The sequence below is a fragment of the Pseudomonas quercus genome (assembly GCF_012033695.1).
GTDB classification, from domain to species: domain Bacteria; phylum Pseudomonadota; class Gammaproteobacteria; order Pseudomonadales; family Pseudomonadaceae; genus Aquipseudomonas; species Aquipseudomonas quercus.
Genome location: NZ_JAAVJI010000011.1, coordinates 1 through 56526, shown reverse-complemented (window position 1 = coordinate 56526; position 56526 = coordinate 1). Strand labels below are relative to the sequence as shown.

The 56526-nt window shown below is 60.1% G+C and carries 52 protein-coding genes and 1 pseudogene (1 of these 53 only partly in view); 24 read left to right on the top strand and 29 right to left on the bottom strand.

From position 1 onward, the window contains the following. On the top strand, positions 1-744 hold the 3' portion of the coding sequence (locus tag HBH25_RS16865; RefSeq protein ID WP_168085110.1) for a S66 peptidase family protein. Its footprint begins 183 nt before the window's first position; 744 of the gene's 927 nt are visible here — the last part of the coding sequence; its start codon lies off the left edge, out of view; it ends in the stop codon at positions 742-744. A gap of 117 nt (positions 745-861) precedes the next feature. Here the strand turns inward: HBH25_RS16865 and HBH25_RS16860 are convergent, their stop codons facing one another. From HBH25_RS16860 to leuS, 4 genes are all read right to left on the bottom strand, one after another. Further along, positions 862-2151, bottom strand: coding sequence for a lytic murein transglycosylase (locus HBH25_RS16860; RefSeq protein WP_168085109.1), 1290 nt, complete (start codon positions 2149-2151; stop codon positions 862-864). A 66-nt stretch (positions 2152-2217) separates the two neighbouring features. Continuing rightward, complete coding sequence (holA, locus tag HBH25_RS16855) at positions 2218-3255, bottom strand: DNA polymerase III subunit delta (protein WP_168085108.1); 1038 nt, start codon at positions 3253-3255, stop codon at positions 2218-2220. Between the two features lie 31 nt (positions 3256-3286). After that, positions 3287-3892: an LPS-assembly lipoprotein LptE gene (locus HBH25_RS16850; protein WP_168085107.1), complete on the bottom strand. Its 606-nt coding sequence runs from the start codon at positions 3890-3892 to the stop codon at positions 3287-3289. Positions 3893-3960: 68 nt separating this feature from the next. After that, complete coding sequence (leuS, locus tag HBH25_RS16845; protein WP_168085106.1) at positions 3961-6567, bottom strand: leucine--tRNA ligase; 2607 nt, start codon at positions 6565-6567, stop codon at positions 3961-3963. Positions 6568-6810: 243 nt separating this feature from the next. Here leuS and HBH25_RS16840 point away from each other — a divergent pair, with 243 nt between their 5' ends. Next, positions 6811-7116, top strand: a complete 306-nt coding sequence (locus HBH25_RS16840; protein ID WP_168085105.1) for a hypothetical protein — start codon at positions 6811-6813, stop codon at positions 7114-7116. 41 nt (positions 7117-7157) lie between these two features. After that, entirely contained in the window at positions 7158-7919 is a 762-nt protein-coding gene (locus HBH25_RS16835) for a YdcF family protein (RefSeq protein ID WP_168085104.1), read from the top strand. A 23-nt stretch (positions 7920-7942) separates the two neighbouring features. Here HBH25_RS16835 and lnt read toward each other — a convergent pair whose 3' ends face one another. Genes lnt through HBH25_RS16815 form a run of 4 tightly spaced genes read right to left on the bottom strand, consistent with a single transcriptional unit; the run spans position 7943 to position 11793 of the window. Further along, positions 7943-9451, bottom strand: a complete 1509-nt coding sequence (gene lnt / locus HBH25_RS16830; protein ID WP_168085103.1) for an apolipoprotein N-acyltransferase — start codon at positions 9449-9451, stop codon at positions 7943-7945. 8 nt (positions 9452-9459) lie between these two features. After that, positions 9460-10299, bottom strand: a complete 840-nt coding sequence (locus tag HBH25_RS16825) for a CorC family transporter (RefSeq protein ID WP_168085102.1) — start codon at positions 10297-10299, stop codon at positions 9460-9462. Between the two features lie 8 nt (positions 10300-10307). Further along, positions 10308-10808 carry an rRNA maturation RNase YbeY gene (gene ybeY / locus HBH25_RS16820; protein ID WP_168085101.1) on the bottom strand — a complete coding sequence of 167 codons (501 nt, stop codon included), beginning with the start codon at positions 10806-10808 and terminating at the stop codon, positions 10308-10310. Next, complete coding sequence (locus HBH25_RS16815; RefSeq protein WP_168085100.1) at positions 10801-11793, bottom strand: PhoH family protein; 993 nt, start codon at positions 11791-11793, stop codon at positions 10801-10803. Before HBH25_RS16815 ends, ybeY begins: the two co-directional genes overlap by 8 nt. 200 nt (positions 11794-11993) lie before the next feature. On the opposite strand from HBH25_RS16815, the gene HBH25_RS16810 reads away from it, so the two are divergent. After that, positions 11994-12317, top strand: a complete 324-nt coding sequence (locus HBH25_RS16810; protein WP_168085099.1) for a DUF1820 family protein — start codon at positions 11994-11996, stop codon at positions 12315-12317. A 2-nt stretch (positions 12318-12319) separates the two neighbouring features. On the opposite strand, the gene HBH25_RS16805 is transcribed toward HBH25_RS16810, so the two are convergent. From HBH25_RS16805 to HBH25_RS16790, 4 genes are all read right to left on the bottom strand, one after another. Next, positions 12320-12868 (bottom strand): tetratricopeptide repeat protein, encoded by a 549-nt coding sequence (locus HBH25_RS16805; protein WP_168085098.1) that lies wholly within the window; start codon positions 12866-12868, stop codon positions 12320-12322. Between the two features lie 178 nt (positions 12869-13046). Beyond that, positions 13047-14327, bottom strand: a complete 1281-nt coding sequence (hemL, locus tag HBH25_RS16800; protein ID WP_168085097.1) for a glutamate-1-semialdehyde 2,1-aminomutase — start codon at positions 14325-14327, stop codon at positions 13047-13049. 20 nt (positions 14328-14347) lie between these two features. Continuing rightward, positions 14348-14971 carry a thiamine phosphate synthase gene (gene thiE, locus HBH25_RS16795; RefSeq protein ID WP_168085096.1) on the bottom strand — a complete coding sequence of 208 codons (624 nt, stop codon included), beginning with the start codon at positions 14969-14971 and terminating at the stop codon, positions 14348-14350. Positions 14972-15020: 49 nt separating this feature from the next. Then, positions 15021-15818 (bottom strand): hydroxymethylpyrimidine/phosphomethylpyrimidine kinase, encoded by a 798-nt coding sequence (locus tag HBH25_RS16790; RefSeq protein WP_168085095.1) that lies wholly within the window; start codon positions 15816-15818, stop codon positions 15021-15023. Between the two features lie 259 nt (positions 15819-16077). Here HBH25_RS16790 and HBH25_RS16785 point away from each other — a divergent pair, with 259 nt between their 5' ends. After that, the gene (locus HBH25_RS16785) at positions 16078-18474 is read left to right on the top strand and encodes a hybrid sensor histidine kinase/response regulator (RefSeq protein ID WP_168085094.1); all 2397 of its coding nucleotides are present in this window, start codon (positions 16078-16080) and stop codon (positions 18472-18474) included. A gap of 48 nt (positions 18475-18522) precedes the next feature. Here HBH25_RS16785 and HBH25_RS16780 read toward each other — a convergent pair whose 3' ends face one another. The 3 genes from HBH25_RS16780 to HBH25_RS16770 all read right to left on the bottom strand — a co-directional run bounded on the left by HBH25_RS16780 (position 18523) and on the right by HBH25_RS16770 (position 21219). Beyond that, entirely contained in the window at positions 18523-19092 is a 570-nt protein-coding gene (locus HBH25_RS16780) for a pseudouridine synthase (RefSeq protein ID WP_168085213.1), read from the bottom strand. 90 nt (positions 19093-19182) lie between these two features. Further along, on the bottom strand, positions 19183-20670 hold the full coding sequence (gene amn / locus HBH25_RS16775; protein WP_178089029.1) for an AMP nucleosidase: 1488 nt from the start codon (positions 20668-20670) through the stop codon (positions 19183-19185). Positions 20671-20739: 69 nt separating this feature from the next. Then, positions 20740-21219 (bottom strand): Lrp/AsnC family transcriptional regulator, encoded by a 480-nt coding sequence (locus HBH25_RS16770; RefSeq protein ID WP_168085092.1) that lies wholly within the window; start codon positions 21217-21219, stop codon positions 20740-20742. Between the two features lie 439 nt (positions 21220-21658). Here HBH25_RS16770 and HBH25_RS16765 point away from each other — a divergent pair, with 439 nt between their 5' ends. After that, a complete protein-coding gene (locus HBH25_RS16765; RefSeq protein ID WP_168085091.1) occupies positions 21659-22744 on the top strand; it encodes a DUF6515 family protein in 1086 nt (361 codons plus the stop codon). On the opposite strand, the gene HBH25_RS16760 is transcribed toward HBH25_RS16765, so the two are convergent. Together HBH25_RS16760 and HBH25_RS16755 are read right to left on the bottom strand one after the other, a co-directional pair. Next, a complete protein-coding gene (locus tag HBH25_RS16760) occupies positions 22729-23628 on the bottom strand; it encodes a cation diffusion facilitator family transporter (RefSeq protein ID WP_168085090.1) in 900 nt (299 codons plus the stop codon). The two genes, HBH25_RS16765 and HBH25_RS16760, sit on opposite strands and share 16 nt — an antisense overlap. Before the next feature lie 6 nt (positions 23629-23634). Continuing rightward, the gene (locus HBH25_RS16755) at positions 23635-24054 is read right to left on the bottom strand and encodes a polyribonucleotide nucleotidyltransferase (protein WP_168085089.1); all 420 of its coding nucleotides are present in this window, start codon (positions 24052-24054) and stop codon (positions 23635-23637) included. A 666-nt stretch (positions 24055-24720) separates the two neighbouring features. Here HBH25_RS16755 and HBH25_RS16750 point away from each other — a divergent pair. Beyond that, on the top strand, positions 24721-25734 hold the full coding sequence (locus HBH25_RS16750; protein WP_168085088.1) for a 3-oxoacyl-[acyl-carrier-protein] synthase III C-terminal domain-containing protein: 1014 nt from the start codon (positions 24721-24723) through the stop codon (positions 25732-25734). A gap of 8 nt (positions 25735-25742) precedes the next feature. Here the strand turns inward: HBH25_RS16750 and HBH25_RS16745 are convergent, their stop codons facing one another. After that, entirely contained in the window at positions 25743-26708 is a 966-nt protein-coding gene (locus HBH25_RS16745) for a LysR family transcriptional regulator (protein WP_168085087.1), read from the bottom strand. Positions 26709-26867: 159 nt separating this feature from the next. On the opposite strand from HBH25_RS16745, the gene hrpB reads away from it, so the two are divergent. The 3 genes from hrpB (at position 26868) to HBH25_RS16730 (ending at position 31036) form a co-directional block, all read left to right on the top strand. After that, positions 26868-29372: an ATP-dependent helicase HrpB gene (hrpB, locus tag HBH25_RS16740; RefSeq protein WP_168085086.1), complete on the top strand. Its 2505-nt coding sequence runs from the start codon at positions 26868-26870 to the stop codon at positions 29370-29372. Positions 29373-29588: 216 nt separating this feature from the next. Then, positions 29589-29840: a helix-turn-helix domain-containing protein gene (locus tag HBH25_RS16735; protein ID WP_168085085.1), complete on the top strand. Its 252-nt coding sequence runs from the start codon at positions 29589-29591 to the stop codon at positions 29838-29840. Next, complete coding sequence (locus HBH25_RS16730; protein ID WP_168085084.1) at positions 29840-31036, top strand: type II toxin-antitoxin system HipA family toxin; 1197 nt, start codon at positions 29840-29842, stop codon at positions 31034-31036. Before HBH25_RS16735 ends, HBH25_RS16730 begins: the two co-directional genes overlap by 1 nt. 4 nt (positions 31037-31040) lie before the next feature. On the opposite strand, the gene HBH25_RS16725 is transcribed toward HBH25_RS16730, so the two are convergent. Then, entirely contained in the window at positions 31041-32114 is a 1074-nt protein-coding gene (locus tag HBH25_RS16725; protein ID WP_168085083.1) for an endonuclease/exonuclease/phosphatase family protein, read from the bottom strand. A gap of 60 nt (positions 32115-32174) precedes the next feature. After that, positions 32175-32846 carry a YciC family protein gene (locus HBH25_RS16720; protein WP_168085212.1) on the bottom strand — a complete coding sequence of 224 codons (672 nt, stop codon included), beginning with the start codon at positions 32844-32846 and terminating at the stop codon, positions 32175-32177. Positions 32847-33019: 173 nt separating this feature from the next. Between HBH25_RS16720 and HBH25_RS16715 the strand changes: the two genes are divergently transcribed. The 4 genes from HBH25_RS16715 (at position 33020) to rhlE1 (ending at position 36595) form a co-directional block, all read left to right on the top strand. Beyond that, positions 33020-33766 carry a DUF2076 domain-containing protein gene (locus HBH25_RS16715; protein WP_168085082.1) on the top strand — a complete coding sequence of 249 codons (747 nt, stop codon included), beginning with the start codon at positions 33020-33022 and terminating at the stop codon, positions 33764-33766. Beyond that, positions 33747-34268 carry a LabA-like NYN domain-containing protein gene (locus tag HBH25_RS16710; RefSeq protein ID WP_168085081.1) on the top strand — a complete coding sequence of 174 codons (522 nt, stop codon included), beginning with the start codon at positions 33747-33749 and terminating at the stop codon, positions 34266-34268. Before HBH25_RS16715 ends, HBH25_RS16710 begins: the two co-directional genes overlap by 20 nt. A gap of 61 nt (positions 34269-34329) precedes the next feature. Beyond that, positions 34330-35208, top strand: coding sequence for a drug/metabolite exporter YedA (yedA, locus tag HBH25_RS16705; RefSeq protein WP_168085080.1), 879 nt, complete (start codon positions 34330-34332; stop codon positions 35206-35208). 55 nt (positions 35209-35263) lie between these two features. Beyond that, positions 35264-36595, top strand: coding sequence for an RNA helicase RhlE1 (rhlE1, locus tag HBH25_RS16700; RefSeq protein ID WP_168085079.1), 1332 nt, complete (start codon positions 35264-35266; stop codon positions 36593-36595). Here the strand turns inward: rhlE1 and HBH25_RS16695 are convergent. Both HBH25_RS16695 and HBH25_RS16690 read right to left on the bottom strand, forming a co-directional pair. Continuing rightward, positions 36592-37836: a TIGR03862 family flavoprotein gene (locus tag HBH25_RS16695; protein ID WP_168085078.1), complete on the bottom strand. Its 1245-nt coding sequence runs from the start codon at positions 37834-37836 to the stop codon at positions 36592-36594. The two genes, rhlE1 and HBH25_RS16695, sit on opposite strands and share 4 nt — an antisense overlap. Positions 37837-38017: 181 nt before the next feature. Further along, the gene (locus tag HBH25_RS16690) at positions 38018-38935 is read right to left on the bottom strand and encodes a histone deacetylase family protein (protein WP_168085077.1); all 918 of its coding nucleotides are present in this window, start codon (positions 38933-38935) and stop codon (positions 38018-38020) included. A 132-nt stretch (positions 38936-39067) separates the two neighbouring features. Here HBH25_RS16690 and HBH25_RS16685 point away from each other — a divergent pair, with 132 nt between their 5' ends. The 4 genes and pseudogenes from HBH25_RS16685 to HBH25_RS23390 form a co-directional block, all read left to right on the top strand. Continuing rightward, a complete protein-coding gene (locus HBH25_RS16685; RefSeq protein WP_168085076.1) occupies positions 39068-39937 on the top strand; it encodes an acyl-CoA thioesterase in 870 nt (289 codons plus the stop codon). After that, positions 39934-40521, top strand: a complete 588-nt coding sequence (locus tag HBH25_RS16680) for an HAD family hydrolase (protein WP_168085075.1) — start codon at positions 39934-39936, stop codon at positions 40519-40521. Before HBH25_RS16685 ends, HBH25_RS16680 begins: the two co-directional genes overlap by 4 nt. Before the next feature lie 193 nt (positions 40522-40714). Next, complete coding sequence (locus HBH25_RS16675; RefSeq protein WP_168085074.1) at positions 40715-42097, top strand: Fic family protein; 1383 nt, start codon at positions 40715-40717, stop codon at positions 42095-42097. A gap of 200 nt (positions 42098-42297) precedes the next feature. Beyond that, positions 42298-42408 (top strand): annotated as a pseudogene (locus HBH25_RS23390) (HAD family hydrolase); the annotation flags it as partial. A gap of 76 nt (positions 42409-42484) precedes the next feature. Here HBH25_RS23390 and ypfJ read toward each other — a convergent pair. Continuing rightward, positions 42485-43366, bottom strand: a complete 882-nt coding sequence (gene ypfJ / locus HBH25_RS16665) for a KPN_02809 family neutral zinc metallopeptidase (RefSeq protein ID WP_168085073.1) — start codon at positions 43364-43366, stop codon at positions 42485-42487. A 147-nt stretch (positions 43367-43513) separates the two neighbouring features. On the opposite strand from ypfJ, the gene pcaH reads away from it, so the two are divergent. Both pcaH and pcaG read left to right on the top strand, forming a co-directional pair. Beyond that, positions 43514-44233, top strand: a complete 720-nt coding sequence (gene pcaH, locus HBH25_RS16660; protein WP_168085072.1) for a protocatechuate 3,4-dioxygenase subunit beta — start codon at positions 43514-43516, stop codon at positions 44231-44233. Between the two features lie 14 nt (positions 44234-44247). Continuing rightward, positions 44248-44853 carry a protocatechuate 3,4-dioxygenase subunit alpha gene (pcaG, locus tag HBH25_RS16655; RefSeq protein WP_168085071.1) on the top strand — a complete coding sequence of 202 codons (606 nt, stop codon included), beginning with the start codon at positions 44248-44250 and terminating at the stop codon, positions 44851-44853. 15 nt (positions 44854-44868) lie between these two features. Here the strand turns inward: pcaG and HBH25_RS16650 are convergent, their stop codons facing one another. Further along, positions 44869-45693, bottom strand: coding sequence for an aldo/keto reductase (locus HBH25_RS16650; protein WP_168085070.1), 825 nt, complete (start codon positions 45691-45693; stop codon positions 44869-44871). A 269-nt stretch (positions 45694-45962) separates the two neighbouring features. Here HBH25_RS16650 and HBH25_RS16645 point away from each other — a divergent pair, with 269 nt between their 5' ends. The 4 genes from HBH25_RS16645 (at position 45963) to HBH25_RS16630 (ending at position 50606) form a co-directional block, all read left to right on the top strand. Then, a complete protein-coding gene (locus HBH25_RS16645) occupies positions 45963-46778 on the top strand; it encodes a sugar phosphate isomerase/epimerase family protein (protein ID WP_168085069.1) in 816 nt (271 codons plus the stop codon). Positions 46779-46781: 3 nt separating this feature from the next. Further along, positions 46782-47750: a DMT family transporter gene (locus HBH25_RS16640; protein WP_168085068.1), complete on the top strand. Its 969-nt coding sequence runs from the start codon at positions 46782-46784 to the stop codon at positions 47748-47750. A 186-nt stretch (positions 47751-47936) separates the two neighbouring features. Then, positions 47937-49850, top strand: coding sequence for a 3-dehydroshikimate dehydratase QuiC (gene quiC, locus HBH25_RS16635; RefSeq protein ID WP_168085067.1), 1914 nt, complete (start codon positions 47937-47939; stop codon positions 49848-49850). 93 nt (positions 49851-49943) lie between these two features. Further along, positions 49944-50606: a TetR/AcrR family transcriptional regulator gene (locus HBH25_RS16630; RefSeq protein WP_168085066.1), complete on the top strand. Its 663-nt coding sequence runs from the start codon at positions 49944-49946 to the stop codon at positions 50604-50606. Positions 50607-50645: 39 nt separating this feature from the next. Here HBH25_RS16630 and HBH25_RS16625 read toward each other — a convergent pair whose 3' ends face one another. The 5 genes from HBH25_RS16625 to HBH25_RS16605 form a co-directional block, all read right to left on the bottom strand. Further along, on the bottom strand, positions 50646-51506 hold the full coding sequence (locus tag HBH25_RS16625) for a shikimate dehydrogenase (RefSeq protein ID WP_168085065.1): 861 nt from the start codon (positions 51504-51506) through the stop codon (positions 50646-50648). Between the two features lie 113 nt (positions 51507-51619). Next, a complete protein-coding gene (locus tag HBH25_RS16620; RefSeq protein ID WP_229631956.1) occupies positions 51620-53035 on the bottom strand; it encodes an MFS transporter in 1416 nt (471 codons plus the stop codon). Positions 53036-53083: 48 nt separating this feature from the next. Beyond that, the gene (locus HBH25_RS16615; protein ID WP_168085064.1) at positions 53084-54724 is read right to left on the bottom strand and encodes a phosphoethanolamine transferase; all 1641 of its coding nucleotides are present in this window, start codon (positions 54722-54724) and stop codon (positions 53084-53086) included. A 139-nt stretch (positions 54725-54863) separates the two neighbouring features. Next, complete coding sequence (trmA, locus tag HBH25_RS16610; protein ID WP_168085063.1) at positions 54864-55946, bottom strand: tRNA (uridine(54)-C5)-methyltransferase TrmA; 1083 nt, start codon at positions 55944-55946, stop codon at positions 54864-54866. Beyond that, positions 55943-56526: NCS2 family permease (locus HBH25_RS16605; RefSeq protein ID WP_168085062.1), on the bottom strand; the 584-nt coding region annotated here is incomplete at its 5' end. The genes HBH25_RS16605 and trmA, both read right to left, overlap by 4 nt.

Sequence of the window (56526 nt, the reverse complement as noted above, 5' to 3'; positions counted from 1 at the left end):
GACGCTGTTCGCCTGGCGGACCTGCATGCTGCCTTCGCGGACCCGGACATCGCTGCCATCCTGTGCATTCGGGGTGGGTACGGTAGCCCCAGGCTGCTGGACCAGGTCGATTACGCTTTAATTGCCGCCCACCTTAAACCCTTTGTTGGCTATAGCGACCTGACCGCACTGCACCAGGCGCTGTGGTTGGAAACAGGGTGTGTAACGTTTCATGGGCCGATGATGCGCCCAGACCTCCTCACGCCGCGCCTGGCGCCTACCGAGGCCCTGCTGTTGCAGATGCTGCGCGGGGGCGTGGGAGAAGGAGGCATCATTGAGCATCCTTCTGAGTTTCCGCTGACGACATTGGCCAGTGGCGCAGCAGAAGGGCGGCTGGCAGGCGGCAATCTCACCATGATAAGCGCCTCGTTGGGCACCCCGTGGCCGATTGATACCCAAGACAGTGTGCTGTTTATCGAAGACGTAAACGAACCCTTGTTTCGCATAGACCGCACGCTTAACCAGCTGCGGCTGGCGGGCAAATTCAAGGGCCTGAAGGGGGTGCTGCTGGGCGATGTGGCAAAAGTCGAACCCGCCGCGCTCTTTGAGCTGGTGCAAGCCACCTTCGCTCACCTAAATATCCCGATCCTGGCAGGCTGGCGCAGTGGCCACTGCGATCCCAACCTGACCTTGCCGCTTGGTGCCCGAGTGGTGCTGGATGCGGATAGCCAGCAGCTTAAGCTAGCTCAGCCCATCACCTATTAAATAAAGCACCACGCTACGAAGCCCATGAATGCAATGCCCTCACATTCGCCGGCTGCGCCAGCTCCCACAGAAGCCGATGCCTGCCGCTCTGAGCCCGCGAACAGGCTTTTACAGCCATCACTGCCCCTGGCGCAAACTCTCCAGCAGCTTATGTGTGGGATACCCGTCTGCCGGCCAACCACGGGCTTGCTGGGCTGCACGAATGGCCTTGCGGGTATTGCTGCCGATAATCCCATCTGGGGCGCCGGCATCGTACTGGGCAGCGCTCAGCAACGTTTGCAACTCGATACGTTCGGTACGGCTAAGGGGGAGGTCGTCAGTGGGCCATGCGCCCTGCACGTACCCACCGCCGCTGAAGCGTTGGGACAACAGGCTCACACCCAAGGCATAGGACGATGAGTTGTTGTACTTGAGAATGGCCCTGAAGTTGTCCAGTACCAGGAATGCGGGGCCACGGTAGCCGGCCGGCAGCAACAGGTTGGCCTGCTGCTGTGCCACTGCGGGCGCTACCACCGCGCCCGGCGGCAGTTTCACGCCTTGGGCCAGCCATTCGCTTACAGGTTTTCGCAGGCTGCCATCCGCTTGGGCATAGTCGAAGCCTGCAGGTAGCTGCACTTCCATACCCCAAGGCTGGCCACGCTGCCAGCCAGAGGCTTGCAGGTACTGCGCAGTAGAGGCCAGCGCGTCTACGGCACTGTTCCAGATGTCACGGCGCCCGTCGCCATCGAAATCCACTGCATGAGCGTTATAAGTGGTAGGGATGAATTGGGTCTGGCCCATGGCACCCGCCCAGGATCCCAGCATATGAGCCGCGTCGATGTCGCCGTTCTGCAGGATCTGCAACGCGGCGACCAGTTGCTCCTGAGCGAACCCAGGGCGCCGCCCTTCGTAGCCCAATGTCGACAGCGACCGGATCACGGATTTGTCACCCTGGAACTGACCGAAGCTGCTTTCCATACCCCAGACGGCCACCAAAGCCTGGCGGTCCACGCCAAAGCGCTGTTCGATGCGCTGCAGGTCAGCTCCGTATTGATTGAGCAGGGCTTGCCCTTTACGCACGCGCACGGGGGAAATGGCACTGTCCAGGTACTGCCATACGGGGCGGCTGAATTCAGGCTGGCTACGGTCTGCTTCGATCACGGAAGGGTCTGGCATCACACCTTTGAAGGCGTTATCAAACACATCGGTGCGAATGCCGGATTGAAGCGCGTGAGTGCGGAAGGCAGCCTGCCACTGCTCAAAACTCTGTGCAGGCACAGCATCGGCAGGTACTGCCGTTGCCGCTGCAGGGCTGCCAGGCAGCGCATCGGCGGCGGTGGGCGTTTCGGAGCAGGCGGCAAGGAAGAACAGACTGGACGCGGCGATGATCCGGCTGGAGCGGTGACGGCAGATACGGCGAAAAAACATGCAATTGCCCAGGCATACAGAGGTAAGGGAAACCTTAACACGCCGGGCCCAGGGCCCGCCAAGGGGCTATTGCGCAGGAAGTGAGAAACGCTGCCCCGTCATCATCAGCACCAGCCGAGAAAGGCCGGCCCATACAGAGCCTGGTGCTTGCCCTTTGATCTGTGCGTCCAGGTGTTGAGCATCTTGTAACAGCAGGTTCCAACGCAGGGCCGTATAGCGCCGCATGGCCTTGCCCACGATGGCTTTGCGCTTATCCCATACCGGCGGTTTCATCTGGCTGAACGCTTTGTCCAGCGCAATGCCCTGGCCGTATAGCTGGGCTACGCCTGCCAAGGTTCGTAGCTCCCGCGCCAGCGCCCACAGGACCACAGCGGCCTCTACACCCTCACCGCGCAGCCCTTGGAGCATACGCAGCGCATGAGTAGCATCCCCTGCGAGCACAGCGTCCACTAGGCCAAACACGTCAAAGCGGGCGCTGTCGGCTACGGCTGCCTGCACGGCTTCAAGGGTGATTTGGGTGCCTTCAGCCAACAGTTTGAGCTTTTCCACCTCTTGCGCAGCGGCAAGCAGATTGCCCTCTACCCGTTCAGCAATCAATTGCACGGCGTCAGGGTGAGCGGTGAGGCCCGCCTGGGCCAGCCGCTGGCCGATCCACTGAGGCAACTGGTTGGCGTCTATGGGCCACACCTGCACGAATTGCACATGGGGCGCATTGATCAAGGCCGAAGCCCATTTGCTTTTCTGTGTGCTGCCATCCAGCTTAGGCAGGCTGATCAGCAGCACGGTATCATCGGCAGGCCGTGCCGAGTATTCGATCAGGGCCGCTGCACCCTTGTCGCCCGGTTTGCCACCGGGCATGCGCAGTTCGAGCAAGCGTTTTTCAGCAAACAAGGAAAGGCTGGCGCTCGCCTGGAGCAGGGTACCCCAGTCGAAGTTCGGGTCGGCGTTGAACACCTGACGTTCGTCGAAGCCCTGCGCCCGCGCCGCGCTGCGGATGGCGTCGGTAGCTTCCTGGCATAACAAGGGTTCATCACCGCTGACCATGTAGATCGGCGCCAATGCTCCTTGCACGTGTTTGCCCAGCTGGGCTGGCGCCAGTTTCATTGCACTGTTCGCTGGCGCTTACCCAAGCCGATCACTGGCCAGGCAGCTGCATCGGGGACTGCTGTGGTGTTTCGTCACGCACGCGCTGTGCGGCCGCTTCAGCGGCTGCCTCGGCTTCGGCCTTGGCATCTTCCTGTGCCTGGCGCTTTTGCAGCTCCGCCGGGGTCAGTTGCGCCAGGCGCAGCATCATCCGCTGGATCAATTCGCGGCGCATTTCGGTACGCACCCGGCTAGCTTCCTGGTCGGACCCGGTCAGGTTATTGCTGTCATGCACGTATACCTTCTGTACGTCCATGTGATCGCTGACCAGTACCCGTTGCTGGTTGCCAGTGATGGTGTAGTCCGCGCGCAGGGTCAGCTCGATTTCCGAAGAGCGTGCCGAGCCTGTATAGGTCGCACTCCGGTTGTCTTCGCTTTCATCGGTCAATGTAAGGGTGTATGGGGCACCGGAAACCACCGCCACGCCACTGCGCTGAAGGGCCGCGCGCAGGTCGTTGACCGTAGTGCCGTAGGCATCACGTGCCTTCACATCCATTTCCTTGATGGCCATTTCATTGGTGCCCGTGCCGCGCAGCTGGAAACCGCAAGCGCTCAGCAGCGTGGCGAGCCCCAATACCAGCAGGTTACGTTTGATCATTGCGTGTTGCTCCTTCAAACCTTTATTAGCCGACGCACCCCGAAGCGCCTGGCGCCTCGGGGCCGGGATCAGTTGGCGACGATGTTGACCAGCTTGCCTGGCACCACGATGACCTTGCGAATGGTCTGGCCTTCGGTAAAGCGCAGTACGTTCTCGTTGCTGCGCGCGGCCGCTTCGATATCTTCACGGCTGGCATCCGCAGGCATGTCGATCTGGCCACGCAATTTGCCGTTCACTTGAATCACCAAGGTAAGGGTGTCCTGTACCAAGGCAGACTCATCATGCTTCGGCCAGGCCGCATCGATGACCGGCTCGGCATGGCCCAGGCGTTGCCACAGTTCGTGAGACAGGTGAGGCGTGATCGGGGCCAACAGCAGGGTGACCGCTTCCAGGCCTTCGTGCAGTAACGCACGGTCCTGCTCGTCCACCTGAGGGGCTTTTTCCAGCACGTTCATCAAGGTCATCACCTGAGCAATGGCCGTGTTGAACTTGTGGTGCTGGCCTACATCCTGGCCGGCCTGGCGAATGGCAAGGTGAATAGCACGGCGAACGACTTTCTGGCCGTCGTTGAGCCCTGTGACCTGAAGCGGCCCGGGTATACCTTGGGCGACGTGCGCCTGGGCCAGCCGCCATACGCGGCGCAGGAAGCGGTTGGCACCTTCGACACCAGCATCAGACCATTCGGCGCTCATGTCTGGCGGCGAAGCGAACATCATGAACAGCCGGCACGTGTCAGCCCCGAACTGATCGATCATCGATTGCGGGTCTACGCCATTGTTCTTGGACTTGGACATCTTCTCGGTGCCGCCGATTTCCACCGGCTGGCCGTCGCTGCGCAGGGTGGCCCGGATAACCTTGGCCTTGGCATCGCGCTCCAGGTCCACGTCCGCCGGGTTGAACCAGGTTTTCCCGCCATTGGCTTCTGTGCGGTAGTAGGTCTCGGCAATCACCATGCCCTGGGTCAGCAGGTTAGTGAAGGGCTCGCTGGAGGTGACCAGGCCTTCGTCGCGCATCAGCTTGTGGAAGAAGCGTGCATAGAGCAGGTGAAGAATGGCGTGTTCGATACCGCCGATATACTGGTCTACCGGCAGCCAGTGGTTCGCAGCAGCTGGGTCGACCATGCCGCCTTCGTAGTGAGGTGAGGCATAGCGCGCGAAGTACCAGGACGATTCCACAAAGGTGTCCATGGTGTCGGTTTCGCGGCGCGCGGCCTGGCCACAACGCGGGCAGGTGCATTCATAGAATTCAGGCAGGCGTGCCAGCGGCGAACCGGCACCGTCGGGTACCACGTCCTCTGGCAAGACCACAGGCAGTTGGTCTTCCGGCACAGGCACATCACCACAGCCGTCGCAGTGAATGATCGGGATCGGACAGCCCCAGTAGCGCTGGCGGCTGATGCCCCAGTCGCGCAGGCGGTATTGCACCCGGGACTGGCCCAGGTTTTTCTTCAAGAGGGCTACTTCCATGGCGTCGAATGCGCCTTCGAAGTCCAGGCCATCGAATTCACCGGAGTTGATCAACTGCCCGTGTTCGCCATAGGCCGCCTGCCAAGGCGCTGGTGTTTCATCACCGGCACTGGTGCGTACCACCGCCTTGATAGGCAGGTTGTACTTGCTAGCAAACTCGAAATCACGCTCGTCATGGGCTGGCACAGCCATCACTGCGCCGTCGCCGTAATGCATCAGCACATAGTTGGCGACCCAGACAGGCAGTTTTTCGCCCGTAAGTGGGTGCTCGACGAACAATGAGGTGGCACGGCCCTTTTTCTCTTGGGTGGCCATGTCGGCCTCGGCCACGCTGCCCGCTTTGCATTCGGCAATGAAAGCCTGCAGCTCAGCATCATCCTGGGCTGCCAGGGTGGCCAGCGGGTGCTCGGCGGCAACGGCCACATAGGTGGCGCCCATCAGGGTGTCGGGGCGGGTGGTGAAGACCTTCAGCACGCCGTCTTCGCCGATAGAGGGCTGGTGATAGGGGAAGCGAACCTCCATGCCCTTGGATTTGCCGATCCAGTTGCGTTGCATGGTCTTGACCTGCTCCGGCCAGCCCGGCAGGTCGTCCAGGCCTTGCAGCAGCTCTTCAGCGTAGGCCGTGATCTTGAAGTAGTACATCGGGATTTCCCGCTTCTCGATCACGGCGCCCGAACGCCAGCCACGGCCATCGATCACCTGCTCGTTGGCCAGGACGGTCTGGTCGACCGGGTCCCAGTTCACGGTGCCGTTCTTGCGGTAGATCACACCCTTTTCGAACAGGCGAGTGAACAGCCATTGTTCCCAACGGTAGTAATCGGGCTTGCAGGTGGTCACTTCCCGCGACCAGTCGATCGCCAACCCCAGGCTCTTGAGCTGGGTTTTCATGTAAGCGATGTTTTCGTACGTCCACTTGGCCGGCGCGACGTTGTTTTTCATCGCAGCGTTTTCCGCCGGCATGCCGAACGCATCCCAGCCCATGGGCTGCAACACATTCTTGCCCAACATGCGCTGGTAGCGGGCGATCACGTCGCCAATGGTGTAGTTGCGCACATGCCCCATGTGCAGCTTGCCACTGGGGTACGGGAACATGGACAGGCAGTAGTAGGTCGGCTTGCCGGGCTCTTCACTGACTTCAAAAGACTTGCGCGCATCCCAGAAAGCTTGGGCGGCGGCTTCGATTTCGCGAGGCTGGTAGTGTTCGTGCATGGCTACTTTTTGCTGGGGAAGTGGGCGACCTTGTCCAGGCTCGGAGGCTACGAGCGCAGTGGCCCGAGACCAGGCTAGCCTAAGTGTCTCAATGAACGCCGTAGCATACATGACCCCCGCAGGGCCTGTGAAACGCTGATTGCTGTGCGTGGTCCGTTGGTCGCTGAAGCAGGCTTGGGTGACAGGTGCCGCTAAGCTGTTGAGTGGGGATAAAAGTTTCGTCAGCACAGAGGTCAGCAGAGGGTGAAAACACATCTCACAGCCATTGAGCCGGCGCTTTATGAGCGCCTGTTAGATCGCCTGGGCCTGGCACTGGATGTTGCCCGTACGTCTAGGCATCTGCGTCAGGAAATACCCGCCGAGCTTGAGCTAAAAGGCCTTACCCGCGCCGAATTCGACTGGCTCAATGCTTACCTGCACGCCAGCGGTGCGTTGGTGCCACCCGCGCCAGCGCGGTTGGGGGCAGACCGGCTCGGCAATGTGATCTGGCTCAAAGACCGACGTCGTCGACCCCGGCAAAGCGACGCCCAAGCGCTGCCTTTCGAGTAGTTCCTGATACGATCGGGCACCCGCCAAGGAGAGGGTGCCCGATGTTTGCTCGCTACCTGCTGAAACAGCTTTTCTACCCGCCCTGCCTATTGATCATGCTGCTGCTGGCAGGCTGGCTGATGCGCCATCGAGCACCTCGGCTGGCTGGCACCTGTTTTGCCGTGGGCCTGGTGGGGTTCGTTGTGATGAGCCTCCCCGCGGCCATGCAGGGGGGCGCCACACTGTTGGAAACAGAACCACCCTTACCGGTAGCGAGTTGGACAACCCTGGCCCAACGTGCAGACGTTATCGTTGTACTGGGGGCAGGGCGGGAGCGGGGAGATCCGGCCTGGGAGGGTGAGGATCAGCCTACGGGCATCGCATTGGAGCGGATGCGCTATGCCGCAGCATTGGCTAAAGCCAGCGGTTTGCCGCTGTTGACGTCTGGTGGGCTGCACTACGGCGAGCCGCCCAGCGAGGCCCACATCATGGCGAAGTCCCTTGAACAGGACTTTTCCATCGAAACACGCTGGCTGGAGCCTCGCAGCCGTACCACTTGGGAAAACGCGACCTTTAGCGCTCAATTGTTGAAAGCCCAAGGGCTGCACCGTGTGGTGGTGGTGACCCAAGCCTGGCACATGCCACGCGCGCGCTGGAGTTTCGAGCGTGCCGGGCTTGAGGTGGTGAGTGCCCCCGTTGGTTTTCTAAGCCGCAGTAACGGGCGCCCTCTCAGTGGCTGGGTACCTGATGCAAAAGCCTTCTGGCAGACCACCCAGTTGCTGAACGAAGCCGTGGGCCAACTGGGCTATCGCCTGTTTTATTGACCACAGGCGTAGCCTGCGGCCATTCAACGTGTGCGGCGCTGCCAGAGTGCCCAACCAAAAATAAGGGTGCACAGGCCAATCAGTGGCCACGCGCGCCATTGCAGGTAGGGCGTAAGGCCACTCATGGGCACTACCTCGCCATACATCACGCCTACTTCAAACGAGGGCAGGCGCTCAGTGATGCGCCCTTGGGGGTCGATCAGCGCGGTCACCCCACTATTGGTAGCTCGGATCATCCAGCGCCCGGCCTCCAGGGCACGCATACGGGCCATTTGAAGGTGTTGCAGCGGCCCAATGGAGGTGCCGAACCAGGTGTCATTGCTGATTGTCAGCAGCAGGTCGCTTCGCGCCGCCATGCTGGCTGCAAACTCTGGGTAGACCACCTCATAGCAAATGTAAGGCGCGATTTCATAGCCTTTGGCCTGTAGCAAGGGCTGGTCGGCCGGGCCCCGAGCGAAGTCGGACATGGGCAGGTCGAAGAACGCGATCAGCCCCCGTAGCAGGTCCTGCAAGGGGACATATTCGCCGAAGGGCACCAGCTTTTGCTTAAGGTACGTGCCCTGGCCATCGCCAACCACAGTGATCCCATTGTAATAGCGCCGTTCGTGATCCACTTCCTGGCGGATAGGCACGCCGGTGATCAGGGCCGATTGCCGGCTGGCAGCGAAGTCTCCCAGGCCGTTAAGGTAGCCGCGGGCGCTATCGAGTAGCACAGGCACCGCCGTTTCTGGCCATACCACCAGGTCGGTACGGCGAGCCTTAAGAGTAAGGTCCCGGTAAAGCTCCAGCTGAGCGTCGATCTGCGCCGGGTCCCATTTCAGGCTTTGTGCGATATTGCCCTGAAGCGCGGCCACGGTAAGTGGTTTGCCAGCCGCCTCTGTCCATGCCTTGCCGTGTACCAGCGCGGCCGCAAGCCATGGCGCTACCAACAGGGCCAGCGCCGCTACGAACGAGCCTTTATGAGTGCGCAGGCCAGGAAGGTTGCACATTACACTTGCTGTCAACGCCAAGCAGAAGGACACCAGCCACAGGCCGCCTACCGGTGCCAGGCCGGCCAAGGGCCCTTCCAATTGGCTGTAGCCCATATAGAGCCACGGGAAGCCGGTGAGAAACCAGCCTCGAAAGGCCTCTTGAGCGACCCACAAGGCGGCGAACCCTAGGCTGTCGCCTAAAGGCGAGCCGGTACGGCGCACCAGCTTTGCCCACAGCCACGCCGGCAGCGCGAAGAACAGCGCTACTCCTGCAATAAACCCGAACATCAGCAGGCCGGCCAGCAGGGCAGAGGCACCGCCGTAGGTATGAATGCTGACGTAGATCCAGCTGGTCCCCGCCGCAAATGTACCAAAGCCGTAGCACCAGCCCCGTGCAAAGGCCTGGCGAGGGCTAAGGTTGCGTAGCCCCAAGTAGAACAGCGCCAGCGACAGTACGGCCAGCGGCCAGATATCGAATGGCGCCAAGGCCAGGGTGGTCAGGCCGCCAGCCACCGCGGCCAGCAGGTTACCGGGCCAGCCGGGGTGGGTGATCCAGCGCATGGGGGTCCTTAGCGGTTTATCGGTGTCAGGCGGAGCAGGTGGATTCGCCGGCTATCGGCGTTGAGAATACGGAACCGGTAGTTTCCGATCTCCGTGGTTTCGTTACGCTTGGGCAAGTGGCCAAAGGCGCTCATGACGAGGCCGCCGATGGTATCGAACTCGTCGTCAGAGAAGTCGCTGTCGAACGCTTCGTTGAAGTTTTCGATGGGCGTCAGCGCCTTGACGAGAAAATCGCCACTGGGCAGCGGTTTGATATAGCTGTCTTCCTCAACGTCGTGCTCGTCCTCGATATCGCCAACGATCTGCTCAAGCACGTCTTCGATAGTCACCAAGCCTGCCACACCGCCGTACTCGTCAATGACGATGGCCATGTGATTGTGGTTGGCGCGAAACTCCCGCAGCAGCACGTTCAGGCGCTTGGATTCGGGCACGAAGGTGGCCTGGCGCAGCATCGCCTTAATGTCGAAACCTTCTGTGGTGCCTTTCAGGATCAGGGGCAGGAGGTCTTTTGCCAACAGTACGCCCAGCACCTCGTCATGGTTCTCGCCCATGACCGGGTAACGGGAGTGGGCCGCGTCAATGACTGCGGGCAGGAAGTCTTTTGGTGCCTGCGTGGCCTTGATGGTGATCATCTGAGAGCGGGGCACCATGATGTCCCGTACCTGAAGGTCGGCGACCTGAATGGCACCTTCCACGATGGCCAGCGCTTCGCTGTCCAGCAGCTTGTTGCTGTGGGCTTCGCGCAGTAGCTCAAGGAGCTCCTGGCGGTTTTTCGGCTCATGGGCAAAAGCCTGGGTGATTTTTTCCAGCCAGGACTTCTGCCCGTTGCTCGATCGATCTTCGCTCATGGCGTTGTTTACTCGTGTTCCTTGAATACAGCGGAGGATGGGGTCTGTGGCGATGTGACGGGTTCTGCATAGGGATCGGGATGCCCCAGCTCTGCAAGCAACTCCCGTTCCAGGCTTTCCATCTCATCGGCTTCTTCGTCGTCAATATGGTCATAGCCCAGCAAATGCAAGCAGCCATGAATAACCATATGGGCCCAGTGAGCATCCACCGGCTTGCCCTGCTCGGCAGCTTCACGCTCTACCACCGCTGCGCACACCACCAAGTCGCCTAACAGCGGAATGTCCAGCATGTCGTCGGGCACGTCTGCCGGAAAAGACAGCACATTGGTGGGGTAGTCACGCTGCCGGTAAGTGTTGTTCAGCAACTGCCCTTCCGCTTCGTCAACAATGCGGATGGTGAGTTCCGAATCCGCTGTGCGTTGGCGTAGGGCCAGCGCGCACCATTGCCGGAACTGCGCCTCGCTGGGGATAGCGCGTGAACTGGCCTGCTGCAGATCAAGCTCAACCATGACGGGGGTTACCCTGGGCAGCCGTTTCGTCGAAGCGCTCATAGGCCTCTACAATGCGCTGCACCAAGGGGTGGCGAACCACATCCTTGGGTTTGAAATGGGTAAAGCTGATGCCGGGCACATCCTTGAGCACATCCATCACATGGGCAAGCCCGGAGCGCGTGCCTTTTGGCAGGTCGACCTGGGTGATATCGCCTGTGATCACGGCCGTGGACCCAAAGCCAATACGGGTCAGGAACATTTTCATCTGCTCGGTGGTGGTGTTCTGGCTTTCGTCGAGAATGATGAAGCTGTTGTTCAAGGTGCGGCCACGCATGTAGGCCAGCGGCGCAATCTCGATCACTTGACGCTCGATCAGCTTGGCGACGTGTTCGAAGCCGAGCATCTCGTACAAGGCGTCGTACAGAGGGCGCAGGTATGGGTCGATCTTCTGCGCCAGGTCGCCAGGCAGGAAGCCCAGCTTCTCGCCGGCCTCTACCGCTGGGCGAACCAGCAGAATCCGGCGCACCTGTTCGCGTTCAAGCGCGTCTACCGCGCACGCGACCGCCAAGTAGGTCTTGCCTGTACCTGCCGGGCCGATACCGAAATTGATGTCGTTGGCCAATACCGCCTTGACGTACTTCTGCTGGTTCAGCCCCCGCGGGCGGATCATGCCCTTGCGGGTGCGGAGGGTCACCGCTACTTCGTTATTGGCGGGATCGCCCAGCGCTTCCACAGCCGACTCCTGCAGGAACAGGTGGACCATGTCCGGCGATAGCTCGGTGGCCTTGGTTTCCCTGTACAGGCGGCGTAGAAGCAGTTCGGTGGAATGAGAAGCCTCGGGCTGGCCGATAATCTCGAACTGGTTGCCTCGGTTGCGGATTTCCACATCCAGGCGTTGTTCAAGCAGGCGAAGATGCTCGTCGAACTGGCCGCACAGGTTGGCGAACCGGCGAGCTTCGAAGGGCTCCAGGGTAAAGCGATGGGGTTCTATAGGTGCGTTCAAGGTCGTTTTTTGGCCGCTCTACGGCTGAGAAGTTGGACCCAAGGATACCCCCAAGGGCCATAAGGTGAAAGCGCAACGCAGTGATGGGCTGACAGGGTGCAAACTACCCTGGTTTAAAAGACAGCGTGTGGCCGTTGATGGGCCTGCCCCATGCTATGATCGCCGCCCTTTTTCCTTTCCAATTGTTTCCTCGGAAGACGATGACCAAGCGCGATCCCATCTATAAAGTGATCTTCCTCAATCAGGGGCAAGTGTTCGAGATGTATGCCAAACATATCTACCAGAGCGAGCTGTGGGGCTTTCTTGAGGTAGAAGAGTTTGTGTTTGGCGAGCGTACCCAAATGATCGTCGACCCGAGCGAAGAAAAGCTCAAGACGCAGTTCGAAGGGGTGGTGCGCAGCTTTGTCCCGGTTCATTCGATTGTACGTATCGATGAAGTAGAGCGCCTGGGTACGGCAAAGATTTCCGATGCCCAGGGCGTAGGCAATGTGATGCCCTTTCCCTTGCCGGTGCCTGACCGGTAACGCTACGGCAGCGGTGAGAACGGCGTACGGCCATCGGCGGTTTGCAGCTCCAGCAGGTACTTGCGGAAGATCTGCCCTAGTACTTCAGTGGCCCGCTGAAGGTCCTCGTGGCTCATGCTCGCCGATACTTCATCGGCGGAGTCCAACGCATCTTCGGCGCCATTGACGGCTGCCATCTTGAGTACGATATAGGCCTGTATGTTGTTCGCCGGTACACCTTCGCCGCGAAAGAACATCAGCCCCAAATGGTATTGCGCATCAGGGTGGCCCTTGAGGGATGCCTGCTCGAAGTAGGTCAATGCCTTGTTGAGGTCGCGTTCGGCCTGCTTGCCTTCGTAGTAAAGCCGGCCCAGTTCGTATTCTGCCTGGGGGTCGCCATTTGCTGCCGCCTGCTCACAGGCCGTAATGGCAGCGGGTAGGTCTGCTGGAGCATTGTCGAGGATGCAGCGGCTGGGCGCTGGCACCAGCAATGAATTGCTTTCAGCCTGCGCCATCAGCGGTACGAGGAGCATCAGGCAGCCCAGGGAAAGGGCGCGGCCGGTGCGGTTCATGGGAATCGATTTACCTCTGAGCTGGCGGGGAGGCCCGCCCTGGCGATGACAATGCGCACATTATGAAATAAGCCAGCCGCACCTTACAAAGCTTTACTGGGATTTTTCCGTATTGATACGGCCGTACCAGCCCCATAGAGGTGGGCACAGCCGTGTATCAAATGGAAAGGCGTTGGCGTTATAACTGGGCGAAGGCGCGCTCAGCTGCGTCTAGCGTGATCTTCAATTCCTCTTCGCCGTGGGCGATGGATGTAAAGCCGGCTTCGAAAGCGCTGGGTGCCAGGTAGACGCCGCCGTCCAGCATCAGATGGAAGAAACGCTTGAATCGTTCCGCATCGCTTGCCATCACGTCCTGGAAGGTGACGATGTCATCGGCACCGCTGAAATACAATCCGAACATCCCCCCCGCCTGGGTGGTCACGAAGGGCACCTGCGCCGCGTCAGCCCGCTGCTGCAGGCCATCGAGCATCGCGCTGGTGTAGGCCGTCAGCTCGTCATGGAACCCAGGCCGGCTGATGAGGTTGAGCGTAGTGAGGCCTGCCGCCATGGCCAGTGGGTTTCCAGACAGGGTACCGGCCTGGTACACCGGACCGAGCGGCGCAATGTGGGACATGATTTCACGCTTGCCGCCAAAGCAGCCTACAGGCATGCCGCCACCGATGATCTTGCCGAACGTGGACAGGTCGGGGGTCACGCCGTAGTGCGCCTGGGCACCGCCAAGGGCCACGCGGAAGCCTGTCATGACCTCGTCGAAGATCAGTACCACGCCATGCTGATCGCACAAGGTGCGCAGGCCCTCCAAAAAACCTGGCGCAGGAGGTACACAGTTCATGTTGCCTGCTACCGGCTCGACGATGATGCAGGCCACTTCGCTGCCAGACTCGGCCAGCAATTTCTCGACTTCGCCCAGGTCATTGAAGGGGAGGGTGAGCGTGTGACGTGCAAACGCGGCAGGTACGCCAGGTGAGCTAGGTACGCCCAGGGTCAAGGCGCCGCTGCCTGCCTTGACCAACAGGCTGTCCGAATGGCCGTGGTAGCAGCCTTCGAACTTGATGATGCTGTCGCGGCCTGTAAACCCGCGGGCCAGCCGTATGGCGCTCATGGTGGCCTCGGTACCCGAGCTGACCATGCGTACCATCTCCATGGACGGCACCAGCGCGCACACTCGCTCGGCCATTTGCGTTTCCATTTCAGTAGGCGCGCCGTAGGACAGGCCGTGCTCCAACTGGTCGCGTACCGCCTGAAGCACATCCGGGTGGCTATGGCCGAGGATCATCGGGCCCCAGGAACCCACGTAGTCCACGTAGCGCTTGTCATCCTCGTCGGTCACGTAGGCCCCCGCCGCGTGCTTGAAGAACAAGGGCGTACCGCCCACGCTCTTGAAGGCGCGTACAGGAGAGTTCACGCCGCCAGGGATATGTTTCTGGGCAGCGGCAAAGAGGTGTTCGGAGCGGGACATGGGCAGTTCTCTCGATCGATTCAGGCGCTAAACAGCGCGTTGAAGGCAAGGGCGCGGCGGGTAACCTCAGCGGCGGTATCAGCGGCAAACAGGGCATGCACTACGGCCAGCAGGTCGGCACCGCGCGCCAGTACCTGCGGTGCATTTTCCAGCGTGATACCGCCGATCACACAGAGGGGTACCTTCAGTTCGGCACGTGCCTGCGTTAGTAAATCCAGACTGGCCGGGGGCGCCTCGGGTTTGGTGGCCGAGTCGAAGAAGCGACCAAAGGCTACGTAGCTGGCACCCTCAGCGGCAGCCTGGCGTGCCAGACCAAGGTCGGCGTGGCAGGTGGCGCCGATGATTGCTTTGGGGCCCAGCAGGCTGCGTGCAGGGGCGAGCGGGCCGTCGGTCTGGCCCAGATGGACCCCTACGCCCAGGCGAGCCGCCAGCTCGGCATCGTCATTGATGATCAGGGACGTATTGTAGCTTTCGCACACACGCAAGAGGGCTTGAGCCTCGCGCAACCGACGTGCCTCGTCCTGGCTCTTGTCACGGTACTGCAGCAACGTAACGCCACCGTCCAGTGCCGCTTTCACATAGTCCAGAAAGTGCCCGGCCAACAGCCTGTGGTCAGTGATGGCATAGAGCCCGCGTCGTTTCATTTCAAACCTCTTGGGGCCCTGTAAGGCTTGCCGCCCTGAGCAGGCGTATTCAGTGGCAGAAATCCAGTGGCAACCGGCGTGGCACATACTGGCCTTTGCCCAGTTGCTCGGCATCACGCAAGGTACGCCAGGTGTAGTCCAGTGCTGTGTGCACGGCACTGGCCAGGCTTTGGCCCAAGGCCAGGCGACCCGCCAGGGCACTGGCCAAGGTGCAACCGGAACCATGGTAACTACCCGGCAAGCGCTGGCAAGTGCGCGTATCTTGCGAGCCGTTACGGCTGAACAATCGGTTGTGAATGGCCTGCTCATCGCCATGGCCGCCAGTGATCAGCACATGGGGGCAGTGGGCAAGCAGCACTTGGGCACAGGCCTGGGCCGAACCGTCGGGTAGCTCTGCCAGGATACGCGCTTCGGGCAGGTTGGGCGTGGTGATCGTGGCCAAGGGCAGCACCCGTTCACGAATGGCGTAGCCTACTTCATCCTTGCCCAGCCGGCTGCCGCCGCCTGCCCGCAGCACCGGATCGCAGACAACAGGGATGCCTGGGTTGGCCAGGATTACCTCGACCACGGTATCGACCATGGCCAGCGAGCCCAGCATGCCTAGCTTGATCGCAGCAATAGGTGAATCCGCCATGACGGCGTGGGCCTGGGCCAGTACCCATTCACGGTCCAGCACGCGGAAATCCAGCACGTCCACGGTGTTCTGTACCGTTAGAGCAGTAACCGCCGGGGCAGCATGGCAGCCCTGGGCAATCAGGGCCTCGATATCGGCCTGCAGGCCGGCACCGCCACTTGGGTCATGGCCCGAGAGGCAGAGAACAACAGGGCGTGAGGTGTAGGTATTCATGGTGCGCGAGCTTATCACCAAAGTGGCGGCAGCGTGGCTATGGTAAGGCTGATTTTAGCGGTTCAACCCTTTGGGGCATGGGGCCATGGACCACAAGCCAATACAGAAAGCATGCCTGGCTGCAGCGCCCTGGCGAGAAAGTGATACAGCGGTAATCGGCATGGTAGGATGCGGCAAAATTGATAACAGGTTGCCAGCACGTCGGCTCAAAAGGGAGCTTGAAGGGGCCTACGGTGCCTGGCATCTGTAATGGGGCGGTATGCGCTACATTTTCTTTCTGGTGCTGTGCGGGTGGTCCTTGCTGGCAAGCGCAGTGGACTTTGATGACAGCACCCGCACGCTGCCCCTTGGGCAGCACCTGGCGTATTTTGAGGACAAGGCCGGCACGGCTACCTTGGACCAGGTGCTGGCGCAGCCCTTCACGCCAAACACCACTGCCGTATTGAATGCAGGCTATTCCAGCGCAGCCTTCTGGCTCAAGGTCGACCTGCGCTATGTACCCACCCCCACCTCCAACGGCGCGCGCAACTGGTTACTGGACCTGGCCTATCCGCCTATGGACCATGTGGACCTTTACCTGCAGGACGGCAATGGACGCTGGCGGCTTGAAGCCCGCACAGGGGATGAGTTGCCGTGGGCCAGCCGGCCGTTGAAGCAGAACACCTACGTGTTCAGCGTGCCCTTCAAACCTGGCGAGCACCGCACAGCGTTGTTGCGTGTCCAGAGCGAAGGTTCGGTCCAGGTGCCTCTGTCGCTATGGTCCACAGAAGCGTATCTGGAAGCACAGCCAGAACGGATCTACGTGTTCGGCCTTATCTACGGCGTGCTGCTGGTGATGCTGGTCTACAACCTGTTTATCTACCTCAGCGTCCGCGATACCAGCTACCTGTACTACATCCTTTATATTGCCTCGTTCGGGTTGTACCAGGTCTCGATCAATGGCGCAGGCATTCAGTTCTTCTGGCCTGACAACCCTTGGTGGGCGAATGCGGCCACGCCTTTCTTCGTTGGCGCCGCAGCCTTTTTTGGCTGTCAGTTTTCACGTTATTTCCTGCACACCCCTAGCCATAGCCCTTGGGTGGACCGCCTGTTAACCCTGTTGATGGGCGCAGGCGTGGCGGTCATGGGGTTGTCGTTGATGGCAGGCTATGGCCTGGCCTTGCGCCTGGCGACCGGGCTGGCTCTGGTGTTCATTCTCCTGATTTTCATTGCAGGCACCATCGCTTGGTCCAAAGGGCAGCGGCAGGCCCGCTACTTCATGATTGCGTGGTCTGCGTTCCTGGTTGGCGGTTTTGCCAACACGTTCATGGTGCTAGGGCTGCTGCCCAATATGTTCCTGACCATGTATGCCAGCCAATTGGGCTCGGCGCTGGAAGTGGCTTTGCTGTCTTTGGCGCTGGCCCACCGTATCAATGTGATGCGCGACCAGCAGGCTCAGGTGCTGATGGATGCCCATCAGCGGCTTGAAGCGCTCAACCTTCAGTTGTCCAACAGCAATCGCCTTAAAGACGGATTCCTTGCCACGGTGACGCACGAATTGCGCACGCCCATGAATGGTGTGATCGGCTCGCTGGAACTGATGCAAACCTTACCCATGGGCACCGAGTTGGCCACCTACCAGCGCACGGCGGCTCACTCGGCCCGCGACATGATGCGCATGGTGGACGATATTCTGATTCTTACTGAGCTACAGGCCGGGCGCCTGTCTTCGCAACAGGCACCGTTCCGGCTGCAGGTATTGCTGGATAGCCTGCACATGCAGTTTGTCGGCCAAGCCACCGGCAAAGGGCTCGCCCTGCGCACCCGCGTTGTGCCCGGTGTGCCCGATACCTTGCATGGCGATCTGAAGAAAATAGCGTTATGCCTGGGGCGTTTGCTGGACAACGCCATCAAGTTTACTCAAGCCGGCTCGGTTACGTTGGAAGTGGCAGCCCTTGAGCAGCACTACAGCGATGTACGCGTGGTGTTTCGGGTCATCGATACAGGCATTGGCCTGGATGTGCCCGACGACACGCTTTACCAACAGTTTTATCAGGGTGATGCCTCCAGTACCCGCGAGCACGGTGGGTTGGGCATAGGGTTGGCCATTTCGCGCCAATTGGCGACGCTGGTAGGCGGCGTGCTCAGCCACCAGTCCGAACTTGGGCAAGGCAGTTGTTTCGAGCTGACGCTAACCCTAGGTGTCGATGGGCCTGCGCCTGAGCAGGCGGCATGCTGGGGCGTGCCTGGCAGCCCTAGCGGGCGTTACCCAGGGGACTGTACAGTGGTGCTGATCGAGAACGAGCGTGTGGACCAGCTGTTTACTCGCGGGATGCTGCTGCGGTTGGGGTACAAGGTGCACAGCCTGGGCAGCGAAGCGATTGTGCTGGAAAGCGCAGCGGGCCAGCCCGCCACTGCCGTGCTGTTGGAAGCCAATGACGGTATGGATGCACTACTGGAACAACTGGGCCGGCTACGGCAGGGCTCGGCGCGTTTGAACCTGCTGGCAATGATCGACAGCGCGTCGAGTGCCGATCGCCAACGCTGCCTGGATGCAGGCGCAGCCGCCGTGATCACGCGCCCTGTGCGTTTCGAGGTGCTGCAAGGGGTGTTGGCAACGCAATTGCTGGCAACTTCTGCTGTAGCGCTGCACAGCCCGGCAGCTTTATCGGCTTGAAGCCGGGCTGCCGGGCCACGGTAGCCCCCAAGTTTTCAGGTCACCACACTACAGGTGTGAAGGGTCTATCTCCCGCCACTGGCCAGGCGCTAGCCCTTCCAGGTCAAAGGGCCCTATCTTTACCCTCACCAGCCGCAGGGTGGGCAAGCCCACTGCGGCGGTCATGCGCCGTACCTGGCGGTTACGGCCTTCCCGTATCACCAGTTCCAGCCAGGCCGTGGGTATGCTTTTACGAAAGCGCACGGGCGGGTTGCGCGCCCACAGGGCCGGCTCGGTAATCAGGCGGGCTTCAGCTGGCAGCGTAGGGCCGTCATTGAGCACCACGCCCTCGCGCAATTGTTTGAGGTGCGCTTCGGTAGGCTCGCCTTCCACCTGTACCCAGTACGTTTTGGCCAGCTTGTGCTTTGGGTCGGCAATACGTGCTTGCAAGCGGCCATCGTTGGTCAGCATCAACAGGCCTTCGCTGTCGCGGTCCAGGCGCCCTGCCGGGTACACGCCGGGCAGGTCCAGGTAATCCTTGAGCGTTGCGCGCCCTTGATCGTCGCTGAACTGGGTCAACACGTCGAAGGGCTTGTTGAGCAGGATAAGCCGGGGTATGGCCGGAGCGGCTTTGGCCACGCGGCGAGGCGGAGGGCGGCGGGTAGGGGCGGGCATAAGGGCAAACCGATTGCAGCGGGGCCGATAGCATAGCAGCCCCGCCGCTTACGATCAGCGGAACGGCGGCTCGTCGAAGCTGCGCAGCTTGCGAGAGTGCAGTGCGTTGAGCTGGGTGCGCAGCAGGTCCAGGGCCGTGATACCAATGGTGAGGTGCTGGCTCACTGCGCGGTTGTAGAAGGCGTTCGCCGAGCCCGGCAGCTTGATTTCACTGTGCAGCGGTTTGTCCGAGACACACAGCAAGGTGCCGTAGGGCACACGCAGGCGGTAGCCCTGGGCGGCAATGGTACCGCTTTCCATATCTACGGCCACGGCGCGGGAGAGGTTGATCAGCGGCCGTTCCTGAGCCCAGCGCAGTTCCCAGTTGCGGTCGTCGTAGGTCAGTACGGTGCCGGTGCGCAGGCGCTTTTTGAGTTCGTCGCCCCGCTCGCCGGTTACCTGGGCAGCAGCGTCCTGCAAGGCCAGTTGCACTTCGGCCAGCGCCGGTATTGGAATGTGCGGTGGCACCAGGCGGTCCAGAATGCCATCCCGGCGCATGTAGGCGTGCGCCAGTACGTAGTCTCCGATAGTTTGCGAGGCGCGCAGGCCACCGCAGTGGCCGATCATCAACCAGCAGTGCGGGCGCAGCACCGCCAAGTGATCGGTGATGTTCTTGGCGTTGGACGGCCCCACACCGATATTGACCAGAGTAATGCCATCTCCATCGGCGGCGATCAGGTGGTAAGCCGGCATCTGATAGCGGTGCCAGACCACGCTGGCGACCAGCGCCTGGGTTTCGCCGTGGTCCATGCCTTTTTCAATGATGACGTTCCCCGGCATGACCAGGCGGACGAAACGCGGATCGCTGTTCAATTGTTCCAGGCCATGGGCCACGAACTGGTCCACATACCGGTGGTAGTTGGTGAGCAGAATCCAGGGCTGCACATGGCGCCAGTCGCTGCCGGTGTAGTGCACCAGCCTGCGCAGGCTGAAGTCCACCCGCGCGGCATCGAACAGGGCCAGGGGCAGGGGATCTGCGTCCGCCCAGTCGTACAGGCCGTCGGCAATGTTGTCCGTTGCCGCTGACAGGTCCGTGCTGGGGAACACGCGGGCCAGTGCCGCTGCAGTCACGCCTGTACCGGCCAGCTCATCGCCTTGCTCAACCACATAAGGGTAGGGGATGTCCTGCTGGCTCACGCCTACTTCCAGGGTAACGTCGAAGTCGCGGATCAGCGGAGCCAGTTGTTCAATCAGGTATTTACGGAACGCGGCCGGCTGGGTCACGGTGACCGAGTAGGTGCCAGGCAGCTGCAGTTTGGCGTAGGCGCGAGTGGTGCTAGGTACTTCGCCATGTGACTGGTAGGTAAACCGGAGTTCGGGGTACCGAAACTGTGCCCTTTCCTCGGGGCTGGGTTCGGTACGGTCTTTCAAGTAGCGCTTGAGGGCTTGGCTGAGCGCGGTGGTCGCACGCTCATGCAGCCAGGCCAGGCGATCCACAGCCTGTTCAGGGGTGCTAAAGGTAACAAACGGCTCGGTGCTCACAGGCGGATCCTTCTCTTTCAGGCAAGGCGTTTATCTTGCCTGTTCCACACCGTTTTACCACCCCTTGTATACGCGACTATGAAGCAATGTTCACGGCCGCAAGTGAGACAACGGCAGCTCCGAGCTGGCAATGACCTGGTTAAGTACAAAGCTGGAGCGAACACTGGTTACCCCCTCGATACGTGTGAGATGCCCCAGTAGCAATTGCTGGTAATGGTCCATGTCCTGAACCACAACCTTGAGCTGATAGTCGGCCTCCATACCCGTGACCAGGCTGCATTCCAGTACCTGAGGCAGGTTGCGTACAGCGGCTTCGAAGTTTTCGAAGCGTTCTGGCGTATGGCGGTCCATGCCAATCAGTACATAGGCCGTCAGGTTCAGGCCCAACTTTTTTCTGTCCAGCAGCGCCACTTGGCGGGTGATATAGCCGTCGTCTTCCAACTGTTTGACGCGGCGCGAACACGGCGAAGGAGACAAACCGATACGCTCGGCCAGCTCTTGGTTGGAAATGCGCGCATCACGCTGGAGTTCAGCAAGAATGTTCAGATCGTAACGGTCCAGCTTGCCCATGGTGCATACCTGGATGGGATTAATTGCGGATGATTATGTCCAGGCAGTTATATATTGCGCAATAGCCCTTTTCACAGACAATCTTCGCAATCCTGTGCTGCAACGTGCGCGATAAGCTTTACACCATGATCACCACCCGGACATACGTCCACTGCAGGCCGCCCAATCAGGCCGCCTGCGGCCACCGCCCCTACAGGTGCGACTGGCCACCGGGTTTGGTGCCGGCTCAATCAGGCTGGCATGTGTGAGCCGTTGCCACAAGCGACGCGCCTGGACGCTGTTTTCGAAGGAGGCCATGGGGTCTCCTTTTTTTGTGCGCGCTCTTTCATTAAACCCAACACGCGGCCGATAACCTTCTTAAAGCCGCTGATAGCCGCCCAGAACCGCCTTTGGTTTTTCAAGTCAAACACCAGTGCCCCGCACGTATCGAGGATCAATCATGAAAACCCGCGCCTGGTGCCTGGCCAGTGCGTCCGCGCTGTGCCTCTGCGTTGGCACTCCGACGTTCGCTGATAACGCGCCCAGTGCCCAGGACCAGCTACGTGGCGCTGCGCCCAATCGGCAGCCACAAGGCAATGGGCCTCAGGGGCCACAGCGCCCACCACAGCCAGGCTACAACCGCCCGGACGGCCCACGGCCAGGCGTTCAGCGGCCCAATTACCTGCCGCCTGCCTACCAAGCGACGCCTTATCAGCCAGCGCCTCACGAGCAGCCCAACTATTCGCCGCCCGGCAATCAGCGCCCAGGCATGGGGCCAGGCCCGCAGAACGGGCAGGGCTGGCAGGCTAACCCGAACGGCAACGATCGCCCACCGCCGCCACGGCCAGACAATAGCCTTCCGATCCAGCCCAAGCCTGGCGAAGTGCGGCAGACCGAACCGCCGCTGATTGGCAGCTACCCCGACCTGCCGCGGCCCCACGGCGGCCCTGGGTGGCAGGGGGGTGGCTACCCCGATCACAACTGGGATGCCCGCCCCCATGGCAACGGATGGGGGCCAGGGCCTCAGTATCGGCCAGGCCAGCGCATTGACCGCTTCCCGGGTGATAACTATCGAGTGCCTTACCGTGGCAGTGACTACTACTTTTCCAGTGGCTACTGGTATCGACCGGACCGCGGGGGATACATCGTCACGCCACCCCCTCGTGGCATTCGTGTGCGCTATCTGCCGGACTATGCCTCTCGCGTGTGGATCGGGGGCGGCATGTTCTTTGTGGCTGCCGGCACCTATTACCAATGGCTGAATGACACTCAGGAGTACGTGGTAGTGGATACCCCCATCGCTCCTGCCCAGTCCCAGCCGCAGCCTGTCACGCCCACTGATGGCTATGACGTCGCCTTTTACCCCGCCAATGGCCAGACGGCCTCGCAGATGGAGCAGGACAGGTACGCCTGCCAGAACTGGACCGCTCAGCAGACGGGGTTCAACCCGGAAACGGCTACGTATGCGCCGTCCGAACAGGTGGTGAGCCTGTTCAGGCAGAGCATGGCAAATTGCTTGACCAGCCGTGGTTACGGTTTGAATTGAACGTGGTTCACTGCTTCTTCCGGGTCCGCGTGCACTAGCACCTCGGCTTTTGGGAAGCGGGCAATAATGGCGGCCTCTACCTGCTCGCACAGGGCATGTGCCGCCGAAAGGCTGAGGGTGCCCGGCAGTTCCAGGTGCAGCTGTACGAACCAGTGCTGGCCAGACATGCGCGTGCGCAAGTCATGGGCACCTAGAACGCCTGGGATGGCGCAGGCCAGTGCGAGCATGTCCTGGGCCACGTCGGGGTCCAGCTCTTGGTCCATGAGAATGGCTGAGCTCTCTTTGCCGATCTGGAAGGCGCTCCACAGGATGTACAGCGAAATGGCCAACCCGAAGAAAGCATCCACCTGTGGATACCCCCAATGGGCCAGCACCAAAGCCACCAGGATACTGCCGTTGAGCATCAGGTCCGAACGGTAGTGCAGAGAATCTGCGCGTACGGCAGTAGACCCGGTTTCCTTCACCACTTTGTGCTGTAGCGTCAGCAGGCCAAGGGTAAGCACCAGTGACAACAGCATCACCGCGATGCCGATCCCCGCTTCGCCTATGGGCGCTGGCGAACGCAAGCGCTCTACGGCTTGAATCGCAATGAATGCTGCACTGACCCCGATAAACAGTGCCTGCCCCATACCGGCAAGGGCTTCGGCTTTGCCATGGCCGTAACGGTGGTCATCGTCGGCAGGGCGCAAGGCGTAGTGAACGGCCAGCAGGTTGAGGAAGGAGGCTGCGCCATCGAGTATTGAATCAGTCAACCCCGCCAGTAGGCTGACTGAACCACTCAAATACCAAGCGATGGCCTTGCACAGGATCAATACTGTGGCGACGGCCAACGACGCACGAGTCGCTAGGCGAAGCAGGCGGCGATGGCGTGCGTCAATAACCATAGGCGGTCAGGCTGCCGGGCGCAGGCCGTACGCGGCCAGTTGTTCGACACTACCGCGGTGCTGGATCAGGCGCGGGTCGTCCAACGGTAGGTGTTTGCCCAGCTGAGCATCGAGAATGGCTTGCAGGCGCTTGTTGTCCACGCTGCCATCCGGGTTTACAGCACCCTTGAGCAGTTCGGGGGCCACCTGTGCGTGAGTGCCGCCCGGCAGGTAGATAGCGCCAGTGGCAAAGTCCACGCCAAAGGCGATCAGGCCAGGGATCACGTAAAACAGAATGCCCACGGCATCGAGCACCGCGATCACCGGGTCGATCTTGCCGTCGATCTGACCACGGCGGTCAGGCCAGAACAATGTGCCGCACGCCGTTAGCTGCGTCAGCACCGACACAACCAACACACTGCCAATCATACGGGATGGGAAACGCATCAAGTTCTCCTGAGGGTAAGGGCATGGCCACGGCAACCAGTCGTACAGCACCCTGTACGACCATCGCCACACCGTGCGGTTCGCCGTTATACCGTGGAGCAGCCCTTACCGCTAGCTGTGGCTGGCAGGGGTGGTGCGTCGGGCATAGTGTGCACATATGAGCGGAGAGTGGCAGATGTGAAGCACGCGCATTTTATTGAAATATGAGGGTTAAGCAGGCGCTATTGAAACTAACGAACTATCCTGGCTACCCGTTGGAGAGGAAGTCAGGCCTACAGCAGTATGTGTAAATATTTTTTCAATTTTCTAGTTTGCGATAATCTGGGGATATTTCAGAGGGGCAATTTTTACTGGTTTGCGCGCACCGTATTCGAGACCGCAGGTTTGAAGACTGTGGACTGAAAAGCTCTACTGTGGCTAAAAGCTTTGAAATAGAATAGGTTGAGTGCAGGCTCAATGCGGTGTCGTGCATGCCGTTAATGCAATTTATCTCGGTCGAGGCCTATTTGATAAGCAGCAGCCAAACACCCTCGAGTTAATCATTTTTGCAAAATTGCGGCCAGTAACGACTATGAATGAAATATCGAGCCTGTATAGCCAAGCCCTTGCGCTGAAAGAGTCGTATGCGGACAAAGATTCCCTGCACAGCTTTGGCGGGAGACTGCAATGCCCAAATTGATTGCCGGTCTCAGGGTAGCAGCAGTCAGTGCTGCACTTCCACACATGCGTACTTCCCGTGGTGACTTTGATCCGCTGTTCAGCGATCTTGAGGTGCAGCGCATTGCCAGAAGTGCCGGGATCGAGCAGGTCTACCTTGCGGGTCACCTTGCTTCAGTGGAGCTGTGCGAGGCAGCCGTGCGGGAGCTTATGATGCGCAGCAATATTGCCCCAGAGAGCATCGACGGTTTAGTGTTGGTAACACAGGCTGCTGAGGGGTCAATGCTTGCAAGCAGCGCTAACCTGGCACGTAAGCTTGGCTTGCGTACGGATGTTGTAGTATTTGACCTGAGTTGTGCGTGCAGTTGTTACATCTATGGCCTTTATCAGGCCGCTATGCTGGTAAAAGCAGGTGGCTGTAGGCGCGTACTGATGTGCACTGGCGATATGATCAGTGAGCCACTGGCTCCGCAGCGCCATGGTATGAAGTTGGTTTTCGCTAGCGCTGCCACCTGCACACTAGTGGAACAGGGTGAGGACGAGCTTGCCTTTGATTTTGATACAGGTATTGACCCGGCGCCGATCTTCCGCTCTTCCATCTCATATGACGATATCGATACAGACAAGGCCTATCGGCAAGCTTTTGAAGTTAAAAGTGAGGGCTTGATTAATTTCGCCTTCGAAAAAGTCCCCTATATGATCACTCGGTTCCTGGCTTCGCAGCAGCGAAACCTGGAGGAGGTGCCTTACTTCCTGCTACACCAAGCCAGTACGTTCATGTTGCACTATGTAGCACGCAAGCTTGGCATCGCCCCTGAAAAAATTCCCAAGGAAGTTGCTGGCGTGTGCGAAGCAGGGCCGTCGTCCATTCCTCTGATGTTGACCCACCATCATCAGCTACAAAACATGCAGCAGGACCAAGTGATCGCGTGTGGGTTTGGCGGTGGGTTTTCCGTCAGCGTTTGTCGCCTGTCTTTAGGGCAAGCGCAGATCCATGCCCCTGTCTATGTGCAGGCGACCTGAGTTAGAACTTACTGGGCAACCTTGCAAACAGGGCAGGGCACCACTTTCAAGTGCGGCCCGGCAGCATGGCCTTTCTGGATACCGCTTGCGCTGTTCAACCCTGCCTCGGTAACGAAATCGATGAAGGCACGTGTTTTGGGCGCCAGGAACTGGCTGGGCGACCATACAACCCAAAAGTCTCCGCTTTGACATGCCTTGGATAACATGACAACCAAGGCTCCACGCCTGATATGGTCTTGGACAAGGTAATCAGGCAGGTACGCCATGCCCATTCCATTCACACACCCAGCCAGCACCGCCTCCATGCTATTCATGGTAAGCGTGACCTTGGGCGCCAAGGTTACAGTCTTGGCATCGTCTTGAAGCACCCAAGGTTGGATGCGCTCAGTGTTGGGAATCTTGTAACCAATGGCCGGGTGTTGGCCTAGGTTGCTGTCCAGGTCAAGCGGCCCAAAGGTGTCAAGGTATCGAGGCGAGGCGCACACGAGGAAGCGAAACGAGGCAATACGTTTTGCCGCCAGGCTGGAGTCCGAGAGCTCACCCGTACGTATCACCGCATCGAAGCCTTCGTTGATCACATCTACCATCCGGTCGCTGAAATCCACATCCAGTTCTACATCAGGATAGCGTCGGCTGAACTCAGGCAGCAGGTCCGAAATGAGCCGATAGCCCATTGCTGGCAGGCTGATACGCAGGCGGCCGTTGGGGCTGAGCCTGGAGGAGGCCAGCGCCTCTTCAGCATCCTTGAGTTGCTGCAGCAGGTCGCTGCAGCGAAGGAAAAAATCTGACCCCTCACTGGTAAGGCTGATTTGCCGAGTACTACGGTGGAACAGGCGCACGCCTACACGTTGCTCCAAGCGGCTAATGCTTTTTCCTACAGCCGAAGAAGAAATGCCCAGCATCTTCCCGGCAATGGTAAAGCTCTGATGCTCTGCAGCACGTACAAAAGCGACAAGGCCGCTGAATTTTTCCATAGGTTGCGCTCTATCTGGTCGGGCCCTACGGGGTGCCAGCGTCAACTGACGAGCACGCACAGAATGCAATGAGCCATTACTTGGCCACAAGTGTACCTTATTGGATCAGACGTGCTCCAAGCTGAAATCGCTATAATTGGCACCCTGCCAGGAGCCTTCATGATTTCGCTGCCCATCGATGCTGCACTTCCTTCCCTTCGCAAGGCCCTTGGGTCGCGCCACGAAGCCGTTCTAGAGGCGCCACCAGGTGCAGGTAAAACCACACGTGTGCCGCTGGCCCTGTTGAATGAGCCCTGGTTAGGTGACCAGAGCATCCTCATGCTTGAGCCTCGTCGATTGGCGGCCCGAGCGGCGGCTGAGCGTTTGGCCAGTGAGCTGGGGGAGAGCGTTGGCGAAACAGTGGGCTATCGTATTCGGCTGGAAAGCCGGGTAGGGCCGCGTACGCGTATCGAAGTGGTGACAGAGGGCATTCTCGCCCGCCGCTTGCAAGAGGACCCCGCGCTGGAAGGGGTGGGGTTGGTTATTTTCGATGAGTACCATGAGCGTAGCCTGGATGCCGACCTGGCTTTGGCGTTAGTGCTTAACGGCCGTGAGTTGCTGCGTGACGAACTACCGCTCAAGGTGTTGTTGATGTCTGCCACTCTGGAAGGTGAACGGCTATCGGCGTTGTTGAATCACGCACCCGTAGTGAGCAGCCAAGGCCGAATGTACCCGGTTTCGGTACGCTGGGGCCGGCCTTTGCAACCAGGTGAATATTTGGATGCACGGGTAGAGAGCGTTGTGCTTCAGGCTTTGGAAGAGGAAAGCGGAAGCCTGTTGGTATTCCTGCCTGGGCAGGTGGAAATTCGCCGCGTACAGCAACGACTGGAAACGGTGTTGGGTGCTGCCCCAAATGTTCGGCTTTGTCCGTTGCATGGAGAGCTGGACCTCTCAGCCCAGCGAGCCGCTATAGCACCTGCCCCAGCAGGTGAGCGCAAGGTAGTGTTGGCCACCAATATCGCCGAGACCAGCCTCACCATAGAAGGTGTGCGGGTGGTAGTAGATGCAGGCCTGGCTCGCGTGCCACGGTTTGACCCTGGTACCGGCATGACCCGCCTGGACACTCAGCGCATTTCCAAAGCCAGTGCCACTCAGCGCGCGGGGCGAGCAGGGCGGCTGGAGCCAGGCGTGTGCTACCGGTTGTGGTCCGAGGCGCAACATGAGCAACTGGCCGCCTACGATAGCGCGGAAATACTTCAGGCCGACCTGGCTTCATTGGCATTGCAGCTTCACCGATGGGGCGCTACGCCGGAGCAATTGCGCTGGCTTGATCCTCCGCCTGCTGCTGCCCTGGCGCAAGCCGATGACCTGTTGGCAAGGCTGTCTGCACTCGATCACGGCGGTCGCCTCACGCACCATGGCCAGGCCATGGCCGTGTTGCCAGCGCATCCGCGGATCGCTCATCTGTTGTTGCGAGCAAGGGCCTTGGGCCTAGAGGTTATGGGCTGTGACCTGGCTGCCCTGCTGGGCGAGCGCGACATCGGCCGAGACCGTGGCGCGGACCTGCACAGCCGCATGGCCTTGTTGTATAGCGCAGGCCGAGCGCCTCAGCGGATCAAGCAACTGGCCAAACAATACCGTAGCTTGCTCAACGCTCAACCCTTGGCCACCCAACCTGTGGCTGAACCAGAGGCTGACCATTGGCTTGGTGCCTTGCTGGCCTTGGCTTACCCCGACCGCGTCGCCCAGCAGCGTCGGCCGGGCGGTGCTGACTATCGGCTGGCCAATGGTCGCGCTGCTCAGTTTGGCGAAGCGGATACGCTGATGAAGCACGAATGGCTGGTCGTAGCCGACTTAGGTAGCCGCCAGGGTCAGCGAGAGGAGCGTATCTATTTGGCGGCCGATCTGGACCCTGCGCTCTTCAGCACTGTACTGGCCGAGCAGGTGCAGCGGCGGGAATTGCTGGAGTGGGACGAAAAGGAAGGCACCTTGCGTGCTGAAGCGCAGTGGCGCGTGGGCGACCTGGTGTTACGGCGGGAACCCCTCGCCGGGCTGGACGAACAGGCCCGTGGCCGTGCCTTGGTAGAACTGGTACGTCGCAAAGGCTTAGCCCTGCTGCCTTGGACACCAGACCTTCGCCAATGGCAGGCACGTATCCAACTGCTGCGAGAGCAAGACCTTTCAGCAAGCACCAGCCAGTGGCCTGATGTGAGCGACCAGGCCCTGCTGGATACCCTTGAAAGCTGGCTGGCGCCTTACCTGGGCAAGGTCACCCGGCTTGCGCATTTCGCCCAGCTGGACCTTCCTCTCATTCTCCAAGGCTTGCTGCCCTGGCCCTTGCCCCAGCGCCTTAACGAACTGGCCCCCACACACCTTTCGGTGCCATCAGGTTCGTCCATCCGGCTGGACTACAGCGAGCAGCCGCCGGTATTGGCCGTGCGCTTGCAAGAGCTGTTTGGCCTGGCGGATACGCCGCGCATTGCCGGCGGGCGTGTGCAGGTAAAACTTCACCTGCTGTCACCGGCACGCCGCCCCGTCCAGGTCACCCAAGACCTGGCCAGTTTCTGGCGCAGTACCTATGGCGAGGTAAAAAAGGACCTGAAGGGGCGCTACCCCAAGCACTACTGGCCCGACGACCCGCTGGTGGCTGAAGCGACGGCACGGGCAAAGCCGCGGGGTACGTGAAGCCGTCTGCACGTTGCTGAAAATGGCACCCGTAGGTGCTGTCTTGGCTCTTGCCGCCATGGCTCTACCAGTACGAAGCCCGACGCGGCTTGGAAATGAGGCCTGCCAGAGATCACTGTGGAATGAAGCGTTCTTAAAGAACCGTTGCTGTCCAATTGCAATATGCCAGGGTTGCGTATACGTTACATCAACGCTCAGCTGTTACGTAAACAAGACATGGATTATGAACTGATAGCAACCCGTTTGGGTGACCAGATTCGGTCAAAGCGCCTAAACCGTGGGCTTACCCAGGCCAGGCTTGCGGAGCTGGCCAGGCTGACACGGCAAAAGGTTATCGCCGTAGAGAAGGGCGACCTGTCTGTAGGCATGTTTGCTTATGCTCGAACGCTGGCTGCGCTGGAGTGCGAATGCACGGTGACACCCGCCAGGCTGCCCACGTTGGATGACATAGCGGGGATCTTTGACTGATGGTGCGGGAACTGACTGTAGCAACGCCACAAGGCGATAGCGGTAAAATCTTCAGCAGCGAACAGGCTTACCTCTTCCGCTATCAACAGGAGGCTGCCGCTACGGCTGCGGTTAGTCTATTGATGCCCGTGCGCCTGGAAGAATACCGCCACCACGGGCTGCACCCCATTTTCCAGATGAACTTGCCGGAAGGCTACGTTTTGGAGCAGCTACGCAACCGCCTTGCAAAAGTGGTCAATGTGAACCCTGGGCTGCTATTGGCCCTTTCTGGCAGTAGTGCCCCTATCGGTCGCGTATCAGTGACGTCGGCGGACATTGATGCGCTATTGAGGCGTCAGCACTTTCCAGGGGAAAAGCTTGAATCTATTCTTGGCTGGGACGGTGCCGAAGATATCTTTGTCGACCTTGTGGATCGATACATCCTTCGCTCTGGAATCTCTGGTATTCAACCTAAAGTGCTTGTGCCAGAGCAGGTTGATGCCAATGTGCACCGCTTCACATCAAAAACCCCGGACCTGATCGTCAAAAGCGGGCGGGACGAGTTTCCAGGGCTGGCTATCAACGAGTTCCTGTGCATGTCGATGGCCAAGGAAGCAGGTATCATTGTTCCGCCATTCTACTTATCAGATAACGCCAAATTGTTCGTAATGCGCAGGTTTGATCGAGACGAACGGCTTAACCCTATCGGGTTTGAGGATATGGCTGCATTAATGGCGTTGTCTGCAGAGCAGAAGTACAGCAAAAGCTACGCGGCCATTGCCAAGGCCATTCGGATGTATTGCTCGCCTGCCTGTGTGGCGTCATCCCTTGAACAGCTGTTTGCCATGGTGACCCTCAGTTGTATTGTAGGTAACGGCGACGCGCACTTAAAAAATTTTGGGCTGCTCTATTCCGACCCCTTACAAGGCGATGCCAGGCTTGCCCCTGCCTACGACATAGTCAATACAACCGCTTATATACCTGAAGATGTACTTGCGTTGAGTCTGGCCGGAAACAAATCGTTCTTCGCATCACGTCAAGGGATTCTGGATTTTGCGCAAACATGTGACATAGCTCAACCACGCGAAGTAATCCTTAGACAGCTGCAAGCTGTAGAGAGCGTACTGACCAAGTTCCCGGACTTATGTGAACGTGCACCGCAAGTGGTCAAGGCCATACGGGCTGCTGCAGAGCCATATGTGAAAACATTTGGGTAGCGTGTCACCCACCCGGCAACAAGAACCGCCCCAGCAGTGGCAAGTGGTCGGAAATCCCCAGCGTATCCTCCTGCCTAACCTGTGCCTCCAGCTGTTGCAGGCGAGGGCTGTGGACCAGGTAGTCCAGGGTGCGGTCCGGGCCCTTGGCGGTGGCCGGGAACTGGGTGAACCAGTCCGCACGGTCTGCGCCACTGGCCTGTACGTTGCTGGGGATGATGGGGTAGCGGTCCCACAGCAAGTGCAAATCGTCCGCCGGAGAATACTGAGGCTGCTCCCCGGGAGGGAGGCGCCGGTATTGGCCCAGCGGCAGCAGGTTGAAGTCCCCGCCTAGCAACCAGGGCGTGCCTTGCCCCTCTAGGCGATCGACACGTTTGGCCACCGCTTGCAGCTGCCTGGCCTGGGCATCGCTGCCTTGCCGGTAGGGTTCCAAGCGGGTGTTAAGGACGGCCAGGTGCTGCGCGCCGTCTGCAATAGGCAGGTAGGCCCCTAGCAGGGCTCGCTGGGGGTGGAACAGGCTCAGCGTGCTCCCGGCGTGCGGCAGCTGCCAGCGCTCGGCCTGATCGATGCGGTACCGGCTAAGGGTGGCCAGCTTGCGGCCCACGCTGCCAAATACGTCCAGGCTGGGTACGAAGTCCGCTTTCCAATCGAAGGCTTCGACGCTGCAAGGGTAGAGGTCGACCAAGCGTTCCTGCAGCAAGGCCAGCTGGTTCTGGTAGCCCGTCGCCCTGGCACCGTCGTCCAGTTCCTGCAGCAGCACCAGGTCAGGTTGCTCCTCACGGATTACCCGTACCACTTCGTCCAGGTCGTGGGCAATGTCCTCAGGGCTTGGGTTGTCATCATGGCTGCGGCCTTCGGGCGCGTTGTACCAGAACAAATAGCGTTTGCCGGCCAGGAACTGCACGTTCCAGGTCATCACCTTCAGGGCTTGGCCCGGTGCCAGTGACGGCGGAGTACCTCGGCAGGCGGGCGAAACCACGGCGTGTGGCGCAGGGTGCCACGACACTTGCCAGGCCAGAGCGGCAAGCGCAATGGCCATCAGCAGCAGGATCAGCATGGCAGTACGCAGTCGTCGGATCATCGGCTCGGCTACGGCATCACGAAGCCTGAGAGCATAGCCGAGGCGGCGCGTGAGCCCAAGCTACGTGCGAGGTTCTCGCAGTGTCGGGTCTGTTACCAGCATGAACAGGCGGAACAGCACCACGGTGGTCATCAGCTGTACTAGGCCGTTCAAGGTATCCAGGGCGATGGACAGGGGCAGGCTGTCGTCGTCAGGGAAGACGGCCACGCTGGCATAGTCGATCAGCCACAACGGTAATAGCACGGCCAGCACACAGCCGAGCACGCGCCAGAAAGGCCCCCGGGTCAGCTCAAAGCTTTGCTTGATGGCCGCCAGCGGGCTAAGGCCACGCAGCACCAGCAGGTATTCTGCAAACGCCAGGCGGGCCATGAGCCACAGGCCGGGCAGTAGCCACAGCGCCATGCCTAATAAAATGGCCAAGGAGGAAATGGCCGCCAGCAGTGCAAAGCGCGGCCATAGCCGCACGCCCATGCCCAGCAGCATTTTCAGGGAGGGCTGTTCACCGTTGCTGCGTGAGTCCAGGTACAGGATCAAGGCCGCGGTGTAGAGCGGATAGAACAGCAGCGCCACCAGGATGTCGAATGCTCCACGTACGTTTTCGGCCACATGGTGGTCCACCAACTGCTCGGCCAGTGACTGAAGCAGCAGCAAAGGCAGGCACAGCTGTACGATCGCCAGCAGGTGAGTACGGAAGAAGTAGAAGGAGTCTTGAAGAATGGTGAGCGGGTTCATCACGCCAGTGTCTTGGGTCAGCAGGCCCACCACTCTACCGGATGGGCCCGGCAGGGCAAACGGGGGGAGAGTGATTAACAATCTTTCATCGCGCCACGTCGTTGAAACCAAGGGGCACAGCCCCATAATGTCTGCATCAGGCCCTTGCAGGGCCGCCTGACAGAGAGGTTGCCATGAACACTGATGAGCAGAGCCTGATCGACGGACTGTTTTCCCGCCTCAAGCAAGCGGAAACCGAAGGCAGTATCCGCGATACGCAGGCCGAACAACGCATCCATGAACATGTGAGCAAGCAGCCAGCGGCGCCGTATTACATGGCCCAGGCCATTCTGGTGCAGGAAGCGGCAGTCAAGCGCCTGGACCAGATGAACCAGCAGCTCAAGGCCGAACTTGAGCAAGCCAGGGCGGCCAGCGCCAAGGCACCCGCCCAGAGTGGTGGGTTCCTGTCGGGCATCTTCGGCGGCGGCCGCGACCCATCGCCTGCGCCTGCGCAGCCAGCGTCTTCAGGCGGTGGCTGGCGAGAGCCGGCGCGAGGTTCTGCACCGCCGTCGCAGCCGCCTCAATACCAGCCTGGTTATCAACAGCCCGCTTACCAACAACCAGGGTATGCGCAACCACAGGCCGCTGGCGGCGGCTTCATGCGCGGTGCGTTGCAAACGGCGGCTGGCGTAGCGGGGGGCGTGATGCTGGCTGAGGGCATCAGCAGCCTGTTCCACCACGACAACCCGCAGGAAATCGTGGAAATCATTCGCGAGGAGCCTGCGCCGGCTGCGGATCACGGCGGCGACTGGGGCAATGACAACAACCAACAGGCCGTAAGCGATAACAACGACTGGAACAACGACAGTGGCGGCCTCTCCGACACTGACTATAGCGGCGACAGTGGAGGGTTCCTCCCGGATGACGACGACTACGTCTGAAGCCATACCTGCACCTGTCGGCAAACGGCGTATTGCGTTGTTTGCCGACGTGCAAAACCTCTATTACACCGTGCGCCAAGTGCACGGTTGTCACTTCAATTACGCGGCCCTTTGGGGCCAAGTGGCCCGGCGCGGTGACATTGTGCTTGCTTATGCCTACGCCATTGACCGTGGTGACCCCAAGCAGCAACAGTTTCAACGCATCCTGCGGCAGTTGGGCTTCGAGGTGAAACTCAAGCCCTACATCCAGCGCAGCGACGGCTCTGCCAAAGGTGACTGGGACGTGGGTATCACCATAGACCTGCTGGAAGCAGCGGCCGATGTGGACGAGGTGGTGCTGGCTTCGGGAGACGGTGATTTCGATTTGCTCCTGCAACGGGTTCACCAGCGTCATGGTGTCGAAACCACAGTGTTTGGTACCCCAGGCCTGACGGCCGGGTCGTTGATTCGTGCCGCTACGAACTACATCCCTATCGAGGGCGAGCTGCTGCTGCGCCACTGAACTGGACAGGCGCCGTTTCCCTCGTACACTGAGCAGCCTTCCTGGCTGCCGAGCGCCTGTCATGCCATCCCGTCCTGTTCCCGCCTTGCTGGTGGGTGCCTTTCTTGCGCTGTACCTGGTTTGGGGCTCCACCTATCTGTTTATCCGCATTGGCGTGGAGTCCTGGCCACCGCTGACCATGGCGGGCATCAGGTTTCTGGTAGCCGGTGCCATTTTGTACGGTGTACTGCGTGCCAGAGGTGCCCCTCGGCCCACGGCCCCGCAATGGCGGGCCGGTGGCTGGGTTGGTCTGCTGTTGCTGGCATGTGGCAATGGCGGCGTTACCCTGGCTGAACACGCTGGCGTCGCCTCGGGCGTTGCGGCATTGGTGATCGCTACCATGCCGCTGTTTACACTGCTGTTTGGCTTGCTCTGGGGGCAACGTAATTCGTGGCTGGAATGGACGGGCATCCTGTTGGGTATTGCCGGTATTGCATTGCTCAACCTGGGCGCCAACCTTCAGGCCAGCCCGGCCGGTGCAGCGTTGTTACTGTTTGCCGCAGCCGCCTGGGCCTTTGGCTCGGTGTGGAGCCGCTACCTGCCGCTGCCCGCAGGCGGCATGGCCAGCGCAGTGGAAATGCTGATCGCAGGCGCTGCCTTGTTGCTGGCCGGCCTGTTGAGTGGTGAGCGCCTGCATGCCTGGCCCACCCTGTCAGGCTGGCTGGCCCTGGCCTACCTCATTTTCTTTGGCTCAATACTAGCGTTCAACGCCTACATGTACCTGCTCAAGCACGTGCGGCCGGCGGCGGCCACCAGCTATGCCTATGTAAACCCTGTGGTAGCCGTATTGCTGGGTGTCACCTTTGCCGGTGAACACATTGGGGCCTGGGAGATGGTGGCCATGGGGGTGATTGTTGGGGCAGTGGTGTTGATTGGTTTGCCCCAATGGCGCCGCCGTTGAGCGTGGATACCGGGTAAACTGCGCGCCTTGCCAGTCCATTTTTCAGGTACACCCGATGACTTTCGCTTCACTGGGCTTGATCGAGCCGTTGTTGAGCCGCTTGCACAGCCTTGGCTACGAGAAGCCCACGCCTGTTCAGGAGAAGGCGATTCCCGCTGTGCTCGCGGGCCGCGACCTGATGGCAGCGGCACAAACCGGCACTGGCAAGACCGCAGGCTTTGCCTTGCCGGTGTTGCAGCGCCTTACCCTGCAGGGCAGCCAGGTCGCGAGTAACAGCGTGCGAGCCTTGGTGCTAGTGCCCACCCGTGAACTGGCCGAACAGGTGCATGGCAATATCCAGGCCTATGCCGTGGGCCTGCCCCTGCGTACCTACGCGGTATACGGCGGGGTGAGCATCAACCCGCAGATGATGGCATTGCGCAAGGGTGTGGATGTGCTAGTCGCCACGCCAGGCCGTTTGCTGGACCTGAGCCGCCAGAACGCTGTGAAGTTCGGCCAGGTCGAAACCCTGGTGCTGGACGAAGCCGATCGCATGCTGGACCTGGGCTTTGCCGAGGAATTGCGCAGCCTGTATGCAGCCCTTCCAAAACAACGGCAAACCTTGCTGTTCTCGGCCACGTTCTCCGATGACATTCGGCTATTGGCCGGCCAGATGCTCAATGACCCGTTGAGTATCGAAGTGAGCCCGCGAAACCAGGCGGCGACTAGCGTTCGCCAGTCTGTTGTGCCTGTGGACAAGAAGCGCAAGCCTGAGCTGTTCTGCCACCTGCTGCGCCAGCGACGTTGGAAGCATGTGCTGGTGTTTGCAAAAACCCGTAACGGCGTGGACCAACTGGTAGAGCGCCTTCAGGGGCTTGGTGTGGCCGCTGATGGCATTCATGGGGACAAGCCCCAGGCAACGCGCCAACGAGCACTGGACAACTTCAAGGCAGGCGAGCTCACGGTGCTGGTGGCAACGGATGTAGCCGCGCGGGGGCTGGACATTCTGGACCTGCCCTTGGTGGTCAACCTGGACCTGCCCATTGTGGCCGAGGACTACATTCATCGCATTGGCCGTACAGGCCGCGCAGGCGCTACAGGTGAGGCTATTTCCCTGGTCTGCGCAGATGAAGTGGAACAACTGGCGGCCATCGAGGCCATGATCCGGCAAACCCTCAAGCGAGTGGAGGAGCCGGATTTCGAACCTGAGCACCGCGTGCCGGAAACCACCGCCGGTGGGCAGATACTCAAAAAGCCCAAGAAACCTAAAAAGCCCAAGACCACGGGTGGCAAAGCCACCCTGGGGCGCTGGACCGAAAGCCGTGAGGTTGCCGCCCCAGAGCCTGAAATAAAGCCTGTGCGCAAGGTACCGGCGTTCAATACCGGGCCGCGCAAGCGCAAGCCTTAAGGTAGGTGGCGGTGATTGGCCAGGTAGGTTAAAACGCCTTCGGCTGCACGCCGCCCGCTGGCAAAGCAGGCGGTAAGCAGGTAGCCACCCGTGGGCGCTTCCCAGTCCAGCATTTCCCCAGCGCAGAATACGCCTGGTAGGGCCTGGAGCATCAAGCCATCATCCAGTGCGGAGCGGCAGACCCCACCCGCGCTGCTGATGGCTTCTGCCAGCGGGCGAGGGCGCAGCAGCTTCAGGGGCAGCGCCTTGATCGTTTTCGCCAACCGCGGCAGGTCTTGGTACACGGCCGCCTCGCTACATTCACGCAGCAGGGCAGCTTTTACGCCATCGAGCCGCAGCTGGCCTTGCAGGTGGCGGGCCATGGAGCGTGCGCCCCGTGGTTTGCTCAAGGCGGCTTCCACTTGGGCCAGGCTGCGCGCGGGCAGCAGGTCCAGGAACACGTCGCAATAGCCTTGGCGGTCGATGGCCTCGCGAATCGGCGCAGACAACGCGTACACCAGGCTGCCTTCCACGCCTGTTTCCGTTACCACGCACTCGCCCACACGGGGCGCTTCTCCGGCCAGTTGCAAGGTAATGTTCTTCAAAGGGGCGCCTGCGAAGCGCTCCTTGAGCAAGGCACTCCAGCCCTGGGTTTCAAAGCCGCAATTGGCGGCCTGCAACGTTCGGGTAGCCACGCCTCGGGCTGAAAGCCATGGTAGCCAGGCACCATCCGAGCCCAGGCGCGGCCAGCTGCCACCACCCAGTGCAAGCACCGTCGCCGAAGGGCGAACTACTATTTGCTGGCCTTCGTGAGTTATCAACAGGCCGCCGCTTTCATCCCAGCCCTGCCACTGGTGGCGGGTGTGGATAACCACCCCGGCGTCCCGTAGCCGCTTGAGCCAAGCACGCAGCAAGGGCGCGGCTTTCATGTCCGCAGGGAACACCCGGCCAGAACTGCCTACAAAGGTGTCGATACCCAGCCCGTGAATCCAGGCGCGCAGTGGCTCGGCGCCAAACGTGGCCAGCCAGCCTTCCGCCCAGCTAGCCTGTTCCCTATAGCGGCTTACAAATGCTGGAGCGGGTTCGGCATGGGTAATGTTCATGCCGCCTACACCCGCCAGCAGAAACTTGCGCCCTACCGAAGGCATTCGGTCATACACAGTGACAGCGTAGCCCGCCTGGCTCAAGACCTCCGCTGCCATCAGGCCGGCCGGCCCGCCGCCGATGATTGCGACCGTTGAGGCAGAGGAAGTAACAGCCATGGGGTTCACTGAGCAAAAAAGAGGGGCGCTAGTGTACCGGACCTTGTGTATAAACACCCCTGTGGAATCGATCAAAAAACAACCAGCAGTGCAAGGTGCCTGTATTTGCGGGTGGATTCAGGCTTTCACGCAGGTTATCCACAGGCCGTTCCACAGTGAATGTGGGTAAGCTTTGGCCCTGTCAGCTAAACCCAGTGTTCCATACCTCTGTGGCGACGGTATGAAGAATGCCATGTCGGCGGGCTAGGGCCTGCCGGTCCTTGCTGTAACCACCGCCGATCACACCCATCACTGCAATGCCACGCCCAGTGCAATGGTGCAACACCTGCCGGTCTCGAGCGGCCACACCGGCGTCCGTCAGTTGGAGATAGCCCAGGGCATCGTCCTTGTGAACATCCACCCCAGCGTCGTAGAGCACCAGGTCAGGCGCGTACAGTGGCAGAAGATAATTAAGCGCATCGTCCACAACCTTTAGGTATTCCTCGTCACCTAAGCCCCTTGCCAGGGGAATGTCCCAATCGCTATTGGCCTTGCGCACAGGAAAATTCTGCTCGCAATGCAGCGAAACGGTGATGGCGTCTGGTGTGTTCGCCAGTATGCGTGCCGTGCCATCACCTTGATGAACATCGCAATCGAAAATCAGTACCCGTTGCACGCGGCCGGCTTCCAGCAGGTAGCGGCTGACCACCGCCAGGTCGTTGAAGATGCAGAAGCCGGCAGGGTAATCAAAGTGCGCATGGTGGGTGCCGCCTGCCAAGTGGCAGGCCAGGCCATGGCGTAGCGCTAGTTCGGCAGTCAACAACGACCCGCCTACGGCACGTACTGTGCGCCGAGCAAGGGCTTCACTCCAGGGAAGGCCCAGCCGCCGCTGGTCTTCGCGGGACAATTCGCCTGCCATGTAGCGCTCTATGTAATCCGGGGCATGGGCAAGTGCCAGCACGTTCGGCGGGCAGAGGTCAGGCGCGTGCAAGTGCTCAGGCACGGCGATGCCTGTGGCCACCAGGTGGTCATGCAGTAGGCGAAACTTCTCCATGGGGAAGCGGTGCTCGGCGGGGAAGGCCGGGCTGTAGTCATCGTGATAAACCAGAGGTAAGCGCATGGTGGGCTGCGTGGCACGAAAGCCTGGAGTGTGCCACCTCTGTGACTTCAGACAAAGCAGTGCTGGTCGCTACGCTAATGGATCAAGGTATGATGGCCACTTATAAGATTTTGTAAGCCGAGGTAACACCACATGAGCCACGTTCTCGACGACCTGGTCAGCTTGCTGAGCCTGGAACCCATCGAAGAAAACCTGTTTCGTGGCCACAGCCAGGACCTGGGCTTCCGTCAGCTGTTCGGCGGCCAGGTACTGGGGCAGGCCTTGTCGGCCGCTTGCCAGACAGTGGAGGACAGTCGCCACGTCCACTCGTTGCACGGGTACTTCCTGCGCCCTGGTGATGCTGCACTGCCTGTGGTGTACATGGTCGATCGCGTACGTGACGGCGGCAGCTTTTCCACCCGCCGTGTGACAGCAGTGCAAAAAGGCAACACGATTTTCACCGCTTCGCTGTCCTTCCAATACGATGAAGAAGGCTATGCCCACCAACGCCAGATGCCCAACGTAGTGGGGCCGGAAAACCTGCCTACTGAACTTGAGCTATTGCGCCTTGGTGAGAACCTGATCCCTTCCCCTATGCGGGAAAAGCTGCTGTGTGCCAAGCCCATTGAGATGCGCCCGGTGACCGAAGGTGACCCTTTCAATCCCAAGCCAGGCGATCCAGTCAAATACGTGTGGTTCCGGGCTGACGGCGCCTTGGCGGACAACCCTGCGCTTCACAAGTACGTCATGGCCTATGCGTCTGATTTCAACCTGCTGACCACAGCGCTGTTGCCCCACGGCAAAAGTGTTTGGCACAAGGACATGCAATTGGCCAGCCTGGACCATGCACTGTGGTTCCATGGCAACCTGATCGCGGACGACTGGCTGCTCTATGCGTTGGACAGCCCGTGGGCAGGCAACTCACGCGGGTTCTCTTGCGGTAGCGTGTATAACCGTGCCGGGCAACTGGTAGCCTCCTCGGCCCAGGAAGGGCTGATTCGCCATCGCAAGGACTGGGCATGAAGCTGAGCGAGATTCGCCACTGGGTGTTCGACATGGACGGCACCCTGACCATTGCTGCCCATGACTTCATGGCCATTCGGGCCGAACTGGACATTCCGTTAGAGGACGATATTCTCGGCCACCTTGCTGCGCTGCCTGCTGAAGAAGCTGCGGCCAAACATGCCTGGTTGCTGGAGCACGAGCGAGAGGTAGCCCTTGCCTCACGGGCTGCAACAGGTGCTGTGACACTGGTACGTACCCTGGCTGAACGCGGTCATTGCCTGGGCATCCTGACCCGCAATGCACGAGAACTGGCGCACATCACCCTGGCAGCCATTGGCATTGGCGACTGTTTTGCACCTGAGTACATCCTCGGCCGTGACGAAGCCGCCTTCAAACCTGACCCTGAGGGGCTGCTCAAACTGGCGGCGGCTTGGCACGTACAACCCTCGAACATGGTGATGGTAGGGGATTACCGCTTCGACCTGGCCGCCGGCCGTGCGGCGGGTACGCAAACGGTGCTGGTAAACCAGCCCGACAACCCCTGGCCGGAGTTGACGGACTGGCATGTGGTAGATTGTGAAGCATTGCTTGGCAAGATTTAGGAGCGTTGGCAGGCATTGATGAATGCTTGATTAAGAGGCAGTGAACAGATTCTTCAGCGGTCGGGTTGGAAGGCGTGCGGCACATGCATAAGCATTTAAATGCCTATGCATCAAACCGTTTCATGCAGAGCAGTCAGGAACTTACGCGTGCCGGGAGGCCACACACCATTACTTTTCGCGATAGAGCCTTGCCATGTTTCCTTCTCTGAATCGTTTTTCTACCGCCCCCCCAGCATCAACCGGCGAGAAAGCCTCGCAGGGTGTATTGATCGGCAACCACAGCATGGAAACGTTGCTGCATACGGTTCGAGCTGATATCCATCCGCAAGTCGAGCGTACCTTCACTCACTGGTTGACGGTGCAGAAAGGCGCTGTAGAGGGAGCATTGTCGCCTCCCAATGCGTTGATGCTCGCTGCACTGGAATGCACGTCCAATGCCCTGCGTCAGTACGGGACGAACCTGCGGTCGTTGGATGAATTGCCCCAAAACGTTCATGTGCTGGCAAAGGAAGCGTTAGCGTTGGCGAAGGAAAGTCCCTTTCTGCAGCGTTGCATGCCACCTAACTCCATGGCCGCCCAATTTATCAAGAAGCTTGACCCTACCAAGGTCGACTTTCGCTTGGACGACATCGCTCGGCTCCAGAGTCAGGGCTTTGGAAAGGGAACGCCGTTCGACAGGATTGCGCCCGAACATCGCTGGCGAATGTGCATAGATCCAGCGCGCCTTCGGTTCATAGACCATCACATGAGCCAGGCTAGTACGAACCCAATGCTGCCCTTGCTATTCGATTCCGAGCCGTCCTACCTGCATGGGATGCTAAACGCGTGGTCGGTGTCGATGCGACACCTGGACCATCCGCTGGATGATCGTTTCTTGAGCCTCCTGCACGGAGCCTGCGAGTCGAGTTCGTCTACGAATGGCGACGGGCTCAATGAGCAGGGCGGCGTATTCATGGTGAGCATCGGCCCAAATATGTCGCCCGACGGGCGGGACGAATTGCTGGCCTTCGCACGCAGAATTCGTAGGGTCGTGCCAAATTATGGCGTGACCAAAAACCCCAATCCAATAGCCCACATGCAACATATTCGGCAGTTGGCCAGCGCCCCCGACCGCGAAGCGCTTTGGAAAAGCATCGAGCCAGAGCACAGCGGCATGGTAATCCGCTCACCGATTCCCGGCCCCACCCTAAAGGCGCTTATCGCGGAACTATTTCAGGACTACCAAACGCGTTTGCGCGATAGGCCAGAACAGACACTTGAAAACATCGTTCAGTTATGCCAGGAGTTAGAGCGCCTTCATCCATTCGGCGACGGTAACTGCCGGACCTTTGGTGTGTTGCTGATGAATCATCTACTCACGCGCCATGGTTTGCCGCTAACCATGATGGATGACCCCAACGTATTGGATGGTTACTTACTGTCGGAATGCGTCACCAAGGTCAAGGAAGGCCAAGAGCGGGTAAAGCAATGGATAGCTCCGGTATCAACCAGCATGCCTGGCCCTAGGGTAAGAACCCGGCTGCAATCGCGATTGGAGGCTGAAAGTAGCCGGCGTAGGGATACGTCCGCGAATTAAGCCATGTGAGCATTCACCGTGCAATCCGACGACAGTAATATGGCCGTTGTCGATTGGGGCTATTATTGCGGTACGGTTTGCATTGATGGAGTGTTGTGAGGCACATCTGCTGATCGTTCAACTTCGATCTCGCGCAGACCACGCTGGCCGTGAACAGATTCTTCAGCAGTCGAAGTCGATGGCCAAGCGGTAGAACGGCCGGCCGTGCGGCGGGTACGCAAACGGTGCTGGTAAACCAGCCCGACAACCCCTGGCCGGAGTTGACGGACTGCCATGTGGAGGGTTGTGAAGCGTTGATGGGGCTGATTTGAACGTGGCCACTACCCGAGCGTAGGCAAAGCCTGGCGCCTACAGCGGGTATTAAAGGTCACTGTAGGTCGTTAGGTTTTAGAGGCGTTGTGCATTGAACGTATTGCACTGGTCCAGCTTGCCGCCTTCAAACCCGGTCTTGAACCAATGCACGCGCTGGGCCGATGTACCATGGGTGAAGGAGTCGGGCACCACGCGCCCTTGGCCCTGTTGCTGGAGACGATCATCGCCAATGGCATTGGCAGCGTTCAGCGCCTCTTCCACATCCCCAGGCTCCAGCCAGTGCAGGCGTGCTTGGGCATGGTTGGCCCAGATGCCAGCAAAGCAGTCGGCCTGCAACTCTTGGCGCACCAGCAGCCCGTTGTCACCTTCCAGCTTCTGACCGCTTTGGCGGGCTTTATCGACTTGATCGGAGATTCCCAGCAAGGTCTGCACATGGTGGCCCACTTCGTGAGCAATCACGTACGCCTGGGCAAAATCACCTGCTGCGTTGAAGCGCTGGCTCATTTCGGTGAAGAAAGCAGTGTCCAAGTACACCTTGCGGTCACCTGGGCAGTAGAACGGGCCCACAGCCGACGTGGCGCGACCACAGGCCGAATTCACCTGGCCACCGAACAATACAAGGGTTGGGTCCTGATACTGGCGACCGTTTTCCTTGAAGATCGCCTGCCAGGTATCCTCAGTGTCCCCAAGAATGGATTGTACGAACTGGGTCTGTTCGTCGTTGCCTGCAGGCGCCGTGCGCTGCTGGGTGGGGGCTGAAGAGGTGGCCTGCCCTGTAAGCTGCCCCAATATCTGCATAGGGTCCTGGCCGGTGAGCAGCCCAAAACCAACGATCAGCACGACTGCGCCCAGGCTCAGGCCTTTGCCGCCAATGCGCATTCCTCCGCCACCGCCACTGCTACCTTCCCCTCGGGCATCCACCACGTTGTCGCTACGCCGGCCTTTTTTCCAAAGCATGCTCGTGTCTCTCCTTTGTCATTTTTCATAACCATTAGGTTATGTAAGAACCGCATATTTTCAGTGGTCGAGCGGTGTCCTTTGTTCGACACTCACTGCCTGTGTATTTGCCGATACGCCCTATAAATCCAAGAACAGGAGCTCGACATGTCTGAACAAGACACCCGTCGTTTCATGATCCGTGACCGCAACTGGCACCCCAAGGCGCTGACCCCTGACTACAAGACTTCGGTGCCGCGCTCGCCCCGCCAGGCTTTGGTCAGCATTCCGCAAACCGCCAGCGAAAGTACCGGCCCGGACTTCTCACACCTCGAACTTGGACGATTCGACAACGATCTGCTGCTGAATTTCAATCAGGGCGGGTTACCCATTGGCGAGCGCATCATTCTTGCCGGGCGCGTAGTGGACCAGTTCGGCAAGCCAGTGACTCAAACCTTGGTGGAAATCTGGCAAGCGAACGCCGGCGGTCGCTATCGCCACAAGAATGACCGCTACCTGGCGCCGCTGGACCCTAATTTCGGTGGCGTGGGCCGTACCCGTACGAACGCGGAAGGCTATTACAGTTTTCGAACCGTCAAACCAGGCCCCTACCCATGGCGCAACGGCCCTAACGACTGGCGCCCGGCCCACATTCACGTGTCAGTCAGTGGGCCGTCCATTGCTACCCGCCTGATTACCCAACTTTATTTCGAAGGGGACCCCCTCATCCCTATGTGCCCCATTGTGAAGTCGATTGCCAACCCTGAGGCCGTACAGAGCTTGGTTGCACGCCTGGACATGACTAACGCCAACCCTATGGATTGCCTGGCCTATCGGTTTGACATCGTGTTGCGTGGCCAGCGCCAGACCCATTTCGAAAACTGCTGAGAGGAGTGATACACATGCCTGTTCAATACCTGCAGGAAACCCCTTCGCAGACCGCTGGCCCTTACGTGCATATCGGCCTTGCCTTAGGGGTTGCCGGTAACCCGACCCGCGATCAGGAAATCTGGAATGAAATGGCTAAACCCGGCGCGCCAGGGGAGCATATTTTGCTTCTAGGCAACGTGTACGACGGCAACGGCCACCTGATCCGCGATTCCTTTCTGGAGTTCTGGCAAGCCGACAGCCAAGGGCGCTACGACACTGAATACAACCTGGACAAGCCGTTCAACAGCTTTGGCCGAACCGCCACCACGTTCGATGCCGGGGAGTGGAACCTGCATACAATCAAACCAGGCGTTGTGACGACCACGGCGGGTATTCCAATGGCGCCGCACATCAACGTGAGCCTGTTCGCCAGGGGCATCAACATTCACCTGCAAACGCGCATTTACTTCGATGACGAAGCCCAAGCCAATGCCAAATGCCCGATCCTTAACTTGATCGAACAACCGCAACGCCGTGAAACCCTGATTGCAAAGCGCTGCGAAGTGGAAGGCAAAACTGCGTACCGGTTTGATATTCGTGTGCAAGGCGAGGGCGAAACGGTGTTCTTCGACTTCTAACAGGCCTGCAGCTTTTCAATCCCACGCGGGCGCGAAGTCCGGGCTCACCAAGCGTTTGTGCTTGGGCAGCCCGGCGATCAACGCCCGGTCCTCGTCATCCAGCCGTACCTTGAACGCGTCCAGGTTGCTCTGCTGGTTCTTCACACTGGCAGCCTTGGGAATAGCAGCCACGCCGCCCTGGTCTAGCAGCCATTTCAAGGCGACCTGCGTAGGCAGCACACCGTGCTTCTGCGCGATGCGTTGAAGTTCGGGGTAGCTCGACACCTGGTTGCGCGCAAGGGGGCTGTAGGCGGTCAGGGCTAGATCATGGGTGCGGCAGAAGTCCAGCAAGGGCTGCTGGTTCAAGGCCACATGGTATTCCACCTGCAAGGCCGCCAGCGGAATGCCCAGCGTTTCGAAGGCCCGGCGCATGAGAGCGAGCGGAAAGTTGGCCACCCCAATGGCTCTGGCTTTGCCACTGGCTTTGATCGCCGCCAGTGCTTCCAGGCTGGCGTCCATGTTCCAGCCCTCCCGGCCTGGCCAGTGAATCAGGAACAGGTCGATATAGTCCGTGTTCAAGGCCTTGAGGCTGGCGTCGAACGAGGCCTGCATGGCCGCAGGCGCCAGCTGGTCCCACCACACCTTGCTGGTCACGTGAATAGCGTCCCGCGCCACGGAGGTGTGGGTAAGTGCGGCGCCAACGGCGGCTTCATTGTTATAGGCCGTCGCCGTGTCGATGTGCCGGTAGCCCATGTCCAGTGCGCTCAGTACAGCGGTTGTGCATTCAGGGCCTAGCATGGGCCAAGTGCCCAGGCCCAGTTTGGGCATGTTCAGGCCATGGGCATTGTGGAGGGTGTGCATGAAGGCTTCCTCGATGAATCAGTCTGTTCGTATGGTGTTCGGGCACTCGATGCCTGATTGTAGGAAGCCTGCTCCCCTGGCGCCAATGGCCTCGCTTACAAAGGGGGCGAAGATCGCCCACGCTTATCCAGGCTTTGGCACGGTAAGGTTAACTGCATTTTTTATCGCTGGCCGGGTAGGCTGCATTGAACTGATGCCAGAAGAACAGGCTTGTCCGGACGCGCAAACTGGGTTCTAAATACACCAACTTCAACTGTGGCAGGTGCTTGATGACGCAGCGTGTGTTCTCCCTGGCTGCACTGACCGTACTGGAACTGTCACCGGTAGACATGATCGAGGTCGCGGCCCGGGCAGGGTATAGCCACGTAGGTTTGCGCACTGAGCCGGCCACGGCGCAAGAACATCACTTTGCGCTGTTGAACGACCCTTATCTGCGCAAAGCCACCCTCCAGCGTTTAAAAGACACCGGCGTGAAAGTGCTGGACCTGGAGATCCTGCGGCTCAAGCCTGAAACGGACATCCGCTTGTTCGAGCCTCACCTGGCATTTGGTGCCCAATGCGGTGCCACGGAGTTGCTGGTGGCAGGCAATGATCCGGACCTGGATCGATGCGCGGCACGCTTCGCTGCACTGTGTGAGCTAGCCATAGGCTACGGCCTCCACCCCCACTTGGAGTTCATGCCATGGACCCAAGTGCCTGACCTCGCCACTGCGGCTCAGGTGGTGGCGCAAGCCGGCCAGCCCAATGGCTGCATCCTCGTGGACGCTTTTCATTTCAACCGCTCAGGCTCGCACTTGTCGCAACTGGAACAGCTGCCGGTAGCCTGGATGCGCTACGCTCAGCTGTGTGATATAGCCGGCCCTGCACCTACCGACATGGACCAGATACTGTACGAGGCACGCCATGAGCGGTGCCTGCCCGGCGAGGGTGACTGCGATTTGCCGGGCCTGCTGCAAGCACTGCCCAAGGGTATTGCGATCAGTGTTGAAATCCCGACCCGCCGCCTGATGGAGCAGGGCAAGAGTGCGCTGGAGCGCGCTACCCTGGCATTGGACGCCACCCGCCGCGTACTGGAACGCCTTTAACCGATGACCCATTCCACTTCGTCGCTCACCGGTACCAGCCAACCGCTGAAGGGCATGCTGCTGATCGTGATCGCCACGTTGTTGTTCGCCAGCCATGACGTGCTGTCCAAGTACCTGTCCGGCATCTACCCGGTCATGTTAGTGATCTGGGTGCGTTATCTGGTGCACACGCTGCTGATGATGGGGATCTTCCTGCCGCAATCCGGGCTGCGCATACTGCGCACGCGGCGCCCCTGGCACCAGGTACTGCGAGCCCTTTGCCTGCTAGGTACCAGCCTGCTGTTCGTGTCCGGCTTGCAATACATACCCCTGGCGGAGGCTACGGCGGTCAACTTTCTTGCGCCTCTGATGGTGACGGCGTTGTCGGTGCCTTTGCTGGGCGAGCGTGTGAGCGCTGGCCAGTGGGCGGCAGTGCTGGTGGGCTTCGGCGGCGTGATGACCATTGTGCACCCCGGGGGCGAGCTGTTTACCCCTGCCATCCTGTTCCCTTTCGGCTCAGCGTTGTGCTTCTGCTTCTACCAGATACTGACCCGTAAAGTAGCAGAGGTGGACAGCCCTACCACCAGCAACTTCTTCGCCGGTATCTTCAATACCGTGCTCATGAGCGCAGTGGTGCCCTTTTTCTGGCACTGGCCTACCTGGTTCGACGGGCTGTTCATGATCGCGCTGGGAGCCTGCGGGATGACCGCGCACCTGCTGCTCACCCAAGCGTTTCGTTACGCCCCGCCTGCGCTGCTTGCCCCTTTAGGCTATTGCCAGATCGTATTTGCAGGCATCTACGGGTTCCTGGTGTTCGGCCACAGCCCAACCACGACCACCGTCATAGGCATCGCAGTGATCTGCGGCAGTGGCATAGCCGCTGCCTGGGTACAGCGGCGCGCGCGCCCAGCCTCGCCACCTTTAGCCGCAGCACAGCCCCAGCCTTCAGGCGCTGGGGGTAATACACAGGCGCCCGCCGCAAAGACCGCGTGAAGCCTGACAGGTGCGAAGCGGGCGGTAATCGAACGGAATACTAACCAGCTGGTACGCTTGCGCAGGATTGTTTTCAGGTATAAACCTACCCACAAAACCCAAAGCATTCGGCCTAGCCAGCCGGTCAGTGGTGCGCGGTGGCCGTTGGGTCATGGGCCATTGCCCACGCGCCCTCAGGAGTAGAGCATGCACCGTTCGATCGCCACCGTTTCCCTCAGCGGCACCTTGCCGGAAAAACTCGAAGCCATTGCCGCAGCGGGCTTCGATGGGGTGGAGATCTTCGAAAATGATCTTCTTTATTACGACGGCAGCCCTCGGGAAATCCGCCAGATGTGTGCGGACCTGGGCATCGCCATCACATTGTTCCAACCCTTCCGGGACTTCGAGGGCATTCCCCGCGAGCGCATGGCCCGCAACCTGGAGCGTGCCGAGCGCAAGTTCGAACTGATGCAGGAACTGGGCACTGACCTGGTGCTGGTGTGCAGCAACGTGGCACCGGACGCCATAGGTGAGCACCAGGTGCTGGTGGACGATATGCGCCTGCTGGCCGAACGGGCGGCGGTGCATGGCTTGCGCATTGGCTACGAAGCCCTGGCCTGGGGCCGCCACGTCAATACCTGGCAGCAGGTGTGGAATATCGTTAAAGCCGCAGACCATCCCAACCTGGGTGTGATCCTGGACAGTTTCCATACGCTCTCTCTGCGTGGGGACCCGTCGGGCATTGCGCAGCTGCCGGCCGACAAAATCTTCTTTGTGCAAATGGCCGATGCGCCCCTGCTGGCCATGGACGTGCTGGAGTGGAGCCGTCACTTCCGCAACTTCCCAGGGCAGGGCGATTTCGACTTGCCAGGTTTTCTTGCGCCTATCCTCAAGACGGGTTACCAAGGGCCGCTGTCGCTGGAAATCTTCAACGACGACTTTCGTGCTGCGCCCCCACGTGCCAACGCTGCCGATGGGTTGCGCTCGCTGCTGTACCTGGAGGAGAAGACGCGCGAATTGCTGGCACGTGAGGGCACTGACAAGGCGAGTACCGCGCCACTGTTTTCCACCCCGCCTGTGGCCAGCTACGACGGCGTCGAATTCCTGGAATTTGCCGTAGACGAAAGCACCGGCGCCAAGCTCAAGCATTGGCTGGGGCAGTTGGGCTTTACCGTGGCAGGGCAGCACCGCTCGAAAAGTGTGACGCTGCTACGGCAGAACGATATCAACCTGATCCTCAATTCCGAACCCTATTCCTTCGCTCATAATTTCTTCGAAGCCCACGGGCCTTCGCTCTGTGCGACCGCGTTGCGGGTGCCGGACAGCGCCAAAGGCTTGCAGCGCGCTGTGGACTACCAGGCCCAGCCTTACCGGGGCCTGGTAGGGCCCAACGAGCGAGAGTTGGCAGCGGTACGCGCCCCTGACGGCAGCCTGTTGTACCTGGTAGACCCAGACGCCCAAGGCCGCACCATCTACGACACGGACTTCAACCTCAACGCCCAGGCTCAGGGGCCAGCAGGCAGGCTTAACCGCATCGACCACATGGCGATGGCGTTGCCTCCGGAGGCATTGGACACCTGGGTGCTGTTCTATAAAACCGTACTGGACTTCACGGCCGATGACGAAGTGGTATTGCCCGACCCCTACGGCCTGGTAAAAAGCCGCGCCATCCGTAGCCGTTGCAGCTCGGTACGGCTGCCACTCAACATTTCCGAAAACCGTGGCACGGCGATTTCCCATGCGCTGTCGTCCTATCGCGGGTCGGGCGTACATCACATTGCTTTCGACTGCGACGACATTTTTGCCACCGTTACCCAGGCCAAGGAAGCGGGCTTGCCGTTGCTGGAAATTCCACTGAATTACTACGACGACCTGGCAGCCCGTTTTGACTTCGATGACGAGTTTCTGAGCGAGCTGGCCTACTTCAACGTGCTGTATGACCGCGACGCCAACGGCGGCGAACTGTTCCACGTCTACACCGAACCCTTCGAGAACCGCTTCTTCTTTGAAGTCATTCAACGCCGCGGTGGTTATGCCGGTTATGGCGCGGCCAATGTGGCAGTGCGCCTGGCCGCCATGGCCAAGGCACGCAGCGGTGCCGCCCGCCAGGCTCGGCTGTAAATATCAGGAGGGAAGCGGCTCAGCCCTGGAGCGGCTTCCTTCCTGTTGCCTAGGGGCACATAATTACCGCTGATCCCTACAGGCCCACAGCCCATGACAACAGCACAAGACGTGAGCGTGCCTGACGCACCACGACGTACCCGCAAGAACAACCCTGAGAAAACCCGCGAAAACATTCTCCAGGCGGCCATTACTGAGTTCGTGGCCCAGGGCTTGGCAGGCGCGCGCGTTGACGCCATTGCCGAGCGCACGCACACCTCCAAGCGGATGATCTACTACTATTTCAGCAGCAAGGAACAACTGTACGTCGAAGTGCTGGAAAAGCTGTATGGCGAGATTCGACATACTGAAAGCAGCATGCACCTGACCGAGCTGGAGCCGTTCGAAGGCCTGAAGCGCCTGGTGGAATTCACCTTTGACCACCATGACCGCAACGTGGATTTTGTACGCATCGTGTGTAACGAAAACATCCACCAAGGCGAGTACATCAAACAATCCAGCGCTATTCGCAGCATGAACCACACCGTGCTGCTCCAGCTTGAAGCCCTGTTGGCCAAAGGTGTTGCAAGCGGTGTGTTCCGTGAAGGCCTGGCTGCCATCGACGTCCATATGCTGATCAGTTCGTTCTGCTTCTACCGCGTATCGAACAAGCACACCTTTGGCGAAATCTTTCAGGTGGACTTCGAGGATGCCGCGCTCAAGCAGCACCATAGGGCGATGATCGTGGAGGCGCTGGTCAGGTTCGTGAGGGCATAGGCAGGGGCGGCAAGCTGCCACCCACCTTCCCCAGTCGCGTTACCCGTTCATGCTATGGAAATGCGCGCTCATGCGCTCGGCATCGGCTTGCAGGCCGGTAAACAGCTCAAAGGCTTTTACCGCCTGGAACACCGCCATGGTGCTGCCATCCAGGGTGCGGCAGCCCAGCGCACGGGCATCGCGTAGCAGCTCGGTTTCCAAGGGAAAATACACAATCTCTGCCACCCACAGGTCCGCGCGCAGCAAGCCGCGTGGCACTGGGGTACCTGGCAGCTTGGCCATACCCATAGGCGTGGTATTGACCAGGCCGTCCGCTGTAGCCATATCCACGGTCAGGTCGGCACCGACCTTGGCGCGTTCGCCAGGGAAGTTCGCGTTCAGGTTATCCACCAGGGTATGCGCGCTCTTGGGGTTCACATCGAACACGGTTAGCTGCTTCACGCCTTCCATCAACAGGGCATGAGCCACGGCCGAACCCGCGCCGCCTGCGCCCATCTGGATCACGTGTTCGCGCGCCGCCTGCGAAAGGCCGCGCCTGAAGCCTTCGGCAAAGCCCAGGCAATCGGTGTTATGGCCCACGCGCTGTCCATCCTTGAGCACCACGGTGTTCACAGCGCCAATCCCTTTAGCCTCGGGTGACAGCGCATCGAGGTGCGGGATGATGGCTTGCTTGCTAGGGAAGGTGACATTGAGCCCTGTGAAACCCATGCGTTGGGCCGACGTCAGCAGCGCCTCCAGCGCGGTGTTGTCCAGCTTGAGCGTATCGAGGTCGATGAGCCGATACACATAACCCAACCCTTGGGCTTTGCCTTCCTGCTCGTGCATGGCGGGGGTGCGTGACAGTTGAATGCCCGAACCGATCAGGCCCGCGAGGATACTACCGGGAGGGGTGGCGGTCATGGAGAACTCCGTTGTTATTGTTGGCTCGCGTTAAATTGTACCAGCCGGTTACCTGGGTCAATGGCTTTCCTGGCATCTGTCATGGGGTCGCGTCGAAACCGGGCGGCAATCGGTCACTGGGGCCTGGAAACTGCAGTGCCGGCGTCGGCAGGAAGCCTCCACACGTCCAAGGTGGCAACCAAGGTCAGCAGGCCTACCATGATGAACACGGCATGGAAGACCGGCTCACTGGCTTCAGGTAGCCCCAGTACACCCTGGGCCACCCGTAGCAGGATCACTGCCAGGGCAACACCCAAGCCGAAGGCCAGTTGCTGGACCATGCTGAACAGGGTGTTGGCGGGTGCCATCAATGGTGAAGGAATGTCTGCAAATGCCAGGCTCTGGTAAGCGGTAAAGCCCATGGAGCGTGCCATGCCGGACACTACCAGCACGGGTACAACCACCCACAAGGGCGTGCTCGCAGTGATCAGCGCACAGGCAAACGTTGTGATCGCCAGTACGGCGATGCTGCCCAGCAACGTCGTTCTGAAGCCCAGGCGGCGCAGGATTCGGGACGTCATTGGTTTCATGCCGATGTTGCCGGCAAACAACGCCAGCACCAGCAAGCCGGAGTGGAGGGGGTCCAGACCAAATGCGAGCTGAAACATCAGCGGCAGTAGAAAGGGTGCGGTGCTGACGGTTGCCCGGTACAGGAAACCGCCGCGTACGGTGACGGCATAGGTGGGTGTTTCCAAAACGCCCAGCCGCAGCAGTGGGGCAGGTGCCACCCGCAAATGCCGCACCAACACCCACAGCATCATGGTGCTGCCTGCCAGCCACAGGTAACTTGCAGCGGCGGCTGGCCGTTGGCCTATCTGCTCCAGGCCATACACTAACGCGCCACATCCCAGCGCACAGTACACGAACCCTACCCAGTCGAAGGGGAGGTGATCCTCCTTCAAAAGCGGTGCTTGAGGCATCAGGCGCCAGGCAAACATCAGCGCGAGTGTGCCAAGCGGCAGGTTCAACAGAAATATCCAATGCCAAGACGCATAACGGGTGATGAAACCACCCAAGGGCGGCCCCAGCACGGGCGCAATCAAGCCGGGCCACGTGATGAGTGCGATCGCCCCAAGCAGGTGATGTTTTTCGGTATTGCGTAGCACGGCCAACCGCCCCACGGGCACCATCATGGCCCCGCCTATGGCTTGCAGCACGCGCGCCAGCACGAACTGCCAGAGGGCCTGGCTGGCCGCGCACAGTACTGAGGCGGCGGTAAACACGGCCAGTGCGGCCATGAACACACGCCTGTGGCCGAAGCGTTCTGCGGCCCACCCGCTGGCGGGAATGAATACGGCCAAGGTAAGCACGTAGGCGGTGATACCGATGTTTACATCCACCGCCTGTACCCCGAAGGACAAGGCCATGGCAGGAAGCGCCGTCACAATCACAGTGGCGTCGAGGTTGTCCATGAAGAACGCTGCCGCCACCAGCAACGCCAGCCACCGTGCGCGTGAAGGCGGCAAGGTCAAAGCCGTTGGTGTAGTCAAATACCCTCCTGGTCAGCGTGTGCCATAACGGTCCCAGGGCGGTGTTTGTCAACCGGGCGGGGCCCTGTCCCTGCAACTGCTGAAGATGTCCAAGGCAGGTTTATAAACCTGGGTCTGCACATTGAACAGGCCAAGCAGCGAATGAAACACAACGTCATGGCTTAAGTCAGCCTCATCGCGCTTCGCCGCCAGGCAGTCGCGAGACACGCCGGCATCAGCCAGTGTGTTCTGGCCGAACCATAGCACCATGGGCACGTGCTTCTGGGTTTCCGGCGCAATGGCATAAGGCGCCGCATGGAGGTACAGCCCATTTTCGCCCAGTGACTCACCATGGTCTGAGACGTACCACATGGACGTGTCGAAGCGGGCCTGGTTGGCCTTGAGCAGGTCGACCACGCGGGCCAGGAAATGATCGGTGTACACAATAGTATTGTCGTACACGTTGTTGAGGGACTCGCTACTGCAACTGCCCAACTGATTGGTATGGCAGACCGGCGTGAAGCGCTCCATCGCCGGTGGATACCGCAGGTAGTACTCCGGGCCATGGCTGCCGTCGGAGTGAAGGAAAATCACCCCATTGCCGTCCATTGAGTCAATGTCGGCCTGCAGGCCCTCAAGAAGGGATTCGTCCAGGCAGTTGTGGCCATCGCAATAAGGGCCGGGCTGGTTTTTCGGAATGTCCCGGTGAGGGCTACGCAGGCACGTGCCCTTGCAGTCACTGTTGTTTTCAACCCACAGCACCTTCACGCCAGCGTGCTGGAAGACATCCAGCAGGCTCTCGACCGTCTTGCCCTTTTTGTCGGTGTAGTCTTTGCGCTCGAACATCGAGAACATGCACGGCACCGACACGGCGGTCGAGGTGCCGCAGGAATGGACCTGGGTGTAGTTCAGTACATCGAGCCGGCTTAACTCAGGGTTGGTATCCCGGCCATAGCCGTTGAGGGAAAAGTGATCGGCGCGGGCGGTTTCACCTACCACGAAAATCATCAACTGCTTGCGTGGTCCTGGTGCCTGTTGAGCCGCGTCAGTCCCTATGGGCTGGACGGTCAGGTGCTCATGCAAACCCAACTGCTCCTTGGCCAGCTTGGCGCCGGCATAGATGAAGTTAGTGGGGTTGATGAAGTGGGTCAGTTGGTCATGCTGGCGCAGCAGAGGGCCGTAGGTGGAGTAGAACGCGGCCACGGCGCTTACTAACAGCAGGGCAGCCAACAGGGCGACGCCCAGCTTGTTGGCTAGCCCGCGCAACGGTGCCGCATAGCGCACAGGCCACACCCAGATCAGTACGGCAGGTAGAGCACCGAGCAGCAGCAGGTAGGCCAGCATTTTTGCACTGAGCAGGTCCGCCACCTCGGCCGGGTTGGTCTCCATCACGTTCTGCATCATCACAGTGTCAATGGCAACGCCGTAGTTACCCATGAAGTAGGCGGCCGCTGCGGCACCCAGCACGGTAAGGCTCAGCACGGGTTTGAGCAGGGGGCGGAACGAAAACCCGATAAACAGCAGGGTAAAGGCAGACCACAGGAACACGCCAAAAGACGCTTCGAACAGCAGACGCTTGAGGCCTTGAAGTTCCACAAGTGTGGCCAGGGCATGCCAGCTGGCAACGTTGAATGCGACGACCAGAAAGGCCGAGAACAGCATCACCATGCGGGAAGAACCGATGGCGGGGAAACGGCGTGCGACAGTCATGGACACTCTGCCTGAGCGCGTGGGCAAGCCCGGAAACGGGGTCGGCGCAGAGGGTAGAGGCGAATTCGTAAGTACGGAGTGAGCAGCGCGTGAAGAAAATGTGAAACGCCGGGGCACAGGCCCCGGGTTAAGGCAGGGTTCAGCGACGAACGAGCAGTACCCCGGCTTCCATATGGTGGGTATACGGGAACTGATCGAACAGGGCGCAGCGCTCGATACGGTGGCTGCTGTTGAGCTGTTCCAGGTTGGTTGCCAGGGTTTCAGGATTACAGGACACGTACAGAATGTTATCGAAGCGGCGGGCCAGCTCGCAGGTGTCTGGGTCCATGCCGGCGCGGGGAGGGTCCACAAAGACAGTGCCAAACTGATAGCTGGTCAGGTCTACACCCTGTAGCCGGCGGAATTCGCGCACGCCATTGAGGGCTTGGGTCAGCTCTTCGGCGGACAAACGCACTAGCGTCACGTTGTCCACCCCATTGTCGGCCAGGTTGTGCAAGGCAGCCGCCACACTGGTTTTACTGATTTCGGTGGCCAGTACCTTGCGCACGCGTGTAGCCAGCGGCAAGGTAAAGTTACCGTTGCCACAGTACAGCTCCAGCAGGTCATCCTCGCGTTCGCCAAGGGCCTCATGGGCCCAGTTGAGCATATGCCCGCACACAGTGCCGTTGGGTTGAGTGAACGCGCCCTCGGGCTGGCGATAACTGAAGGTACGGCCGGCGACGGTCATCTGCTCGGTGACAAAGTCTTGGCCAAGCACCACGCGCTGGCCCCGCGAGCGGCCGATCACAAACACACCAAGCCTTGTTGCCAAAGCCTGCGCAGCGGCTTCCCATTGGGCGTCCAACGGGCGGTGATAACACAAAGTGATCAGGGCATCGCCTGCCAGGGTGGTCAGGAACTCTACCTGGAACAGCTTGTGCCCCAGGTTTTCGTCCGCGTGCCACGCTGCTTTGAGCAGCGGCATCAGCGCATTGATGCGCTGGCTGGCCACTGGAAACTGGTCGATCAGAATGGGCGTGCGGTTATCCCCAGGCGCGAACATCGCATAGTGACGCTGGCCACCTTCGCGCCACAGGCGAAACTCCGCCCGAAGGCGGTAGTGTTCTCGCGGGGACTCGAATACCTGTGGTGCAGGCGCATCGAAAGGTGCAAGCAGCCCTCGAAGGCGATCGACCTTGGCTTGCAGTTGCTCGGCGTACCCCGCCGGGTTTACGGCAGTCATGCGTTGAACCACGCCAGCTTGATCACGAACAGCACCGACAGGATGACCAGCGCCGGGTTCAGGTCCCGCAGGCGGCCGGAGGCCAGCTTCACGGCCGTCCAGGTGATAAAGCCGAAGGCGATACCATTGGCGATGGAGTAGGTGAGGGGCATGGCCAGGGCAGTGACTACCACAGGCGCGGCTTCGGTGATGTCGTCCCAGTTGATTTCTGCCAGGCCCGAGGCCATGAGCACGGCCACGAACAGCAGGGCCGGGGCGGTGGCATAGGCCGGAACGCTACCGGCCAGCGGTGCGAAGAAGAGTGCCAGCAGGAACAGCACGCCTACCACAATGGAGGTAAGGCCCGTCCGCCCGCCGGCACTCACGCCTGCCGCCGACTCGATGTAGCTGGTGGTAGTGGAGGTGCCCAGCAGGGACCCGGCCATGGCCGCAGTGCTGTCGGCGATCAGCGCCCGGCCCATCTTGGGCATGTGGCCGTCCTTGCCCATGAGCCCTGCACGCTTGGCCACCCCGATCAGGGTGCCGGAGTTGTCGAACAGGTCCACGAACAGGAAGGCGAAGATCACGCTCACCAGGCCGA

Excerpts from the sequence above, each read along its gene's own strand:
- HBH25_RS16860 (WP_168085109.1), bottom strand. The coding sequence starts at position 2,151 with ATGTTTTTTCGCCGTATCTGCCGTCACCGCTCCAGCCGGATCATCGCC.
- holA (WP_168085108.1), bottom strand. The coding sequence starts at position 3,255 with ATGAAACTGGCGCCAGCCCAGCTGGGCAAACACGTGCAAGGAGCATTG.
- HBH25_RS16850 (WP_168085107.1), bottom strand. The coding sequence starts at position 3,892 with ATGATCAAACGTAACCTGCTGGTATTGGGGCTCGCCACGCTGCTGAGC.
- leuS (WP_168085106.1), bottom strand. The coding sequence starts at position 6,567 with ATGCACGAACACTACCAGCCTCGCGAAATCGAAGCCGCCGCCCAAGCT.
- HBH25_RS16835 (WP_168085104.1), top strand. The coding sequence starts at position 7,158 with ATGTTTGCTCGCTACCTGCTGAAACAGCTTTTCTACCCGCCCTGCCTA.
- lnt (WP_168085103.1), bottom strand. The coding sequence starts at position 9,451 with ATGCGCTGGATCACCCACCCCGGCTGGCCCGGTAACCTGCTGGCCGCG.
- HBH25_RS16825 (WP_168085102.1), bottom strand. The coding sequence starts at position 10,299 with ATGAGCGAAGATCGATCGAGCAACGGGCAGAAGTCCTGGCTGGAAAAA.
- ybeY (WP_168085101.1), bottom strand. The coding sequence starts at position 10,808 with ATGGTTGAGCTTGATCTGCAGCAGGCCAGTTCACGCGCTATCCCCAGC.
- HBH25_RS16810 (WP_168085099.1), top strand. The coding sequence starts at position 11,994 with ATGACCAAGCGCGATCCCATCTATAAAGTGATCTTCCTCAATCAGGGG.
- HBH25_RS16805 (WP_168085098.1), bottom strand. The coding sequence starts at position 12,868 with ATGAACCGCACCGGCCGCGCCCTTTCCCTGGGCTGCCTGATGCTCCTC.
- hemL (WP_168085097.1), bottom strand. The coding sequence starts at position 14,327 with ATGTCCCGCTCCGAACACCTCTTTGCCGCTGCCCAGAAACATATCCCT.
- thiE (WP_168085096.1), bottom strand. The coding sequence starts at position 14,971 with ATGAAACGACGCGGGCTCTATGCCATCACTGACCACAGGCTGTTGGCC.
- HBH25_RS16790 (WP_168085095.1), bottom strand. The coding sequence starts at position 15,818 with ATGAATACCTACACCTCACGCCCTGTTGTTCTCTGCCTCTCGGGCCAT.
- HBH25_RS16785 (WP_168085094.1), top strand. The coding sequence starts at position 16,078 with ATGCGCTACATTTTCTTTCTGGTGCTGTGCGGGTGGTCCTTGCTGGCA.
- HBH25_RS16770 (WP_168085092.1), bottom strand. The coding sequence starts at position 21,219 with ATGGGCAAGCTGGACCGTTACGATCTGAACATTCTTGCTGAACTCCAG.
- HBH25_RS16765 (WP_168085091.1), top strand. The coding sequence starts at position 21,659 with ATGAAAACCCGCGCCTGGTGCCTGGCCAGTGCGTCCGCGCTGTGCCTC.
- HBH25_RS16760 (WP_168085090.1), bottom strand. The coding sequence starts at position 23,628 with ATGGTTATTGACGCACGCCATCGCCGCCTGCTTCGCCTAGCGACTCGT.
- HBH25_RS16755 (WP_168085089.1), bottom strand. The coding sequence starts at position 24,054 with ATGCGTTTCCCATCCCGTATGATTGGCAGTGTGTTGGTTGTGTCGGTG.
- HBH25_RS16750 (WP_168085088.1), top strand. The coding sequence starts at position 24,721 with ATGCCCAAATTGATTGCCGGTCTCAGGGTAGCAGCAGTCAGTGCTGCA.
- HBH25_RS16745 (WP_168085087.1), bottom strand. The coding sequence starts at position 26,708 with ATGGAAAAATTCAGCGGCCTTGTCGCTTTTGTACGTGCTGCAGAGCAT.
- hrpB (WP_168085086.1), top strand. The coding sequence starts at position 26,868 with ATGATTTCGCTGCCCATCGATGCTGCACTTCCTTCCCTTCGCAAGGCC.
- HBH25_RS16735 (WP_168085085.1), top strand. The coding sequence starts at position 29,589 with ATGGATTATGAACTGATAGCAACCCGTTTGGGTGACCAGATTCGGTCA.
- HBH25_RS16730 (WP_168085084.1), top strand. The coding sequence starts at position 29,840 with ATGGTGCGGGAACTGACTGTAGCAACGCCACAAGGCGATAGCGGTAAA.
- HBH25_RS16725 (WP_168085083.1), bottom strand. The coding sequence starts at position 32,114 with ATGATCCGACGACTGCGTACTGCCATGCTGATCCTGCTGCTGATGGCC.
- HBH25_RS16720 (WP_168085212.1), bottom strand. The coding sequence starts at position 32,846 with ATGAACCCGCTCACCATTCTTCAAGACTCCTTCTACTTCTTCCGTACT.
- HBH25_RS16715 (WP_168085082.1), top strand. The coding sequence starts at position 33,020 with ATGAACACTGATGAGCAGAGCCTGATCGACGGACTGTTTTCCCGCCTC.
- HBH25_RS16710 (WP_168085081.1), top strand. The coding sequence starts at position 33,747 with ATGACGACGACTACGTCTGAAGCCATACCTGCACCTGTCGGCAAACGG.
- yedA (WP_168085080.1), top strand. The coding sequence starts at position 34,330 with ATGCCATCCCGTCCTGTTCCCGCCTTGCTGGTGGGTGCCTTTCTTGCG.
- rhlE1 (WP_168085079.1), top strand. The coding sequence starts at position 35,264 with ATGACTTTCGCTTCACTGGGCTTGATCGAGCCGTTGTTGAGCCGCTTG.
- HBH25_RS16695 (WP_168085078.1), bottom strand. The coding sequence starts at position 37,836 with ATGGCTGTTACTTCCTCTGCCTCAACGGTCGCAATCATCGGCGGCGGG.
- HBH25_RS16690 (WP_168085077.1), bottom strand. The coding sequence starts at position 38,935 with ATGCGCTTACCTCTGGTTTATCACGATGACTACAGCCCGGCCTTCCCC.
- HBH25_RS16685 (WP_168085076.1), top strand. The coding sequence starts at position 39,068 with ATGAGCCACGTTCTCGACGACCTGGTCAGCTTGCTGAGCCTGGAACCC.
- HBH25_RS16680 (WP_168085075.1), top strand. The coding sequence starts at position 39,934 with ATGAAGCTGAGCGAGATTCGCCACTGGGTGTTCGACATGGACGGCACC.
- HBH25_RS16675 (WP_168085074.1), top strand. The coding sequence starts at position 40,715 with ATGTTTCCTTCTCTGAATCGTTTTTCTACCGCCCCCCCAGCATCAACC.
- ypfJ (WP_168085073.1), bottom strand. The coding sequence starts at position 43,366 with ATGCTTTGGAAAAAAGGCCGGCGTAGCGACAACGTGGTGGATGCCCGA.
- pcaH (WP_168085072.1), top strand. The coding sequence starts at position 43,514 with ATGTCTGAACAAGACACCCGTCGTTTCATGATCCGTGACCGCAACTGG.
- pcaG (WP_168085071.1), top strand. The coding sequence starts at position 44,248 with ATGCCTGTTCAATACCTGCAGGAAACCCCTTCGCAGACCGCTGGCCCT.
- HBH25_RS16650 (WP_168085070.1), bottom strand. The coding sequence starts at position 45,693 with ATGCACACCCTCCACAATGCCCATGGCCTGAACATGCCCAAACTGGGC.
- HBH25_RS16645 (WP_168085069.1), top strand. The coding sequence starts at position 45,963 with ATGACGCAGCGTGTGTTCTCCCTGGCTGCACTGACCGTACTGGAACTG.
- HBH25_RS16640 (WP_168085068.1), top strand. The coding sequence starts at position 46,782 with ATGACCCATTCCACTTCGTCGCTCACCGGTACCAGCCAACCGCTGAAG.
- quiC (WP_168085067.1), top strand. The coding sequence starts at position 47,937 with ATGCACCGTTCGATCGCCACCGTTTCCCTCAGCGGCACCTTGCCGGAA.
- HBH25_RS16630 (WP_168085066.1), top strand. The coding sequence starts at position 49,944 with ATGACAACAGCACAAGACGTGAGCGTGCCTGACGCACCACGACGTACC.
- HBH25_RS16625 (WP_168085065.1), bottom strand. The coding sequence starts at position 51,506 with ATGACCGCCACCCCTCCCGGTAGTATCCTCGCGGGCCTGATCGGTTCG.
- HBH25_RS16615 (WP_168085064.1), bottom strand. The coding sequence starts at position 54,724 with ATGACTGTCGCACGCCGTTTCCCCGCCATCGGTTCTTCCCGCATGGTG.
- trmA (WP_168085063.1), bottom strand. The coding sequence starts at position 55,946 with ATGACTGCCGTAAACCCGGCGGGGTACGCCGAGCAACTGCAAGCCAAG.